We start from the raw sequence: 56,677 nt of genomic DNA on the forward strand, positions 1-56,677 counted from the left end.
CCAGCTTTCGCAGCTGACTTTGAAAGGAAGTCTTGATGTCACTGAACACAAATTTCAATGTGGATACTGCGATCATCCGGGATGCGTTGGAAAAGCAGCATCGGATCGGCGACCTGTTCGGCAACTAACCACGTTCTCTGCACCGTAGAGAACAGATGAAACACGTGAAGCCACCCCTGTGTCCCTCCCCACATCTGTGACCAGTTTCTCGCAGTCTCTACTCTGATGCCGGTTTACATCATCGTTTTCTGGAAAGTCTTCTATCTAGCAATCTATTCAGTTTACCAGAAATACAGCCAGTAAACTTGCTAGTAAACGTCCCAGTAAACTCTCTGGCACGCCCACAAGCCAGTCAGTCAGCCATATGTCTGACAAACCTTCAAGATAGCCCGCTGCGTGGACACACAGCAGATGACCCAAGCATTCGTCTGGTGGTCAGAATCAGGCGGTCCCGGCAAAACCACGAACACAATGCAAACTGCCGCCGCCATTGGCCGCGACGGCTACGACGTGCTCGCACTGGATCTTGACCCACAACGCGGCGCGCTTACCCACTACGCCGGCTACGACCACCTCGACCACGACACACCCGACAAAACGGTTGAACCGACTGTTATGGACACCTTCTTCGGTGACACCGATCTCGAGGATATCATCGTCTCTACACCACACTTTGACCTCGTGCCCGGCCACGAAGACCTCTCAAACTTCGAATCCGCGCTCAACAGCTCAGACCGTCGTGGCGTCGACGAATACTGGGTAATCCGCGAACAGCTTGAACAACTCAGTGATCAGTACGACGTGTTTATCCTTGACGTTCAAGCTACATTGAACGACCTCGTGGACAACGCCATCATCGCCGCCCGCAACATCATGGTCCCGATCGAACTCACTCCGAAAGGTGACGCCTCCCAACAAGGACTAGAATCCACGGTCGGTGCCATGGATTCCGGATTCTCCAAGATGGGCGTCGACATCGTGATCAAAGGCACCGTCCCCAGCCGCGTCGGGAACGCCAAAATCTTCGAACAGTACCGCGATTCTATGTCTGACCGTGGCGTCCCACTCAGTCCGTTCTCTATTCCAGAGCACTCCCTACTGCGGTACACGTGGGATCAGCAGATGGATCTTTTCTCCTTTATCGAGTCCAGTGAGACGCGTGACCTCCGCAGCTACGAGGAGCATGTTCCGCTCGCATTCAAGGTGATTGGCCGGTGGATGACTGGCGACTACACGTACGATGAAGCGGTGGCACAGTGGGATGCAGTCAAGGACATGGAAATGGGTGATGCCACGCCAGAGAAGCTGCTAGGCGACCGTAAACAGGAGGTGAACGCCTGATGGGCAAACAGGACCGGTACAATTTCGACGGCGCTGACGACTCGTTCGACACCGATACGTCCGCTTTTGCTGCCGACACGCGACCAGACGACTCCGAACCAGACACTGGATCTGAGAACGATATACAGTCTGATCCTGCAACCACCGAGCCGCAACACGAACCAGAACGACCTGCCACTATCCCACATCGGGTTCGATATGATAGTCCCAAGGATGGGCGGAAGGCGAAAACATTCTACCTCGATACGGACGAGGATCTATCCCGGCTCCGAGAGCTGCAGTCACTGGCCGAAACCGAGTTTGAGGAAACCGTCCACAGACTGGACGTGTACTTGGCAGCGTTCCGTTCCGACCTCAGTGACGACAGCTTCTTACAAGAAATGCGACACATTGGGTACGGCTACTTCGACTAAGCTTTCAAACCCAGTCGAAACGACTGTTGACGTGCTCTATCGTCTGAACCGTCGCATGTCGCAGTCGCTTGGTCACATTATACAGCGTGTTTGTTCTCTCCTGATTCGGTATCCAGTACGTAACGCTATGTCACAACGTATGGAGGTACCGGTGATGATGAGCAGTTGAAATCCGATATATCAATAGATAATCTATGAACAGAGACACTCGTGACGAACGCCAGCTAACTGAATAACATGCTGGTGAATCGCTTGCGCTAATTCCAGCATGATCGCGGCACGATCCGCAGTTCCAACGCCTTCACGGTAATACGTCTTCGACCGGTTGTTTCGCCATAAGGCGGCCAGCCTCTCTTTGATCTCCGCGTTGTACAGACCTGCTTCTTCTCCTCGTTGGTAGACGACAGTGTGATCAACGTATTCCTCCGGCGCCAAGAAATCATTCTCTAAGAGGTAGAACTGGATCGACCGTTCGATCGCTGCAAAGGACGCCTCGATCACCACCGTATAGTAGCCGTTGTGGTCAGCGAGGAACTCTGCAGCAGTCACGAGACGACAGGCTTTCCGCAACTGGAGCAACGCTGGATCGTCAACATCCACTCCATTCTCGATCATCCGCCCTGGTCGCTCGAACAATCGTTCCGCATCATCTAGCACCTCGTCAATGCGGCTATTCTGCATCGAACACCACCCGTTTCAGGTCCTGCAACCGCTCAGAATCCCGTAACACGATACCCTCGGAGAAAATCTCGTGTAGCTTCTGGCTATAGTTCTTGACACTCTCTGAAGCTTCGATCATCAACTGGAATTCATAGCGATCCCCATCGAACCGTTGTTGCTCGACCGTTTGCCGGACCTCGGTCAGTTCACGGCGTGCCGTCGTCACATCAGTCTCGACGATGACCATGAGATCGATATCACTGGCCCGATCGGCCTCACCACGGGCAACGCTTCCAAACAGGAGGATCCCGATTGGATCAACGGAACTTTCCTCTACTGTCTCGAGAAAGGCTTGAATCGGTTGCCGGAACGCAGCTTGTGGAATTCGCGTTACCGGGTCCGCCGGGTTTTGGATCCGATCGCGATTGGCGCTGATGAGTCGCTTGTTTCCCTCGCGACGGGTTTCGATAAGGTCGGCTGCTTCTAGCACTGTCAAGGCAGTCGTGACGGTATCGCCGCCATGGTCGGTGACTGTTCGAAGTTGAGTAACGGTGAACTCCTGTCCCGGATTTCGTAGCAGGAGCATTAGGATGTCTTCGGTGGCTTGATTCCGGAAGAGGCGTTCATCCGGTAGCGGAAATGAGATCCGGATTATTGCTTCGTTCTCATCTTCACCAGTCATACTGGATATAGACAGTAATACTGGTGGAGAATGTATATGTGTTTCTGTCCAACGTGGTGGTTAGAGCCAGTCATCTGCCAGCGACTGATGATGGGCTGGCGTTCTGTCGGTAGTTTCCGAGTCGTCACCGTTGGCTTTGGCCTTCAGAAACTGTGTGAGCCCGTCGTGGAGCGATGGAGGGCCTTCTGTAGTGGGTGAATCCTGGGAGTTGGGGTCTGGCATGGAGTTGGATGAGGTGAGGGTGAATGCCCCGTCACAGTGCGTTGATTGTGTGGCGGGTCTATGAGAGGAAAGAGACTGACCTAGCTGCCTCTGACATCACTCTAGGTCGTCTCTTCGATGATCTCACCCTCTCTTTTTGTGCGCTATCTATGATTGAGACAGAAGTCGAAGGTGGTTGTCTATCCCTAGAGTAGAACCTCGTCTATTCGATAGTCCTCACCACTGGACTGCTGTTCCTCTTCCTGTTCCTGCTGCTCTGATTCAATCCGGTGGCCCGTCGCGAGGAAATGATTGATAGCCGCACGGTTCAAGTCTCGACAGTCAGTGCGAGTCAGAGACCATTCACACACCGTGCAGTAATTGCGCATCTACCTGATTCGCTCGTACTACAGAGACCTACAAAACAACGGTCCGCGATCCTGCAAGCAGTTTAAATCACATCCAAATAGTCCAGTACTAAACCACCGTCCGCCATGCCGGCGCTCTGGCAGGATAAGGTAGTACCACGCTCAAGTATCAGAGAGTGTGCAAAAGGGAAGACTTCCGTACAGACTGTCCAGAACCTCTCACTGTATGTGGTCCTCTGGGTGATTCGGATCGATGGGATCGATGACCGGAACAACCGAGCTCTATGCTTGCGTCTTGACGGCCGTTCAGAGCCTCACTTTTCTACGAGAGCGGTTACGCTTCGGAGACAGCGGCGACCCTCTAGTATCCACTGTTGACTTGTGAGTTAATCAAAAGTGGGTTGGTAAATCGCTGAATCGGCTGTATTCCGCAGAGACGAGACTGCTATTCCGGAGATAGTATCTTATAAATCGTATATTACTATATAAAAACCAATTAGATGGAAGTTGAGACTACATTGGGTTTAGCGGGGCTGTGATGCGCGAATTTGACTGATCGATCTGTGGAAACTACCTCAGATCACTTTCCAAGCGGCCATTCTTGTCATACTTCCAATCGTATGGACGAATTTGCGAGACTTCCAATAGTGTAGCCACTCAGACGGCACGCTAATCTGAACAGAGTGTCTCTCTACCCGATTCCAGTCTCCTTCTTCAGCAGTGTCAGCGTGTTGTCTGCTGTAATCACCGGTGAGCGCTTATACTCGCCGGTCAACTCGACCTGCACGAGCAGATCGACCGCTCTCCAGATCGAGTAGAGGAGACACGCGAATGCGAAGTAGAAGAATCGGAGCCCGAAATCCTTCGACGTAGTGGCGGCCATGAATCGCTTTATCGATCTGTAGCCGCTCTCGATTTCCCACCTGTAGCCATACTCCGTGAGGTGCCCGGTCCTCCGATTCGTCATGAACACCGAATACTGCCGGTGATCGTCGTGTTCAGGGTTCTCTTTCTGACGGTAGATCAGCGTCGTCTCGTGCCACTCGTTCTTGCCGAGATGGAGCTTCCGGTCGGTCTCGTACCGCTCCTGGTCACGCTGGAGCAATCGCTTCGCCTGTGCCTTCTCGCTGGTCTGCATCCGTTTCGGCACGACGTAGGAGAGCCCACGCTGGCTGATCATCTCCAAGACGTGCTGACTATCGAATTCCCGGTCCATCAGCACGTTATCGACGTGAACGAGCTCCTCAACCGAATCCAGCAAGTCCTCGACAATCTCTTTTCGCGACTCGCCTTTCCGCACGGGGCGAGCATCGAGGACGAGCGGGACAGCGTTGCCGACCAGCTGGACTGTCGTCCACTGGTAGGCGTACTCGTCGTTCTTCTCCTTCGTCCCGATAATCTCGTCCTCGTGGCCGGTTCGGTCGCCCGTGAAGGGATCGTCCTCGGTGATGTCGATGGCGACGATGCCTGCGCGGAAGAACTCCTCCGTTTCTGCGAGCTCGTCGGTGAGCTGTCGAACCCCCTGTCGGTACATCTCGCGGATTTGCTCGATGGAGAGATCGCGAATCTGATCGCGATGGCCGTGTCCGAGTGGCGTTCGATCACGCGTCGACTCGTGAATGAAGCTCCAAGCGCCCTCGTTGGCGGCCAAATTTTCACGGAGTCCCAAGTAGGTCTGTAAGCCCCAGTAGGCGTTTTCGGGAATCTCACAGCCCTCGCTACGCTCTAACGAGAACGCGGGGAACACAACGTGACTGACGTGGTCGGTGATCCTCCCAGCCTTGTCAAGAATACTTGATCATTTGGGTCAGATTTATCCGCGTCGTCTCCTCGATGCGGGAGGTTTCGGTCTGGTTCGCGTGGCACGGCGACATCCGCGTTCTGTGCTTTGATGAGGATCGTTCGAGCCGCTTTCTGGACCGTCTGGCGGAAATCTCGCGTGAAGCGTTCGTCCCAGCTGCGCCACAGTGTCGATTGATTGGGCACCGTCTCAAACTCTAGGCGTTCACAAAGTCCGGGGTGGCTATCGAGGTACTTGAGGAGAGGCGTTTCGTGCGTCCAGCCGTGGAGTTCTTTCAGCACGAACACGCGAAAGAGGGTGTCCATCTCGTAGCGTGTGGAACTTCCGTAGCGGTCGTGGGCCTCGAAGCGGAAGTAGGCCAGCGGAATCGAGCAGATGAACTGCTCAACCGAGTCGTGATCTGGATGCATGAACCAGGTTCCCGAGACGACTCGAACGTCCGATTCTAACCCGGCAAGCGAGGTTCGATCGTACAGCGGCGTCGAGTCATATGTGGGCCACTCGATATGCTGCTGGTGTGCGATCCGTCGAAAGACACTGCGTCGAGACTCACGAGCTGCGACCACTACGGGTGGATAGCTCGGACACGCTCAAGAGTCCGTCTAACCGACTAGTATAGAGGATCCTCTCGCTCTGTTGAACCCCTCAGCTCCGAACAAAACCGGTGCAGCTAATCGTTAGGTGTAGAGGGTTATTAGTCATTCATCAGAACTGAATCTATTGGGTTGCGGGCTAACCAGTCTGAGGTCAATCTCTGAGTGTTACATATGCCAATGCTCGAAGAGTGGGCACTGTGGCTATATATCGCAGGGGGACGATAGCTCTCTTCTCTGGCGTCGGAGCGCTCATGACTAAAAAGGAGGTTTACGATACCACCAGGCCGGAAAGTGTTCCTCGTCTCGGTGAATGGCGTCGTCGTCAGCACGGTATTCATTCTTTCTACCCCTTGACCCCACTCCAGTCCGAGCAACTCTCACGCTCATGGCTATCTTCAATGGCTACATCGCATTCTCGGGATAGCGAGCGCTCTCCCTCCCCCGGATAGGCGTTCTGGGGTGTCCGGTTGAGGGACCTCCTCCCTTTGAAGGTAATTCGGTAAGCTGGTTTCGCACGAACTCTTCTACATCTCTTGTGTCTTCCTACAGATTATTACCTCAAGGTACTCTACCTCAGACTATGTCTTCTTGGACGACCGATGAGATGGCGTCGACGCTTTATCAGCCGGTCGAGGATCTAGAAACGCCGGCCTTGCTCGTTGACATCGATGCGATGGAGCGTAACATCGAAGAGTACGTGGCAGTTGCCGACGAGAACGGCGTAACGCTCCGTTCCCACATCAAGACGCACAAGAACGCCGAACTCGCAGCGCTCGAGGACGAGATGACCGACGGTGGTGGAATCTGTTGTCAAACGCTGGGCGAGGTGGAAACGATGGCGCGGAACGGGATCGACGATATCTACCTCTCCTATCAGGTCGTCGGCGAGCAAAAACTCGACCGGTTCTGCTGGCTCTCACAGAAGGTCGAGAGATTGGCAACGACGGTCGACTCAGCCGCGACGATAGACCTTCTTCAGGACGCTGCTCAAGACCACGAGATAACGGCCGACGTCATACTCGAAGTCGACATGGGGTTGCACAGGACTGGCGTCGCGCCTGGCTCTGATGCCGTTACTCTCGCGGAACGGATCGACGAGGCGGCCAACCTCTCATTCGACGGCATCCTCGCGTACGAGTCGCACGTAAAGGCTGAAGCGGATACCGAATCAGAATTCGACGATCTATGCTGGGAGGCGATGGAGCTCGCCGAGGGCGTGGTCGACGACATCGAGGCCGCTGGAATCCCCGTCGACGAGGTGAAGGTCGGCGGGACGGCGACGTCGAGGTACAGTGGCAAGCATCCGGTGGTCACCGAGATCAATCCGGGGATGTATCCCTTCAACGACGTTGGCGAACTCGAACTCCGCCCGTGGGAGGTATCGAAGGACGACTGCGCCGCGACGGTCGTCACGACGGTCATCTCCGTGCCGGACGACGACCGGCTCGTCGTCGACGGAGGCAGCAAGACGTTCTCTCTGGACAAACCGCAACTGCCGGTCCCGAAGAACCGGGACGATATCAAATACGCCAACGCCAGTGAGGAACACGGGTGGATCGATACCAGCAACTCGGACGAGTCGTTCGCAGTGGGCGACCGGCTGGAGTTCATCGTCCCCCACGTCTGCACGACGATCAACCTTCACGACCTCATCATCGGCGCCCGAGACGACCAAGTCGAGGAGCTATGGGAGGTGCAGGCGAGAGGGAAGGTCCGCTAACAGCGACGGATGAATCCGGGCTAGTCGGCACCGGATCGTTACTCCCTTGTGGGCCGGTCAAACACGGTCTCGACGCTGCGATCAGCGAGCGCGACAACCGTCGCGATCCTCGTCTTCTGCAGATTTGCTCGCTGAAGCAACAGCCCAGGTCCAACAGTGTCTGCTCACTACCACGGTAATCGTAGGTCGACCTGGCGAGTCTCCCCTCCGGGCAACGCGTCGTAGCTACAAGTGGGACATCCTCTCGTGCGAGGGCTTTCAGGGGGGAATAATCCCTGGCGGAATGTGGCCCGAACCGGTAGTTGCCAGTGCTACCGCCTCGAAATCGCCCGGTTCAGGTATCTGCGAAGGGGGTATATCCACCGTCACCGTGAGGGCAGCGACCTCGCTCGTCAGTGTCTCCGGATCGACGTCGATCGTCGGGGTCGGATCGACGCTGGCTCGCCATCGGACCGTCTCTTCGTCGTGAACGGCGAGCGGACCTAGCTCGGGCGACTGGAACGCATCTAGTCTCATTGAGTGGGTCTTCGTGACGAGCTTGGCCGCGTGGACCTGATCGTTGAAAGCGACAAGGACTCCGCGTCCACGAGCACCGTCGCTCGTCACCGTTCGAATGGCCGTGAGGAGATTGGCTGGACCATCAGGACTCGCCAGCGATGGATTCCGCATCGCGCCCGTGAAGACGACAGGCGTATCGCCATCGTAACAGAGGTCCACGAAGTACGCTACCTCTTCGAGGGTATCCGTCCCCTGTGTAACGATGATACCATCCACCGTATCATCACGGTCATACTCGGCTACCAGCTCACTAAGCCTGTGCATCTGGCTGATAGAGAACTGCGGACTGGGGATATTCGAGAAGTCGTCTGTAGTCAACTCGATGTCGTCGCTCAGCCCTGGGACGCTTGCGATGAGGTCTTCGCCGGTCAATTCAGGACTGGCTCCACCACCAGAGTCCTTGGTCGAAGCTATCGTCCCACCGGTAGAGATGACAACTACTGACATTGCCCGGGCTTTCGACGCGAGTCTCTAATATCCTCCCATCGCCTTGCTCGGGCCGTTTCTGAGAGAGAACGATCAGTGCGTCCTCTCCTACCAGAGCCGCTCATGGGTATGAGACCCCTTCTGTCTTCGTCAAGACGTCGCGCTATCGGTGTCCATATGACTCCCAGTGACAAAGAAAGAGTATGACCACCCCAGAACTCGTCTGTTCCTCGTGTGGCCGGACATACAGCGATCAGTGGCGGTGTGAGTGTGGCGGTGTCCTCGACTTCGCTCAGCAACCGCTTCCGGAGTACGACCGACCAGACCCCGGTCAGTTCGACACGCGAGACGGACTCTGGTCTTTTGATATATTCATCCCCGTCAGGAAAGGTCCCTCTCTCGGCGAAGGAATGACGCCGCTGATCCCATCATCGACCTGGGACGCCCAGTTCAAGCTCGAATACGTCTCCCCGACGGGGAGCTTCAAGGATCGGGGTGCGACCACGGCGATCAGTCACGCGTTTGCGTGTGGCGCAGATCGCGTCGTGGAAGATTCATCAGGGAACGCTGGAGCTGCTATCGCAACCTACGCCGCCCAAGCAGGCATCGATGCGGAGATCTACGTCCCGGCGGAGGTGAAAGAGTCGAAGCTCCGAGCGATCGAACGGGCCGGTGCGACGCCTGTTCGGATCGAAGGCGGACGCCAAGCTGTGACTGATGCCTGCATCGATGCCGTCGAATCTGGCGATGCGTGGTACGCAAGTCATTCGTGGAGTCCAGCGTTCTTCGCAGGAACGGCGACGTTTGCGTACGAGGTCGCGCTCCAACGTGACTGGAGCGTCCCTGATGCGATCGTGATGCCACTTGGTCATGGCACCCTGTTCCTGGGGGTGTACCGTGGTTTCAAGGCGTTGTCTGAAGCGGGATGGATCGACTCAGTGCCGCGTCTACTCGGTGCGCAAGCCGCCGGCTACGCTCCGATTGCGAGTGAACTCCACGAGGCCCCCGAAGGTGAGAACGATGTCGCGGACGGCATCCAGATACGGGAGCCGACGCGGAAACAACAGCTCCTAGATGCGATTGCTGAGACCGGCGGTGATGCGATTGCCATTGCGGGAGATGCCGTGCAGACGGAGTTAGATCGCCTCCACAAAAAAGGGTTCTACGTGGAACCAACCTCTGCAATCGCACCTGCGGCTCTTGCGGCGTACCGGGAAAGCGGAACGCTTGCGGAAGATGCAGACGTGGTGATGCCCCTCACTGGACATGGGATGAAGACTTAATCTGACGGAGCATTCATCGAGATGTCTACGCTCTGTTTCCAATGTAGTTTTGGAACATAATCTGTATCAAGGTTAGGTCCACTGGTAAATTCATATCCCTATCTAACAACGGTTTCACCTCAATCAGTATCTAATAAATCGGATACCAGCAGAGCCAATTGGAACCGTATGCATTGAGACAGCCAGTCTCAACTACTGAACAGTGATCGAGACCTAAGATCAGATAGAAGAAGGTAATCGAGCGGCTCCGCATCTCAATGTCCTTTAGCGATGTCCATCGATCAGTATATCCGTCGAATCCACCCCGAATAGCACCTTCACTTACTCAAGCGGAATTAGCGCCGAATGCGTCTTCTAGCAACGGGACGACTTGCTTCTTTCTGGACATCACTCCCGGAAGAAACGCTTCACGGTCCGTGAACGTCGTGTCTAGTCCCTTTTCGACGGGTTCGACCTCTGGACCAGCGACGAGTGCAGTCGAATCTTCTTCAAGCAGGTCGGTAACGAGGAGCAAAAATACTGCATAGTCGCGCTCAGTAGCGACATCGTCCATGGTCTCGAGGACGGCATCTTGTTGATCCAATACGACCGACGGCTCTACCGTTTCGATCTGTCCAATGCCGACCTGTTGTCCGTCGAAGTCGAACTCCTTGAAATCGCTGAGTACCATCTCTCGTGGACTTTTCTCCCCGACTTTGCTCTTCTGCGTGAGGAGCTCTTTTCCGTACGCTTCGTAGTCCACATCAACAATATCGGCAAGCCGTGTGGCAGCGGCCCGGTCGCGTTCAGTCGTCGTTGGAGACCGGAGTACGACGGTATCACTGAGAATCCCGCTCAGCAACAGCCCCGCGGTCTGCGTAGGTATCGTCTCGTTCGCGTCGTCAAACAGCTGTGTGAGTATCGTCGCAGTTGACCCGACAGGCTCATTTCGAAACAGAATGGGCTCGCTCGTTTCGATGTCACCGATACGATGGTGGTCGATTATCTCGACAATCTCTGCGTTCTCCGCTCCGGTCACCGTTTGGCTGTACTCGTTGTGATCAACGAGTATCACCTGTTCGCCTGCGGCATCGTCGAGAAGCACTGGGATTTCAACACCCCACCGGTCTACGACGAACTGTGTTTCTGGGTTTAGGGCTCCTGTACGTGCAGGAACAACGTCTGCACCTTGTTCCCTCTTCAATCGTGCGTATGCTAACGCTGAGCAAATCGTGTCGGTATCTGGTTGTTGGTGGCCAATCACGTAGATCGGTTCAGACATAGTGGTGCACATGGAGTCTCGACTCAAGAGTGCTGCTCTTCAGGAATGGGTCGTGAACGGTGAGCCAACCTCAGATTTGTCTCCCAAATATTCGTTCCCGTCGTCGGTATCAAAGGTCGTGGCCGTGCGCGCAGCGACCGGAGGGAGCGAGCACGGAGCGGAGGGTGGGGCGGTGGGGCTTGGGCCGGTTCGGCTCGTAGCAAAAAAGAGAGTTGCGACGACCGGCTATGCTTCCCACCACCGACTGCGTTCAGGGAAGTGGACCGTGGTCCAACCGGTCAGAGACACCGAGACGCACTCATTGTACCAGTTCTTCGCCGCTCCGTGAATCCGAACGCGCTCACCTTCCTAGGACAGGTCGGTAGTTGAGACTACACGAGCTATAGGTCCGCCAGACTGCACGATTTAGATTGAATCAACGAACATGACCTGCTTCAGACTAAGCCTGCGACGGGTGTATGCATTGAGAAGACCAGTCTCAACTACTGCGTACTGGAAGTTGACTACACTGGGTTAGAGGTTTGTGATGCGTGGTTTCAGCAGAATTGGTGAAACGGAAGTCCGAAGATAGCGTTCAAATCGATGATTCACATTCAAAGCCGCTCTAGCTAGCAATGCCACTCGGAATTCGTGCTCTCAACCGTCTTATTCACGACTTAGCCGATTCCAGTTTGCTTCTTCACAAGGTGAACGTGTTATCTGCCGTGACCAGCGACGACCGCTCGTACTCATCAGTCAGTTCCACTTGCAGAGTAATTGACCGTCCGCTAGATCGAATACAGCAGGCAAACATGAAGTAGTATCGTATCTCCAATCGTAGAGTCATCAACAGGCATGCTACGATACACCAAGAGCTTATCTATTCGGCTCGAAAAGGAGTAATACGGCGTATGTCTGAGGAATACGTAACGTCCGAAACCAACCTTCCGCCCGAGCCCGAGGGCAAGGAGATTACGCTCCAGATTAGCGATAAGGACACAAGAGAGATATTTAACACACGGGCCCGGATCAGTCGGAATCCTGACGTACTTGCTGATCCTGCCCCACTGACCGTCGTTAAGGGACCCCATGAGAACAAGGAAGAGAAGTGGTATATTGAGATCCTCACAGCTGATATTGAGTCTGAAAGCGTCGATAGGGAACTCCTCCGTACAACAATGGATGAAGTGAAGGACGGTGCGAATATCATCAATACACGGTCTGACGAAGTGAAAACGTTGCTTCGCTATTTAGTCAAGACGGGCCAATATAGCTCTGTCTCGCAAGCAAGTCGGACGATTATGTTCGAATATCTCGCCAATACACATCCGGAACTCGTAGACGAATATGTCGATCTTAAGGTAAAAATCGAACATCAGGAATTATTGGATACCAATCAAGAGAAACATGACGGTTGATAGCTTGCGCGACTACCTGCAGACGCTTGATGAAAAAAACGACCTCATTGAGGTCAAGGATCGGATATCATGGAACCTTGAGGCTAGTGCGTTGACAATGTTGGCGAACGAACGTGACCATGGAATACCCTTATTCGAAGATGTCGACGGTAGACGGTTAGTTGGAGATCCATATCGCGGCAGTCAGCGACGGCCGTGGGATCGTATCGCACAGGGTATCGATCTACCGCAGGATATCTCCCGCCAAGAATTTTATAGGGAGACGATTTCGCGACTCCAGAATCCGCGCGAGCCAGTGACGATCTCCCCGGAAGACGCTCCCTGTAAGGAGGTTACTCGCGTTGAGACAGATGTTGACCTGCTTGAATTCCCGTGGCCCTATATTCATGCTGGAGATGGCGGTCGCTATTCTAACCTCCATACGCTGATCGTATCTGATCCGGATTCGGCCTGGATCGACTGGTCATATCATCGAGCGATGATACACGACAATGAAACAGCAAGCGTATTGTTGTTGGCCGGCGAGCAGACGCCGAACCTCTTCTACTATAAATACGAACGTGAGGATGAACCGATGCCGGTCGCTATTGCTGTGGGTACCGAACCTGCCGTTCAGTACACCTCCGTAATGTGGATTCCTACCGGACGGAGCGAGGCGGCCTTCGCTGGTGGCCTGAAGGGATCACCGATCGAACTCGTTCCCTGTGAAACAAACGACCTTTTGGTCCCGGCGACGGCCGAACTAATCATCGAAGGAGAGATCGTTCCAAACATCCGCCGTGATGAGGGCCCGTTTGGGGATTATTTCGGCTACATGCATGGTCCACGGCGATCAATGCCGACCCTACGGGTCACCGGAATCACTCACCGGAAACGGCCAATCATCCCATTTTGTGTTGAGGGAACGGGAGTTGGATACACTGAGAACTCGACGAGTTCGATGGAGGTCGGCTGCGTCGGACCAGATGCAACTTTGGGCTTGCAAGCCGGGGGGTTCGATATCGATCAATGCGTTCCCTGGTCATCAACCCCGCGGGGTGTATACGTAATCTCAACCGGAAACACGGATCCAGGATACCTTCACGAACTCGCGAACTTCATCTTCACCACGTGGGGAATGTTGCACGTTGATTTCTTCGTGTTCGTCGACGCCGACATTGATCCCTTCGATCAGCGCGAGGTCCTCGAAGCACTCGTTTTGCACGCCGATCCCGACAGCGACTTCCATCAGTTTGGCGTCGAGACGATGCCAAAGGTTCCATTGAACATCTACCAGACACCCAGCGAGAAGGGTAACGTCCAGACGGGAACCTCGAAAGCTAAGACAGCCAAAGCGTACATCGACGCAACAAGGAGTGATGACGACTTTGTTACCGGTACGTTGGACGACGATCTGCAAAATTGGGCACGGTCCGTACTCGAAGATGCAGGAGCAAATCCTGATATGCTACCGTTTACCGATTCGGCACAAAGAGGGGGATCTCGATGATATCCTTCCGAGACCATCTTCGAATTCTCGACGCTAACGAGGACCTGTTGACGGTAACTGAACACGTCCACTGGGACGAGGAAACAGCAGCCGTCGCGGTAGAGGCGCTCAAACACGACTGTAAAGGGCTTAGATTCACATCTACGTCCGGCGAAGTCGATTTAGCCAGCGGCATATATGCGGGGCACGCTCAGATTTCCAGTCGCACCCATCAACCATGGCGGCGGCTCAAGAAAGCGCTTGACCGTGAAGGGGACGATTACGTACAACTTCTTGAGGCAGTCTCTCGACGAAACACACGTGCACCCGATCATATCGTCCTTGAGGAGCCAGCTGCAACGATCAAGTCCTCAAGTAATCCGGCCTCGTTAGGACTTCCGACCGTTGAGCCGAATGGTCGACAGCTGATCACGCTTGGTTTGATCGCCGTCGAGCACGAAGGGATGACATCGTGGGCACCGGTTCGTGGAGCGATTCACCGCCGATCCCAACTACGACTTTCAGTTCCTCAACCGTTTATCGAGTGGTGTGGCGATAACCGCCAAGCAAGTATTTCTCTCGGCATCGCTGCAGCGCCGCTGGTCACTGCATTGCAGGGATGGACATTAGATCGAACTACGTCAGCTGTTCCGAAACTGGCGGCTGCTCTGGGTGAGACGGCCGTCGTGGATATCGATGGACGAACAGTTCCTGCAGATGCAGAAGTGCGTCTCGACGGTTCGATCATCGATGTCAATGATGGAGTCTCCGGACCAGTTGCGGTCTGGGAGCGAGGATGCGAGACGGTGGGCGTGACTGTTGAGGTTGAGGCCATTGCAACGCGTGAAGATCCCGTCGTCCCCTTCATTCCCCTCGGAGCACCGCTAACCGACGATCTCCACCTGACCGCACTTGTCGAGGCTGCGGAGCTCTACCGACGTATCAACGGTTATTGGGGTGTTTCGCCGGTATCATGGATTCGGTTACCCGTCGAGGGACGACTTGGGATCTGTCTCGTCTCTAGCGAGATTCTCTACTCGGGATTCGAGTGGCAGTTGGCCAATGTCTTGTTTTCGTTCTCGGACTTCTTCGACAAGGTTCTGATACTGGATGAACACACTGAACCCGACGATCTCGCACGCGCGCTTGATGATATGTGGGTGAAAGCCCATCCGAGCAATGACTGGATCTTCAGCGATCCCAATGCACCTGCCGCCAGCATCCCGCGATACCGTCGTGATGGTCAAACAGGATCACGCCTCTACATCAACGCGACTTGGGACCCCCAATGGGACGAGGAGTACATTGCCCCACGAGTGACGTTCCAAAACTCCTATCCAGAGGACGTTCGAGAGCTATCCCTCGAGAAGTGGAGCGATCTCAATTTGGAAGAAAAATCCGATGACTAAGCCAATTCGCATTCCGGTTGATACGGGAACGCCTGAAGGAGTCAACAGCGCATATCATTTCCCTGATCGCGGCGTTATCGTCGACCCAGGGCCCCCGACCGAGACAGCATGGACCGCACTAACTGAGGCGATCAGACCTGCCCTATCGTCCGTTGAGCATGTGCTCGTAACACATTGGCACTCGGATCACGCCGGTCTTGCCTGCCGATTGGCCGAAGCGGCAGATGCGACGCTCCATATGCATTCCTCAGACGCACCTCTCGTCGGCGAGTACGCAGCCGCGCGCCAGCGTCGCCTCGATCGGGACGTCGCAACGCTTCGACGCTGGGGCGTCCCTAAGCCACGACGAGAAGCACTGATTAATTCAGACTCGCCATCACCGATGCCCGAGACGTATCCCATCACAGCCCACGAGGACGGTGAGACGGTCGCCGGTCTAGAATTCGTCCATACACCCGGCCACACACTGGGACATAGCTCATTCGCCATCGACGACACGCTGTTGCTCGGTGATCTCCTCCTCCCGACGTACACGCCGAATGTCGGGGGTAGCGATACGCGCACTGACGATCCCTTAGCGACGTACCTCTCCTCGATCGATCGAGTAAACGCCCGATTCGATGAGGGAGAACCAGGCCATGGGACGACGATGGACGTGACGAGGGCCGTCGACGAGGTTCGAACACACCATCGCGAGCGCGCCCTCGCGGCCTTTCACGCGTTGTCGACCGTCGCCGATTCTACGTCGTGGATGGTCGCTCGTAACCTCTTCGGCGAAATGCGCGGTATCCACGCGAAATTTGGCGCCGGCGAGGCCGCCGCGCATCTCGATCGGCTGGCTGCACTCGATGTCGTTGAGCGGACGGACGAAGAGTCGATCCGCTACCGACCGCGCGTCGCGGACTACCCCTCCGATCTGAACTTGACGCCGTAGCGCGGCACCCCCTCCTGGGTGTAGATCCGCCGGATCGTCGCCCGGACGGTGTCACCGACCGCGACCGCCTCGGGATCGACGTCGGCCAACTGGGCAGGCAGCGTCGCCTCGCCGTCGCCGGCCGCGAGGGCGACGATGGCGACCGCGTACGCGCCCTCCCGTTGCTGTAACTCAGCGAACTCCGGCGGGGCGCCACCCTGCCCAATGACCGTCAGCGCCCGGATCGTCCCCGTTCGAGACGCCTCGATCCGCTCGAACTCGACCCGCGAGTGACACTCCTGACAGGCTCCGCGGGGTGGGAACGTGACCCCGCCGCAGTCGGGACATTCCCCCGCGATCAGGCGGTAGCGCTGATCGAGCGAGCCCTGCCAGTTCGGGAGGCTCACGTTCGCGCCGCCACCTGCGACCTCGCCCTCGACGACGTAACCCCGCTTGCGGAGGTACTCGGTGTACCCGATCGCTTCCTCCCCGTCGAGGTCGTCGATCCCCGCGATCGGGAAACCACCCTCAAGTTCGAGGGCGACCGCGGTTCCCCCGCCGAAGAAGCCGCCGACCGTCGACTCCCCCTCGTCAGCCTCGGCGAGTACGGCGAGCAGACCGATCGGGACCGTCGCCGCACCGGCGTCGCCGATCCGATCCACGACGGTTCCGGCCGCCACGGCCTCGTTCGAGAGGGGCAGGTCGCCGGCAACGCGGTACGGGAACTTCCTGTCGCGCTGGTGGAGCGCCGCGGCCGTCGCCTCGCTCGCGTCGACCTCGAGAGCCGTCACCGCCTCGGTCACGGCCTCGCGGACCGCACTCCGCTCGTAAGTCGTGACGTCGAGCGAGTCGATCTCGCGCTCGCCACGGGGCCGAAAGCGGATCCCCGGGGTCTCGTCGCTGTACCACGCGATATCCCGGACCGGGACAACCGCCTCGTCGTCGATCACGAACGCCGCCGCGCCGGCGCCCAGCGGGTGGTCGGCGTCGGCTGGATCGCCCTCCGGACAGTCTGCGGCGACGACCAGCGCCGGCCCGTCGGCGTCGAGCGCCCGCGCGAACGCCTCCCCACCCGCGGCGGTGTGCTGGGTCGAAACGGAGCCGGCGACGTCCTCGGGCAGCGCGAGCATCCGGACGAACCGCGAGAGGAAGTCGCCCTCGGCCATCGGCGGGGTCGTCGTCGCCATCGCCACGAGTTCGATCGCTGAGCGTTCGAGAGACGCACTTTCGAGGGCGCGCTCGGCCGCCGCGACGGCCATCGTCAGCGCGTCCTCGTCGGCCGCGGGGACCGTCTTCCGGTCGATTCCCCTCGCGTCGGCGTGGCCCCACGCCGCGGCCGTCTCCTCGGTCGACAGCCGGAACCGGGGGAGGTAGATCCCGCCGGCGTCGATCCCCCTCATGCTGCCTCCTCCCGCTCGAAAACGTGAACGGTCACCCCGCCGCCGGATCCGCCGACGTTGTGCGTCAATCCATAGCGCGGCCGATCGGTCTGTACGTGGGCCTCGCCGCGGAACTGCTCGAATGCCTCGACGATCTGGCCCGTTCCGGTGGCACCGATCGGGTGGCCCTTCGATTTGAGCCCGCCGCTCGTGTTGGTCGGGAGATCGCCGTCGGGATCGGTGACACCTTCTCGCAGAAGGCGTCCGGCCTCGCCTCGCTCGCAGAAGCCCAGATCCTCGTAGGCCAGCAGTTCGGCGATGGCGAAGCAGTCGTGGACCTCCGCGAAGTCGAGGTTCTCGGGGCCGATCCCGGCCTCCTCGTAGGCGGCCTCGCCGGCCCGGACGCTCGCTGGGATGCTCGTGAGCGTACCCCGCTGGAAGAGGCCGACCCGCCCACTCGAGGCGCCCGCACCCGCGACGCGGATCAACTCCTCACCGTATTCGCGGGCAACCTCCTCGCTCGCGACCAGTACGGCGCTCGCACCGTCGGTGGTCGGACAGCAATGATACAGGTTGAGCGGATCGGCGACCGACGGCGCGGAGACGGCGTCCTCGAGCGAGCACTCGAAGCCGAGGTGGGCTTTGGGGTTCTTCGCGCCGTTCGCGTGGTTCTTGACCGCGACCCGCGAGAGGTCCTCGACGGTCGTGTCGTACTCCTCGAGGTGGGCGCTTGCCATCTGGGCATAAACGCCGGCGAAGGTGGTCCCGCTGATGCGCTCCCATTCGGTCTCGCCGCTGACGCCGAGCCACCACTTGGTCCCGTCGGCGCTCGTGTCGGTCATCACCTCGTAGCCACCGGCCAGTGCGACGTCGACCATGCCCGAACGCACGGCGGTGACAGCCTGGCGGAAGGCGTAGCCGCTTGCTGCACAGGCGTTTTCCACGCGGGTCGTCGGCACGCCGTGCAAGCCAATGTGTTCGGTCACCGCCGGCCCAGAGAGGCCGATCTGCCGGCCGCCGACGCCGAGCGTTCCCAGATGCGCCTCATCGATCACTTCGGTCGGAAGCTCGCCCTCGACGCTATTGAGAGTGGACTCGAATGCGCTCTCGAACAGCGAGAGGTAGGTCTCCTCGGGAAAGGAACCGAACGACGACTGTCCGGCTCCGATCACGTATGCGTCTCGCATACCTTCACGTTCCTGCCGATGTGACTTATAGAATTGGTTCAAGTGCGAGGGTGCGCAGCGGGGTTAGGGCTCGCTCATCCGAAGGACCGGCTTGACCACCTCGCCGTTCTCCTGCTCCTCGACCGCCCGTTCGATGTCCTCGAAATCGTAGTACGTGACGAGTTCGTCGAATGGGGACTTCCCAGCGCGGTAAAGGTCGATCAGGTCGGGGGTGAACAGGTCCGGGGTGGAGTTCCCCTCGATGACTCCCTTGATGTTCCGGCCAAACAGGACATTGTTCACGTCGAGACTCACCTCGGCTCCCAGCGGCGGGGCGCCGACGACCGCGCAGTCGGCGTTCTGTTGTAGGCAGTCGACCGCCTGCCGAAGGACGGTCGTGTTCGCCGTCGTCTCGACGCTGAACGATGCGAACCAGGACTTTCCCGTGCTGGGGATCGTCTAATTCCAGCGTTTCGATCTCGAACGGCCCCGACTCTTCTCGTATAACCGCAGCTTTGATCTCCATAGGTCCGTATCGATATCAGCATTATTAATAATGTTCTTCGGGGCCCGGGCTTCGATCGAGTGTTCTCAGCAGATATGACCTACTCACAATCGGTGTGAACCTCATATTTTTAACCGTCCTCGAAGAAGACCTCTCTGGATGAGCTATTCCGGTCCGACAGACCTGTATATCGACGGTGAGTGGACGAGCGCAGAGCGCAGCGAGACGTTCGTCACGGAAGATCCGGCGACGGAGGAACCCTACGCGGAGGTCGCGGAGGCCACGGTAGAGGATGTCGACCGCGCCGTCTCGGCCGCAGAAAGAGCGGTCGAACGCGACGCGGAGTGGCGGTCACTCGCCCCCCGCGAGCGCGGCGCACGGCTGTACGCGATGGCCGACGCGATCGAGGGACAAAAGGACGAGATCGTCCGCGTCGAGTCTCAGGACAACGGCAAGACGCCCTTCGAGGCGACGCTGGACGTCGACATGGTGATCGACACCTTCCGGTACTACGCTGGCTGGGCCGACAAGGTCCAGGGCGACGAGGTGCCGGTCCCCGGCGATAGGCTGAACTACACGGTTCGCGAGCCGCTCGGCGTCACCGGCCACGTAATCCCGTGGAACTACCCGTTCCAGCTCGCCGGTCGGAGCCTCGCGCCGGCGCTGGCCTGTGGGAACACGGCTGTCCTGAAACCCTCCAGTACGACGCCCCTATCGGCGCTGTACTACGCGACCGCGGCGGAGGAAGCGGGCCTGCCTGACGGCGTCCTGAACGTCGTCCCCGGCCGGGGGAGCACCGCCGGGAACCGCCTCGCCGAACACCCGGACGTCGATCACGTCGCGTTCACGGGCAGCACGGGCGTCGGCAAGGGCGTCATGGAGCACGCCTCACGAAACGTTACGGGCGTCACGCTCGAACTCGGAGGGAAAGGGCCGAACCTCGTCTTCCAGGACGCCGACCTCGACGCCGCTGCCGGCGGGGTCCACTACGGCATCTTCATGAACGCCGGCCAGATGTGCTGGGCGGGGTCACGCCTGCTCGTCCACGAGGATGTCCACGACGAGGTGGTCGAGCGCGTCGTCGAGCGCGCAGAGGCAACGCCGCTCGGAAGCGGAATTGACGACGGCGGCCGGATGGGACCGACCGTCAGCGAGGGCCAGCAGCGGGAGGTGCTCGAGTACATCGAGACCGGGAAGGCGGAAGGTGCGACGGTCGCCACGGGCGGCGGCGTCCCCGAGGACAAGGACGCCGGCTATTTCGTCGAGCCGACGGTGTTCACTGACGTCTCGAACGAGATGACGATCGCCCGGGAGGAGATCTTCGGCCCCGTCCTGAGCGTGATCGAGTTCGCCGACCGCGAGGAGGCCGTCGAGATCGCCAACGACTCGCCGTACGGACTGATGGCCGGGATCTGGACCTCCGACCTGAAGACGGCTCACTCTGTCGCCGCCACTCTTGATTACGGGATGGTGAGCGTCAACGAATTTCCGGTCACCCAGCCCCAGACGCCCTTCGGCGGGTTCAAGCAGAGCGGCCTCGGGCGCGAGCAGGGCGCCGAGGCAATCCACGAGTACACCCAGACGAAGAACGTCAACGTAAGCCTCGAGTAGCGTCGAGGTACCCCCGTAGCCCATCGCGTCGCCCCCTCCGAGAACCTTTATGGTGGCGTGTCCCGCGTGTCGAACCGTATGACCCTCATCGAGAGCGCGCTCTCCGAGGAGCACCGCGAGATTCGTGATCGGGCGGCGACGTTCGCCGCCGACGTCGTCGAACCCGAGGCAGAACACATCGAGCGAAATGATGAGTTCCCCCGGGAGGTGATTGAGGAAGCGGGTGATCGGGGCATGCTCGGGATCATGGTCCCTGAGGAGTACGGCGGCGAGGGCTCGGACTTTCTCTCGTACTGCCTGGCGGTCGAACGGGTCGCCGAGGCCAGCGGAGCGGTGGCCGAGACGATCCAGGGCCACACGTTCGCGACGCTCCCGATCCTGAACTTCGGCACCGACGAACAGCGAGAGGCATACCTCGAATCGATGGTCCGCGGCGAGCGGGTCGGCGCAATGTTATTGACTGAACCCGGTGCGGGCAGTTCGCCGACGGAACTGGAGACGGTCGCCGAGACCGACGGGGAGAGCTACTCGATCGATGGCGAGAAGTCCTTTGGGACGAACGCCGGTGTCGCGGACATCCACCTCGTCATCGCCCGCAAGCGGCCCGCACCCGAGGACGGTCACGGGGTAAGCGTCTTCCTCGTCCCCGGCGTCGACGACCGCGATGGCTTCACGTTCGAGCGCGAAGAGTTCATGGGGATGCGCGGGCACGTCACCGGCGACTCGACGTTCGAGGGGGTCCGCGTGAGCGAGGACGCGCTGCTCGGCGAGGTCGGTGGGGGCTTTCGGATCGCGATGGGTACCATCGACATGGCTCGGACGGGGTTGGGAGCCATCGGGACCGGGATTGCCCGCGCCGCGTTCGACGAGGCCATCGACTACGCGGGCGCGCGCGAGCAAGGTGGGCAGGCGGTCGGCCAGTACCAGGCGGTGCAGGTCCTCGTCGCCGACATGGACGCCCAACTCGTCGGGGCGCGCCACCTCGTCTACGATTCGGCGATCGCGATCGCCAACGGGGAGGCGAACACGCGCAAATCGAGCCGAGCGAAGTTCGCCGCGAGCGAGGCCGCGGAGTTCGTCACACGGAACGCGATCCAGGTCCACGGCGGGAAGGGCTACCGCACGGACCTACCGCTTGAACGGTTCTACCGAGATGCGAAGATTCTGAGCATCATCGGTGGGACGAACGAGATCCAGCGGACGACCGTCGCGAGCGAGGCGCTGGGGCTCTAAGGGTTCAAGCACGTCCAGACGCACGCGTCGTCGAAGGCAGGGTTCGTAAAAGGATACGATATGGGACCGGGATTTCGCGGTAGGGCTCGTGGGTCGGATTACTCGTCGCTCGGCTCGCCCGGTTCCTTCTCGCCGAGTTCGACGCCCAGGAAGTCGGGGTCGTGATCGCCGAGGAACGCGTCGACGCCCTCCTTCGCCACGTCGGAGCCGAGCAGGCGGTTCTGAAGCTCGCGCTCATGGGACAGCGCATCCGATAAGGGCATCTCCAGACCCTCGTTGACGGCCAGTTTGTTGTGGCCGACGGCCATGTGAGACTTCTGTGCGATCTGCTGGGCGAACTCACGGGCGGCGTCCTCAACCTCCTCGGGCGGGTGGAGTTCGTCGAAGATGCCTCGCTCTTTCGCCTCCTCGGGCGTGATCGTCTCGCCGGTGATCATCATCTTGAGCGCGGTCGAGCGGTCGATGTAGCGGGGAAGCAGTTGAGTCCCCGCCTCGCCGGCAATGAGACCGAGGTGGATCTCGGGCATGCCGACGTTGTAGTCGTCGTCGTTCCCGGCGTACCGGAAGTCACAGGCGAGTGCGAGTTCCAGCCCGCCGCCCATGCAGTGGCCGTTGACCATAGCGATGAAGATGGTGTCGGTCGTCCGCATCTTCATGATGATCTCCTTGCTCGTCTGGCTCGCGTAGCCGACCTGTTTGCCCGACTCCTGCTGGAGCGCCTTGATGTCGAAGCCCGTCGAGAAGAACTTCTCGTTGGCGCTTCCGAACAGCACGGCCCGGACGTCCTCGTCGAACCGGACCGTCTCGACGGCCCGCTGCAGTTCGAGGAGCACGTCGATATTGTGGGCGTTGGCCGGCGGCCGGTCGATACGGATGGTTCCGATGTGGTCCTCCAGTTCGGTCTGGAAGAATTCCAGATCTAGCTCACTAAACGATTGCATACACACCGTTCATCAGTAGTGGCACATAAGTACCTTTCTATCACGAACGATCCGGGGGCTCGAATACCGATACGGCCGGTCGGATGGCTATCGCTCCCCGAGGGACAACCTCGTCGAAAACGACGCCGACGCGGTTATCCGGTATCCGGCTGTTTGCCGTCGAACTTGATCCGCTCGAAGACGGTGTGACAGCCGTTACAGTAGTACTGCATCTTGGAGATCTCGCTTCCGAACGCGGACTCCCGCTCGGTATCCGTAGAGCCACAGAACGGGCAGACGACCTCCGGGTCCGATGCTGAATCGTCCATGACGTTAGTCCATCGCAAACAGTTCGTTTTCGGTGCCCCGGAGCTGTCGAGCGTCGGCCTCGCCGATCGATCCGCCGCCGACCCGGCGCCTGACCTCGTCCCACTCCTCGCGGACCGGCGCGTCCCAGTCAACACCGTCAAGCGAGACGTCCGTCTCCGCGAACAGGTTGCGGTAGTGCTCTTCGAACGCCTCGCGGATCTCGGTGATCGAGCGATTGGTAAAGCCAGCCTGGATCAGGGGATCCGTCTCCTTGTCGTATTCGGCAGGTCCGATGAACGCGAGCGCCTGCGGAAGGGTGGTTTCCAGTGTCGACTGGATCCCCTCAGGGTCGTCTTCGGCCAGCGTCTCGAGGCGGGCGTCGTGGTACTCGAGGTGGAAGTACTCGTCCTCACCCATCTTGGTGATCAACCCGTCGAGGTGCTCGACGGCGATCGAGTCGATCATGTACCACGCCGCCCGGTCGGCCGGCGCGATCGAGGCGACGTACGCCGGCCAGTCGCCGTCGATCCGGTCGAGGCAGGCGGCGTTGTTGAACTCCTCGGCGTTGCGTTTGCCGTTCAGCCAGTCTTTCTCCCGGCCCTGTGAGGCCAGTTCGTTGACGAACTGGCGGAAGTGGCCGATCTCCTCCTGGGCGGCGCTCGCTCCGCCGATGTCGTCCTCAAGCGAGGGGCCTGCGAGGCTCCACTGAGCGTTCCGGTGCCCGAGGACGAGTTTCGTGTCCGCGATGGCTTGGACGTAGTCGACTGCCGGCTCCGGCCAGTCACTCATCGGCGCTCACCCTCGCTGTGGGTCGCTCGCCTGTGACCTCTATCAGATCCTCGGCACGAACGACCGCGAGGTAGTTCCAGTCCTCCTCGTCGAACGTGTTGTGTGCGTACATCCTCGCGAGGCGATCGTTCTGCGCCCGCACGTTGCCGATGTGGAGCGTCTCGTCGCCCTGATTGATCCGGGCGAATACTTCGTACTTCATGGCTCAGAGGCTGATCCCCGATTTTCGCATCTTCTCTTTGACCTCCGCGGTGAGCATCTCCTTCGACCAAACCGGATCCCAGACGACCTCAACATCGACGTTGTCGACACCGTCGAGGACGGTCAGGCAGCTCTCGATGTCGTTTTGAATCATGTCGTAGGCCGGACAGCCCATACACGGGTAGGTCATCTCGACGACGACGTCCCCGTCGTTGGCCTCGATGTCGTAGATCATCGCCATCTCGACCAGACTGACGGGGATGTGCGGGTCCGGAATCTCGTCGACGACGTCCCAGAGGTACTCCTCGTAGGCGCTCGCCTCGGCGCGGCGTTGCTCGACGAACTCGCTTGCGTGTACGGGACTGGACGCGTCGTCAACCCGCTGTCGTGCGCTCGACATCTTAGACCCCCACGTCGACGGTGCCCGACTGGATGAGGTCGACGTACTTCTCGTTGGCCGGCCCGCGCGAGCGCCAGCGATCCATCACGTCGCTCCACGAGATGGACTCGTCGTAGCGCCACTCCTTGTTCGCGGCGTCGAACGCGATCGGCATGTCGTATTCGATGACGTACTCGTCGGCCTCCTCGTCGTAGTGGGCCGGCACGTCGAGGTCGAGTTCGTTCATGAGCGGCATCGACCGCGCGAGCCAGTCCTGGCGGAGTTCGTCGTTGGACTTGCCCTTGATTCGGTACTCGAGCTGGTCGTCGTGTTTCTTCTTGTCGTCCGGCAGCCCGAACCACTCGATCCCGATCGGGAACATCCAGTCGACGGCCTCTTGGAGCTTCGCGCGGGTCTTGTCGTTCTTGTTCGCGAGCCTGCGCATCCACGTCTCACCGTGGCGGAGGTGGAACTGCTCTTCTTTGTTGACCTTCGTGAGCGCACGTTTCCAAGGGGCATACGAGGTGTTTTCATGGATATCGCCCAGGAGGACGATCCCCGCCCGATCGAACAGGCCGTGGGCCGTCACGAGTTCGGCGAAATTCTCGATGTGCTGGTCGAAGCCGTACGTGTTGCGGAACTCATGGGGCTCACGTCCGTAGATGAGCTCCTCGCGGTCCTCACCGAGATCCTCGAGCAGCCGGTAGGCAATGTGACCGTGGCCGAGTTCGTCTTGGATAACGCTGATGCAGGACGCACGCGCGTTGGGCGATGGGGCGTTGAGCGACTGATCGTAGTACGCTGGGGCGCTCATCAGTTCCGTATCGCCGGAAACCATCAGGATTTGTTTCAGGGCTTTCTTATACCCCTCCGTCATTTCCTCGGTCGATTCGATCATCTTCCCGTTTTGAACCCGCTGTTTGAGTTGTTTCTCTGTCGTCATAGTTCGACTCTACACCCCTGTTGTTTGGCCAGCACTATAATTGTTTTCTGTATACGATTCCCGTACCCAGCTGCCCGATACAGTTCTCCTTCGTGTTTCCTTCGGCTATTTGTCCAGTAACTGTCCGATGGCCTCTCGAACCGGAGCGAACATTGACTGCGGTCGGTCGAAATCCGTGTACTCGGTCGGGATACGACCGGGAAACAAAGAACTCGACACTAGGCTTCGATGGACTGCTGTGGTAAATTATTAGAAATATAATAGATTGCTCGACACGACCTTTTTTAGTAGTTGGGAGCAGATAAGGGGATATGACGTACACCCTGCGACACAGTACGGTGGACGATGGCGAGGAGATCCTTGACCTCTGGCACGGGTTCACGGAGCATCTTTCAAAGTACGACGACCGGTATCAACACAAGGAGGATGCCGACGACCGCTGGCTCCAGTACTTCGAGAACCAACTCGTCAACTCGAAGTACGGAACGGTAATCGTCGCCGAACACGAGGAATCCGGCGAACTGATCGGCGTTCTCGAGGCTCGCGTGATGGGCGACCATCCCATCTTCCGTCTCAAGGATCACGGCTACATCAACGGCCACTACGTGCGGGAAGATCACTGGAACGAGGGCATCGGAACGGCGTTGATCGAAGAGGCCCACGAGTGGTTCGCCGACTCGCCACGCGATATCGACTTCTATCGGATCGACGTGGTCGACGGCGACGAGAAGGCCGCCGAGGTATACGAGAAACTCGACTTCGAGCCCGTCGAACACGTCTTCGAACGCTCCATTGAGGAGCAGTAGAACTCATGGTCGAGACACACACTATCGAGTTCGTCGACGAGGGGGTGACCCTCGAGGTGGCCGAGAACGAATCGATCCTCGAGGCGGCCGAGGAGGCGGGACTCGACCTCCCCTATCAATGTCGAATGGGCGTCTGTGGCGTCTGTAGCGGCATGTGTGAGGACGGCGAGGCCGACCAGATGGAGGGGATGTTCCTCGCGGAAAGCGAAAAGGACGAAGGATACGTCCTCACCTGTATCGCAAAGCCACGCTCGGATATGCGAATCCGAACAAACGAGAGCCCCTGACGGTCGGAAGCAGCGAATCCGCGTGTGACCGAAAAGAGTTCTTTCGGGACGCCCCCATCGAGTTCGAGATGACTGAAACGGTACTGAGTCACTCGTCCTTTATTGTTGATTATATAAAGAGAGGTAAATAGGAGAGACAATGATCCCTTGGTCGAGATCGAATGCCAGGATCGGAAGGTCGTATACGTATATCGTATACAGTACCCCCCGGGGCGGTTCATCGCCTTACCCGTCGATATGGTTGTTCAGTCCGGAGAAGGCCAATAGGAACATTACAACCATACGTGTGTTATTAGTCTTGGTGGGGGGATACAGATTGTTTTCCGAGTAGACATTACATGAATATGTCTGTCATTTAATCTGGTGAGAACGATGAACGATACTGCACATCGGTTTTCGCGCTCGGTTCGTGTCCGCAGTGTCAACCGCGACGATATCTGGATGACCAGTACCGCATCCCTGCCGTATACGATATCGAATACATACATCGAATACAGCGGTCCGAATCACGGCGCTGGCCCCGAAAGCCAGTAGTAACTGACCGAAACGCCGCGTACGGGAGGGGATTTGATGAGTCGTTAGGCTTTCTTCTCTTCTTCCCGTTTGCGGAGTTCGATACGGCGAATCTTCCCGGTCTCAGTTCGCGGGAGTTCGTGTACGAACTCGACCTCACGTGGATACTTGTACGGTGCGAGCGTGTCCTTGACGTGGTTCTGGATCTCCTCGATCAGATTGTCCTCCGGGGAGACGCCGTCGGCTGCAACGACGAACGCCTTTACGATCGCGCCCCGCTCCTCGTCCGGGCTTCCGACGACGGCGACCTCCCCGACGGAGTCGTGTTCCTCAATGACGGCCTCGACCTCCGGGCCGGGGATGTTGTAGCCGCTAGAAATGATGAGGTCGTCGTTCCGGGACTTATACTCGAAGCGCCCGTCCTCGCGCTGAACGAAGATGTCGCCGGGATACGACCAGTTGTCCCGCACCGCGTTGGCCTGTTTCTCCGGTCGGTTCCAGTACTCGATACCGGTCGGGCCACGAACGGCGAGCAGTCCCGCCTCGCCCCGATCGCACTCCTCACCGGTCTCGGGATCGACGATCTTACACTCGTAACCGGGGACCGGAAAGCCAGTCGCGCTCGGGTCGATCTCCTCGTCGTGTCGGTGGCTGATGAAGATATGGAGCATCTCCGTCGTCCCGATGCCGTCGAGGAGGTCGATCCCGTACTCATCTTTGAACGACTCGAAGGTCGTCGGCGTCAACGGCTCGCCAGCACTCGCACCGACCCGAAGCGAGGAGACGTCGTACTCCTCGGGGCCGTCGGGGTACTTCGAGAGGATCTGGTTGAACGCGGTCGGGATCGAACAGAGCACTGAGATCCCATGTGAATCGATAGCCGCCAACAGATCGCCCGGCGTAGCGTCCTCGACGAGGCTCGTGCTGGCGCCAAAGCGCAGTGGGAACGTGACGAGGTCACCGTAGCCGTAGGCGAAGGGCAGCGGTGGGTTCCCGCCGAAGACGTCCTCCTCGGTCGGTTCGAGACAGTATCGAGCGTACGTATCTGCACTCGCGAGCAGGTTTTGGTGGGTGTGAATAGCCCCTTTTGGCTCACCCGTCGTCCCACTCGTGTAGAGCATTAACGCGAGGTCGTCCCGCTCCGTCTCGTACGCGTCGAGATCGGCGCTCGCATCGTCGAGTAGCTCGTCGTAATCGTGATGGTTGTGATCGATGCCGTTACGGTCGGCGACGACGACGTCCTCGACGGTTTCGAGGTTCGGGAGCGCGTTCTCGACCTCCTCGAGGAGGTCGTCATAGACGACGACTGTCGTCGCCTCGGCGTTGTTGATGATATGTTCGAGTTCCGCGGCTCGAAGCAGCTTCATTGAAGGAAGCGCGACGGCACCGATCTTTTGCGCGGCCAAACAGGAGACGACAGCCTCGGGGCGGTTTGGGAATCTGACGACGACCCGATCGCCAGGCTCGACCCCGAGGTCGAGGAGCGTGTTCCCCATCCGGTTGATGGCCTCCTGTAACTCCGCGTAGGAGATAGTTTGATCCTCGAAGTAGACGGCGACGTTGTTCCCCTGCCCCTCACGGACGTGTCTGTCCACTAGCTCCTCCGCCACGTTGATCTGCCGAGGGTAGTGTACCTCCGGGACGGCATGGACGTAATCCGGCCCGTCCGCTTCGTCCGGCAGGTACTCCGATGGTATACTGGACTGCATATCCGAATAGGTCATTATAGTTTCGAGAGAAATACCTAACGGTTCCGTTCACCGAGAGAATAGAAACATCATCAACCGAACCCGACAGTCGTTTCATCTCGTGGTGACTGAACCGGGAGACGTCCCCCCCTTCTCTTGCGGTTTGACTGACTGGGGACGGTCATCCCGTAATGACCTCAGGATCGGGTCCAGAATCCATCTGGGTCGAACGCCCGGATCAGCGCCAGTTCCTCGTCCGTGGGTTGTGCGGTCGTCGTCACCGGCCCCTCTCCGATGTCCTCGGCGGTGTTCATCTCCCAGGGGAAGTCGGTGAGGACCTCTTCCGGCGAGACCCCCGGATGGGCGCTTCGGAGGTAGAGTTCGCCGTCGACGTCGAAGCCGAACGTCGCTTTCGAGGTCACGAGTGTGCTGGGGCCACCGCCGGGTGCAGGGTGATCCGTCCGTCTCCCGCCATTAGGGCTGTGACCCGGGCTCGTCACGTAGTGGACTTCTTCCGTGAACCGGCGGGGTTCGTGGGGCATGAGCAGCACGGTTCGATCGGCCATGCAGGCGATGTCGCACGCACCGCCGCTACCGGGGAGGCGTATCTCGTCGTCGCCGGCGCGGACCCACGTCGTGTTGAGGTTGCCGTAGCGGTCTATCTCCGCGCCACCGAGAAAGCCCACGTCGATGTCGCCGCGCTGGAGACGGCTCATGATGTCAATCATCCCAGTGGCTGAGACCGCGCGGTTCAGGTTCGGCAGGTCGCACATCGTGTGGATAAAGCCGTCGGCGGGGGAATCCCGAACGACCCCACTCTCGTAGACGGCCATCGAGTTCGGCGCGTGGGTGCTGACGGCGACCTGAAACGCGATGAGCGGCAGTCGCATCCCGACGAACGCGGTGTCACCGTCCTCAATCTCCGCAGCCGCGGCGCTGACCATCAGCTCCCGGGGGGTATACTCACTGGCCATAGCGCACCTCCGCGGCGACAATCGGCTCGGTGATCGAGAGGTCAGCCTCGATCCACTCTGCGTACTCCTCGCGGTCCGAAACGCCGTGAACCCACTCGTCGGCCCACTCGTCGAACGCCGCCTGTGTTTTTGTTCGCCGGTGATACTCTAGGTAGTACTCGTTGTCGCGGTTGTAGTGGCCCGCGAGCGGCGACGGGTGGGCGCCGAACGGACACTCCACAACGGCCGTCACCTGATCGTGCGTGATCGCAACCCGACTGGGATCGCTTGTTATCACGTCGGGATCAACGACCTCCTCGGCGGTGACCAGCACGTTCTCGGCTGCGCCGACAGCCGGGTCGATGATGCCGGTGTTGCCCCAGAGGTGGACGTCGCCGTCGGGACTTGCACGTTGCACGTGAACGATCGCCCAATCGGGTGAAATCGCGGGGACGAGGGTGATTCGATCCCCCGAAAACGGATCGATCTCTTCGCGAAACAGGCCGCTTCGCTCGAAGACGTCGCTTCCTAACAACGACCGGGTCGGGAGGTACGGGATGCCCATCGCTCCGGCCTGTAAGGCGAGCGCGATGCTGAAGTTCGAGTGGTCCTCGATATCGATCTCGTCGCTCTCGACGGCCTCGCGGAACCGATAGCCAGTACCGGCACTGACGTTGCCGACCCACGCCGCACGGATCCGTGACACCGCGCCACCGCCGACCAACTGATCGAACAGCAGGTCGCTGATCGGCCCGATCATCGTCAGGTCGTCGATCCCCTGCCGAAGCAGTTCGTGGCCCGCCGCGAAGGGGATCGCATGTTCGAGCGCGAGGCCCGTCGCGATCGAACTCCCGGGCTCAATTCGGGATACCGCCTCTTCCAGTGAAAGCACTGCTTGCTTCGTCATACACTATGTCTGTCGAATCATGACATATAAACCCGCGTCTCACACCATCCATCGATAGGTCGCATGAAACGAATGAATCAGAAATTATAAATAGTTTAGTACACCTCGAAACGGGTATGTCTCACAGAGACGCGGGTGAAGTTACCACACAAGGACAGGTCTCCGCGACGGGATCATCGGGGGTATCCAGACGCCGATACCTACAGACGAGCGCCCTACTTGGTACGACGGTGGGGTTGACGGGTTGTCTCGGCGGATCCGAGGATACCCTTACTGTCGGATTCGTACTGCCGTTTACGGGCGTCTACTCGCTGCTTGGCGAGAGCATCGTCAACGGGTTCGAACAGTACCTCGACGAACAGGGCGGCGAGATCGGGGGCCAAGAAGTCGAGACGATCTCGAGAGACACGGAGGCCGACACCAATGCCGGCGTCTCCGCGACCCGCGAACTGCTCGTCGAGTCCAGGTCCGACGTGCTGGTCGGGCCTGTCTCGAGTGCGGTCGCGACCGCGATGATGCAGACGGTCGAAAACGAGTCAAGCGCGATTTGGCTCAACGCGAACGCGGGCGATTACCGCCTCGTTCAGGACGGTTGTCTGCCGTATCACTTTCGCACCTCGTTCAACGATTGGCAGACGAGCGCACCACTGGCACCGTGGGTCTACGAGAACGTCGCGGACAACGTGTTTCTCGCGTACGCTGACTACGCGTTCGGGCAGAACTCGAAGCGATTCTTCGGAGAGGCCTTCGAGGAGGCTGGCGGTGAGGTCGTTGGCGAAGTCGGCGTTCCGCTCGGGACTGACGACTTCTCGCCCTACCTCGGCGAGATCGAGAACAGTGGTGCCGAAGCGGTCTACTCCTTTTTCGCCGGCAGCGACGCGGTTAACTACGTCACGCAGTTCCACGAGTTCGGCCTCGACCGGACGATGACCCAGACCGGAAGCGGCTTTCTACTCTCGGAGGATACGCTTCCCGCACAGGGTCAGGCGGCCCTCGGAAAATTCTCGCTTCTTCATTACACTCCCACGGATCAATCAGAGCGGAACCAGGAATTCGCCCAAAGCTACGCGGACACCCACGATACCCGACCGAACGTCTACGCGTGCCAAGGCTACGACTCGGCACAGGCGTTCGCCATGGCGATCGAGGACGCTGGAAGTTCGGATCCTGACGACCTCGCCGGGTCGCTCAACGGCGCGGAGATCGATAGCCCGCGTGGGAGCTTTCGGTTCCACCCCAAGACGAACGACCCGGTCCAGAACATGTACGTTCGCGAGGTCGTCGAGGGGAGTGACGGGCCTGAGAACCGGGTCGTCGACACGCTAGAGGACATCGATCTGCCAACATGGGGCTGCAGCATAGACTGAGAACGATGCTACGACACCTATTCCGATTGCCGAACGGATCGGAGGCGATATGATCGAGTCGCTCCTCCGGGCGACGCTGCTTGGCCTCCAGTTGGGAATGACGCTTGCGCTCGTCGCCGCCGGACTCACGCTCATCTTCGGGATGATGGACGTGATCAACTTCGCCCACGGGGCGCTATACATGTTCGGCGCGTACTTCGGCCTGCTCGTCGGCGAGAGCCTCGGGAGCTTTTGGCTCGCGCTGTTGCTCGCACCACTGATCGTCGGGCTGATCGGCGCCGCCATCGAAATCCTCTCGTTGCGTCCGCTGTACGGCCGCAACCCGCTGTATCACATCTTGCTCACGTTCGGGATCGCGATCATGGTCCAGGGGATCGTTGTCCAGATCTGGGGGTCACAGTCCCGTCGGATTCCGGCCCCCGACCTGCTCACCGGATCGGTCTCTTTCGGTCCTGTCACGTACCCGGTCTACTGGCTGTTCGTGCTCGTGCTCAGTACCGTATTGATCGGGACGATCTGGATCGCCATTGAACGCAGCGACCTCGGGATCCTCATGCGGGCGAGCGCCCACGACACGGAGATGGTTGATGCTCTTGGCGTCGACGTCAAGAAGGTGTTCACCGGGGTGTTCGTCTTTGGGTCGGTGCTCGCGGCGGTCGCCGGCGTCTTGCTCGGCGCGTCGCGGTCGGTCCACCCTGGCATGGGATTCGGCGTCATCATCGAGGCGTTCGTCATCGTTGTCATCGGTGGGCTCGGTAGTTTCAAGGGAGCGATCTACGCGGCGCTGTTGATCGGGCTCGTCATCGCTTACGGCGCCCTGATTGCGCCTGCGCTGACCGATCTATTCATCTTTACGCTGATGGCGGCAGTCCTGATCGTGAAACCGAGCGGCCTGTTCGGCGCAACGGAGGCAGCCTGATATGAAGTCAGTCATGAACCTCGCAGCCGACCTGAAAACGGCGATTGGAATAGGGGAGACCACGGGGCCAATTGGCGAACAAGTACTCTCCTCCCAGGGGCGACTCGCAGCACTGGTCGTCGCCGGCGTCCTGGCCGTGTTCGCTCCAGTCGCACAGGCATTTGAACCGTTCTGGCTGAACATTCTGACGCGAATGCTTGTGTTCGCACTACTCGCACTGAGCTTGGATTTCGTCTTCGGCTACGCTGGTCTCCTGTCGTTCGGACATGCAGCCATGTTCGGCGCCGGCGGATACGCAGCTGCACTCGCGATACGCGAAGTGACGACGAATGCACTGGTTGTCCTGCCGGCATCGATGCTTGTAGGGGTCGCCGTCGCGGCGTTCATCGGCTGGTTCAGTGTCCGCGCAAAGGGGATCTACTTCGCGATGCTGACCCTTGCGTTCGCCCAGATGTTCTACGTGATCGTGTTTACGGACCTCCCCGCTACGGTGCTGGATGTCGAGACGATCACCGGCGGCGACGACGGTCTGTTCGGTATCCCGCTATACGAGGCCATTGGAATCGACTTCACCTCGCGACTGCTATACTTCTACCTAACGCTCGTGCTCGTGTTGGTGTCGTTCGCCGTCCTCGTTCGGGTGGCGAACTCACCCTTTGGCCGTACGATGCAGGGGATTCGTGAGAATGAAGAACGCATGCAGTTCATCGGTTACGACGTCCAGCGGTACAAACTCCTCGCGTTCTCGATCAGTGGCGGGTTCGCTGGACTGGCTGGTGGGCTGTACGTGCCGTTCCAGAGCGTTGCACAGCCCGGACTACTGCACTGGACGATCAGCGGCGAACTTGTCGTAATGTTGTTGCTTGGCGGGATGGGGACCCTCTGGGGTCCGATGCTGGGCGGTGCGCTCGTCATCTACCTCGAAGAACGCCTCGCCGGCTTCGCGACCTGGGAGATCATCCTCGGGAGTGTGTTCGTCGTCGTGGTTATATTTGCACCCCGAGGGCTCGCCGGCACGCTCATTTCGATCAAAAATGACCCACGTAACACGATTACCCATGTGAAACAGGCACTTCGAAACTACGTAGAGAAGGTGAGAGGATGACACAGAGCTATACCACTGATCCAACGGACGGAGACGCCGAACCGATACTCTCGACCGATGACTTGACCAAGAAGTTCGGGACGTTGACGGCGGTTGACGGGGTTTCATTGGAGATCCCTGCCGACCGGATCACATCGATAATCGGTCCGAACGGCGCGGGCAAAACCACGCTGTTCAACCTCTTTACAGGTAAGTACGAACCGACGGAGGGTCGAATAGCGCTCCGTGGTGACCGAATCGACGGGAAAGAGCCGCACCACCTTGTCGAGCGTGGGCTGGTCCGGTCGTTTCAGATAAACAATTTCTTCGCGGATCTCACTGCCCGCGAGAACGTCAGACTGGCGACGCAAGCCCCCTACACCGGGTTCCGACCGCGGGACTTCCTCGCCCACCATCGCGATCTCGATGTGGCGACTGAGTCAGCTAATCGAATCCTGGAGCGCGTTCACCTGTCAAACGTGGCCGACGAGACGGCATCGAATCTCTCTTACGGACAGCGCCGACATCTGGAGATAGGGATCTCGCTCGCAGCCGATCCCGACCTCTTTCTGATGGACGAGCCGACGGCCGGGATGAGTCCCGAAGAAACACGAGAGACAGTCGAACTGGTCGAGGAGATCGCATCGGATATCACGTTGATACTTATCGAACACGACATGCATATCGTTATGGACATCTCCGATCAAATCGTAGTCATGAACGAAGGAATGGTCCTGGCACGGGGGACTCCCGATCAGATCCGAAACGACGAACGGGTTCAGCGGGCCTACTTGGGGAGTGAGTGAAATGAGTGAACTCACTGACGTTGGCGGCGAGAATGACGCGCGTCCGCGCTCCAGTAGCAGTCGACGATTAACCGTCGACTCGATCGAGACCTATTACGGGGACAGCCACGTGTTGTTCGATGTCTCGCTCTCTGTTGGCGATGGGGAGATCGTCGCACTCGTCGGCCGCAACGGGGCCGGCAAGACGACGACGCTCCGCAGTATCATGGGGCTGACGCCGGCTAAATCGGGCCGGATCGAAAAGGACGGCGAGTCGATCCACGGATTGGATCCCCACCAAGTCCGAAAGCGGGGGATCTCGTGGATCCCCGAGGAACGGCGCGTCTTCGGCGGGTTGACTGTTGATGAGAACCTCCGACTGGCGGCCCACACCGCCGATACCGACCAGCGAGAGCGGATCGAGGAGGTCTACGATCGGTTCTCGCGCCTCGACGAGCGTCGCACTCAGAAGGCCGGCACGATGAGCGGCGGAGAACAACAGATGCTCGCCATCGCACGGGCGCTGTTGGGTCCCGAAACCGACCTCCTGTTGCTCGACGAACCGAGCGAAGGACTCGCCCCGCAGATCGTCAAGGACGTCGAGTCGATCATCCGTGAACTCAACGAGGAGGGCGTGACGGTCCTGCTCGTCGAACAGAATGCCGAGATGGCTCTTGGATTAGCTGATCGGGCGTACGTACTCGAAACGGGCGAGATCGTTCACGAATCGTCGGCTGACGAACTGCTCGCGGATCGGTCAGCAATGGAGCAGTATCTGGGGGTCCAGTAATGAGTAAAACGTGTTATGAGCACTGTGAGGATATGCAGCGGGACTTGCCACATCAAGAGGAGGTGATCATCAGTGTTGCGTACTGAGTATGTTCATGACGAGGTCCGTGTCGAGTACATCGAGGACGAACAGGTCGCTCGATTAGTGATGGAATCTGGAGAGACCACATTAAATACGTTTCAGCCACAGAAGGTCGAGTCGATGGCGGCCGCCGTTAGAGACCTCGATGCCGTCGGCTGTCTCGTACTCTACGGAGAGTCGGGATTCTCCGCCGGTGCCGACCTCGGGGCAATCGAGCGGACGCCACAGGAGATGCGCCCCGCGAGAATCGATACGATCGCCGCGGCGTCGAACCGCTTCATACGAGCAGTCCGAGAATTCCCCGCACCCGTCATCGCGGCCGTCTCAGGGGTCGCTGCCGGCGGCGGGCTCGGGTTCGTCCTCGCGTCGGACCTCGTCTTCATGCACGCCGAGGCCGTGCTTAACACCGCATACGCGCGCGTCGGACTGACCCCCGACAATGCGACGCCCTTTTTCCTCGTCAACACCGTCGGGCCGTACAAAGCCAGAGAGCTGCTGTTCGAGCCGGAGCCAATCACAGCTACCCAGGCGGTCGACCTCGGTCTCGCCAATGACGCATACGACGTCCCCGAATCCGAGTTCCTCGACGCCGTCACGGCCCGGGGGGCGACGCTTGCCGCCGGTCCGACCGAGGTGTACGCGAAGACCAAGGCACTGGTCGAGACGGCGTTCGAGGGCTCGCTCGACCAGCACCTCGAACGCGAACGGGTCGCGATTAAGGACGTGAGCGGTTCTGACGCGTTCGATGAGGGGCTGTCGGCGTTCCTCGAGAAACGGGCACCCGAGTGGGATTGAACTATGGTCCCGGAAGACGACGACCGAGGCATGCAGTTCGACACGCTCGATCTGGCTGTAGAGGAGAACGGGATCGCAACGCTTCGGCTCGCGAACGATCCGGTCAACGCGATTAGCCAGCGCATGCGCCACGACCTGGCCGAGGCGCTCGACGTACTGCGCGAGGACCGCGTTCGCGTCGTGATCGTCATGGGCACGGAGGAGGTGTTCTCGGTCGGTGCCGACGTCGCCCTCTTCGAGGAGGCCCAGGGCTGGACGACCACAGAGTTCCGGGCGAACTCGCGGGTTCTGGGCCGCGTCTTCGACGGACTCGAGACGATGGAGAAACCAGTTCTGGCCGCGATCGACGGGACCTGCGTCGGTGGCGGCCTCGAACTCGCGCTGGCGTGTGACGTCCGGATCGCTGCGCCCGACGCGACGCTCGGCTTCCCTGAGCACAATATCGGGCTGCTCCCCGGCCTCGGGGGCTGTTCGCGGTTCGTCCACCTCGTAGGCCCCGGCCGGGCCAAGGACATGATCTTCAGCGAGGAACTCATCGACGGCGAGCGTGCGGGGGAGATCGGGCTGGTCGAGCGCGTCGAGGACGCTCCCGAAGTCGCAGCCCGCGCGTATGCCGAATCGCTGCTCGACCGGCCGCCACAGGCGCTCGGGCTGGCGAAGCGGGTTGTCAACGCGGCGCGCGACACGGACACCCGGTCGGCCGGTCTGCTCGAATCGCTCGCACAGAGCACCCTGTTGGACACCGACGACCACCGCGAAGGAATCGCGGCCTTCCGCGAGAAGCGCGATCCTGATTTTTCCGGGGAGTGACGCGCCATCACCCGATCCCGCCCCCGGTAACGCCCCGTCGTTTGCCGGTTCCTGTAGGCTAGTAGTGATCGACGGTCCATGAGAGAGCGTGCAAACGATCACCTCCCATCGGGTGCAGTTCGGCGAGCTCGCGGGACCCCTGATACACGGCGCGACAGTCTTCGACTGGCAACTGATCGCCACCCAGCAGGTGGCGGCAGCTGTCGAGTACTCCTTCGGTGAGATCCTCGACGACGGCGGGATCCCATTCGCACCGGTGGTCGTGGGTACCACTATTGAACGATACCCCACCATCGAGGACCGCGTCGACGTCGACGTCGTCCCCCTAAATGTCGGGACCTCCAGCGTCGAACTCCTCTACGAGATGACCGACCGCGAGGGCGGCACGCTGGCGACCGCGCGGATGACCCACGTGACGATCGGTCCGGACGGCACCGCCCTCCCGCTCCCCGATCGGGTGCGATCGGCGTTCACCGACCAGCTGGTCGACTGGGACCCCGAAGTCGGCCCGGGCGAGGCGACCGATAGCGACGGTGGGAGCCACCCGACGTTCGAATCGTCGGTCCCGATCCGGAGCCCGCACATCGAGGGGGCAAAGCTGGCGTACTTCGAGGAGTACCCCCGGTTCGCCGGGATTGCTCTGGAGGAGTTCCTCCGCGAGCGGGGGACGAGCCTCGGGGAACTGAGCGGCGAGAAACAGCCCTTCCGACTGCGCGACTGGCGCTGGGAGCACACGGCGCCGGTCCCCTTCGAGTCGACCCTGCGCGTCAAGTGCGACGTGATCGCCGTCGATCGCGAGACGGTCCGCGTCGAGCATACCCTGTTCGCCGACGACCAGGTCAGTATTAAGGGAATCACCGAGTACGGCTGTTTCGACCGCTCTGGGGCGGCCGTGCCGTTCGATGAGTCGATGCTCGTTCCCTTCGAATCCTGATCCCGACGCGTCAGCGTCCTCGCCACTCGGGGTCGCGGTCCTCGAAGAACGCGTCAATCCCCTCGTTCTTGTCCTCGGTCGCGAACAGTTGCGAGAACAGTTCGGCTTCGTAGTCGATACCCGACGAGAGGTCCATCCGCGCGCTCGCCTGGACCGCGGTCTTCGCGAACTCGAGGGCGACCGGGCTCTTTTCGGCCATCGATCCCGCGAGGTCGTAGACGCGCTCGTCGAAGTTCTCGGGGACCTCCTCGACGAGGCCGATTTCCGCGGCTTGCTCGGCGTCGATCAGCTCGCCAGAGAGAATCAGCCGCATCGCTTGTCCCTGCCCAACCAGTCGCGGCAGGCGTTGGGTTCCTCCGCCGCCGGGAACGATCCCGAGGTTGATCTCGGGCTGGCCGAGCTTCGCGCGTTCGTGGGCGATCCGGACGTCGCAGGCCTGCGCGAGTTCGCAGCCGCCGCCCAGCGCGTGGCCGTTGATACGGGCGATCACCGGCTTCGAAAGGTCGGCGACCCGCTCGTAGATCCGCGGTCGTTTGCTTGCCTCTCGCTGCTCGATCGCGTCGCGCTCGCGGAGTTCGCTCACGTCGGCCCCGGCGACGAATGCCTTCCCGTCGTCGTCGCCGGTCAGGACGACCACCCTGACGCGGTCGTCGTCCTCAATCGCCTCGAGCACGTCCGAGAGCTCTGCCCGTAACTGCGCGTCGAGCGCGTTTCTCGCTTCCGGGCGTGAGAGCGTCACGGTTGCGACGCCGTCGACCCGGTCGCCGACGGCCACCGAGACGGTCGAACACTCGGCGCCGACGGCCTCGGAGTTCGGATCGGCGCTCTCGCTCATCGCCCCCCCTCCAGGTCGCCGCTAACGCCGACGACCTCGCCCTCGTCCCAGACGTAAAAGCCCTCGCCGCTTTTCCTGCCGAGCTTGCCCGCACGGACCTTCTGGCGCAGTAACTGGGGCGGGCGGAACCGCTCGCCGAGTTCCTCCTGGAGATACTCCAAGATGTCGAGGCGGACGTCAAGGCCGACGACGTCCGTGAGCTCGATCGGTCCCATCGGGTGGTTGTAGCCCAGTTCCATCGCCCGGTCGATCGCACGTGGTCCGGCGACGCCAGTCTCGAGCATCCGGACCGCCTCGACCCCGAGGGCGACACCCAGCCGCGAGGAGGCGAAGCCCGCCGAGTCCCGGACCGTGACCGGCTCTTTGCCGATCTCCTCGACGAACCCCTCGGCGAACGCGACGGTCGCCTCGTCGGTCTGCTCGGCGACGACGATCTCGACGAGCCCCATGATGTGAACCGGGTTGAAGAAGTGAAGCCCGATCGCCCGCCCGGGTCGGTCAAGCACGCTCGCGATCTCCGTGACCGACAGCGAGGAGGTGTTCGAGGCAAGGACCGCCTCCTCGGGCGCAGCGGCCTTGACCTCCTCGAAGGTGTCGTGTTTGATTCCGAGGTCCTCCGGGACCGCCTCGATGACGAGGTCCGCCCCGTCGACAGCCTCCTCGAGGTCGGTCGTCGTCCCGATCCGATCGAGCGTCGTGGCCTTCTCCTCTTGGCTGACCTTCCCCCGATCGACGCCCCCCTGGAGGTTCGACTCGATCGCGTCGAGGCCGTCCTCGAGGATCGCGTTGTCGATGTCCCGGATCGTGACGGCGTTTCCGGCCTGTGCGGCTATCTGTGCGATGCCGTGGCCCATGGTGCCGGCACCAAGTACTGTGACGCGCATCGTCTACCACAGCGATCTAGGGCCTCTTCAACGTTGGTATACTCCGGCGGATTCAACGAGACTGTCTCGACTCACGGTCCGGAGCAACGAACCGATTCGAACGACGCTCAGCGCCCACTGATCGCACGTGAGTCGTTGACCGGATGGCGTATCGTTCGGGTCCATTGGTATCGCCACGTCATCGGGATCGATCGCCAAGGACGCCTCACGGTCGGCGCCGTCGTGATGAGCCGCCGCTAGCGCCTCCGTTCCGTCCGTGGCCACGTCAGGGCCTGCCCGATCCGCTGTGCGGTCGGCAGCTCCCAGCCGTAGGTGACCGCGGCCAATCGGGTTCCGACCGTGGCCGCGGCACACAGCGCGGCGGCGACGCTTTCGGCGCCACCGATGGCCGTGACCGTCCAGAAGACCCCTCCGCCCAACACGGCACAGCTCGCGTAAAAATCAGTGAGGAGGACGAACGGCGGCCGGTCCAGCAGGACGTCCGCACACGCGCCTCCACCGACCGCGTTGATCGTCGCGACGACGACGATCCCGAAGCCCGATAATCCCGTATCCGCTGCGACGATCGACCCGGCCGTGGCGAACGCGGCGAGGCCGACGGCGTCCGAGACAACCGTCACGGGGTGGTCGTCCGGCGACTCGAGGGCGGCGCTCACCCCGACCGCGAGAGACACGCCGAACAATCCGAGCGCGATTTCGCCGGGCGAACTCAACACCAGCGGGACCCGGTTTATGAGGACGTCGCGCGTCGCGCCGCCCACGAAGGCCGTCGCGAGCCCGACGACGACGACGCCGAACAGGTCGAACCGCTCGCGTATCGCCTTTGCAGCACCCACTAGCGCGAACGCGATCAGTCCGATCGCGTTCATCACCGCGAACGGATCGGTGAGGACGCTCCCAATGACTCCTTCCACTACTGGTTCCGTCCTCGTGATCCGGGGTGTTGAACGCTCCGGTTCAGGTTAGAAAAACCCGCATCTATTTATAGATGCCTTGAAATAATGATAGCTGTCACCATGTGGTATGAGGCCTTTTCGCTTGTTCCGGCGTACATGGACATCGCGAACAGCCGGTGGTTGTGGCTCGCGACGGTCCCGGTCGTCTCCGTCGTTTTGTTGCAAGCGGCGATCTTCCTCCGCCGTGCCTGGCAGGACGGCAAGGAGATGGGACTATCCGACGAACAGCTCCGCTCCGGGTTCAAGACCGGGTTCATCTCGGCGATCGGTCCCGCGTTCGCGGTGCTGGCCGGAATGCTGGCCCTGATCGCGACGGTCGGCGGGCCGGTCGCGTGGATGCGGCTGTCCGTGATCGGATCAGTCGCCTTCGAGCTCCCTGCCGCCGAGATCGGCGTCAGTCAATTCGGATACAGCCTGGGTGACGGGGACATCACGCGGGAGGCGTACACCACCGCGGTCTGGACCATGACGCTCGGCGGGACGGGATGGTTGCTGGTCTCGGCATTGGGGACGCCACACATGGAGTCGGCTCGACGGAAGATCGCCAACGGGAAGGACGACCTCATCCCGGTCGTCAGTTCCGCGGCGATGCTCGGCGCGTTCGCCTACTTTCTGTCGGGAGAGATCCCGGCCGGAACCCCAGAAACCGGTTCGGTCGCCGCCGGTGGTTTAGTGATGCTGGTCGTTTTACACATAGCTGATAAAAGAGACGCTCAATGGGTCAGAGAATGGGCGCTTGGTACGGCGATGGTCGTCGGACTCCTCGTCGGCGTGGCTATTCAGGTGACTGTTGGGAGCTGGTGGTAAAATGGGCGACTCGACTAGCGAATCCGACGGTGACGGAACGGTTGCGACGGACGGTGGATCCGTCTACGAGGAGCGTTTCATTCCGTATATCAACACGTGGGGACGGCGGACGAACCTCCTGGCGGTGGCTCTTTCGCTTGGTCCCGCGGTCGTTCTGTTGTCGGTCTTCGGCATTCTCCCACCGACGCAGGCAATCATTGGTGCATTCGTCTCCGTCGCGGGGGCGTTCGGAATCTTCTGGATCGTAGAGCCGATCTCCTATTATCCGGTTCTCGGGGTCCCGGGAACGTACATGGCGTTTCTCTCCGGGAACATCTCGAACCTCCGACTGCCGTGTGCCGCAGCGGCCCAAGAGAGTGCCGATGTCGAGACCGGAACTCCTGAGGCGAGTATCATCTCCACGATCGCGATCGGAGCCTCGATCATCGTCAATACGACGCTGCTCGGAATCGGCGCCGTCGCGCTCGTCTCGGCGTTCCAGGCGCTGCCGGAGCTGTGGCGAAGCGCACTGGAGTCTTATCTCGTCCCCGCGGTCTTCGGCGCGATCTTTGCCCAGTTCGGTCGGGACTATCCGAAGGTCGCGGCGATCGGGTTCTCGATTGGGCTCGCGATGACCCTGTCGTTGGAACTGGGATTGCTCGCGTTCCTCCCCGGATTCCCGCTGTATGCGGTGATCGTCGTCTCCGTCTTCGGGACGATCCTCGCCGCCCGCTGGATGTGGGAACAGGGATTGATCGAGTCGCCCACCAGGATGGACGACTGATGATCATGCCACATCTTATCATGTCATCCCATCCGTTGAAGTCGGCACCGAACGGACGAGACGTTACACGGATAGACTACCGATGCACACTACCACACCCGACACGGACGACTTGATCGAACTGCGACGCGACTTCCACCGCCACCCCGAACCGGGGTGGTGTGAGTTCCGGACGACCGTCCGAATCGTTGAGGAACTCGAGTGCCTCGGCGTCGACGAGATACACGTCGGTCCAGATGCGCTCGACAGCGACGAGCGCCTCGGCGTCCCCGACGGCGAGACGCTGGCGCGGTGGTTCGAACGGGCGGAGGCAGAGACTGATCGACCGGACCTCCTGGACCGGCTCGCCGGTGGAAATACGGGGGTTGTCGCGGTCCTCGATCGTGGTGCGGGCCCCACGATCGGCCTCCGGGTCGACATCGACGCGCTTCCGATCACCGAATCGACCGACGCGGACCACTGGCCCGCCTCCGAGGGATTCCGATCGACCACCGAGGGGTACATGCATGCCTGCGGTCACGACGCCCACGCCACCTTCGGGATCGGCGTCCTCGAAACGGTTCTCGAAAGCGACTTCGAAGGGACCCTCAAGGTTTTCTTTCAACCCTCCGAGGAGCTCCTTGGTGGCGGGAAGGCGATGGCCGCCGGTTCCCACCTTGAGGACGTTGACCACCTGCTCGGCGCGCACGTCGGTCTCGATCGATCCACGGGGACCATCGTGGCCGGCCTTGACGAGGCGCTCGCGCTCTCTCGGTTCGACATCACCTTCGAGGGAGAGTCAGCACACGCCGGCTTCGCGCCGAACGCAGGACGGAACGCAGTCCAAGCGCTGATAACCGCCGCCAGCAACATGTACGGAATTCCTCGCCACGCGGAGGGGACAACGCGAGTGAACGTCGGCGAGCTCCGGTCGGAGAACGCTGCCAACGTGATCGCCGATCGTGCGACCGCGAAGGCGGAGGTCCGCGGCGGCACGACCGAACTGATGGAGTATATGCGTGAGTCGGTCTACCGGTGTCTCGACTCCGCGGCGACGATGCACAACTGCTCGGTCGACGTCTCGGTCATCGGGGAGGCGATCCGGTGGGATTGTGACCAACAGCTAGTCGATCTCGTTGCCGACGTTACCAAGGGTATTGATGGCGTTAACGACGTCATCCCACGGGATACCCTGGGTGCCAGCGAGGACGCGACCTACCTGATGCGGAACGTCAGCCGAAACGGCGGCACTGCGACCTACCTTGGGATCGGCGCGAGCAATCCAAGCGGTCACCATACGCCGCGGTTCGACGTCGACGAGGCTGTCCTCCCGATTGGCGTGTCTGTCCTCTCGACGTCGATCCTCGAACTGCTCGCGTGAGACACTTCTCACTGCCCTTGAAGTCGGCTATTCCGATCTTCCACGCCGAGTGACTGTCGAGCGCGTCGAGGAAGGACAACAGTTCACCGGCTTGGACGACGAACTCACCGAGGGTGTCTGGATGGAGACGTTCTTCGGGTTCCAGAACGTGTTCGAGGAGCACGACCTCCTCGTCGTGCTGACCGTCTTGACGGTGCCGTTCTCGAACGACGTTCTCGGCTCAACCGAGGTCGACAGCGTCGGTACCTACCCGGTCTACGACGGACCCATCACAGCGGCATGCAACCTCATGGCCTGCCCGCTGCCTCGGTCCCGGCGGGTTGACGGCCAACGGACTGCCGGTCAGGTTGCAGATCGTCGGTCTGCCGTTCGATACGGAGTCGGTGATCCAGCGAGTGCGGCCTACGAACGGGCCAATCCGTGGTACGACGACTACCCCGGTCTGTGAGCGAGTTCGGAGTCGGATCATAATGCGCTACGCTGGCTGAATCGGAAACGGCTTTGATGGGCGTCGAGGTAGCGTTCGTATGCGCCGATCAGACGACCTCATCCGATTCGAGGCCATCGAACCCGGAACCACCGTTCGTTGCGGCAAAACGACCGTTTCTGAGGACGACATCGTGGAGTTCGCGGAACGGTACGACCCGCTCGCGATACACACAGATCCGGCGGCCGCGGCCGAGAGCCGCTTCGGCGGCCTCATCGCGAGCGGCTATCACACGCTCTGTCTCTCGGTCAGGCTCCTCGTTGAGGACGTTAGAAGCGAGCGTGCGGTCGTCGGCGGGCTCGGAATCGACGACGTACGCTGGCACCGGCCAATTGAGCCCGGCGACACGATCTCCGTACGAAACGAGGTCCTCAACACCCGTCTCTCCGAGAGTGACCCGAGTGTCGGGATCGTCCACGAGGCAATCACCGTGACGAACCAGCGCGAGGAGATTGTGCTTTCCTACGAGAACCATGAACTCGTCGCCCGACGGGAATGAACGGTCGTTTTGCTTATTTGTATGTAGCCAGTCGGATTACCTGTCTTTCACTACTTTTACTGGCGACCGGACACCAAAGTCAGTTCCCGATCTGCTTTACGTCGCAAATATTCATTGATTTTTTGTTCGGAGAATAACATCATACGTGATGCTCACGAACGGTGCTTTGCTAGTCGGAGACCGCTTCTGGCTACCAACACAGATCTAATCGATATTATGATTCTCGGTATATTCCCAAATCTATGCCGTTGAATCGCCACTCTCTCCAAGCCGCCCTCAATATCGAGCGCTCCGAGTCAACTTGTGGTTCGAAACGGTTCCGGTTCGCTGGATCAACGCGCTGAGAGACTGATCACGAACATGTAGGATTGGTGGATGACCACGTTTGGTCAAGACAACGATCCTACCTCTCATGGCATCTATTTATGCCGTTAGTAATAGCGTAGTGAATCCTTATTTCTTTCTAAGGCTAATAGAAAACAACTTGTTTTATGCCAATGGAGGCCAAATGGCTGCTTGATGTCTAATATTTATTTCGAAGATACTGAAGCTGGGACAGTCAGAGACCTTGGAAGCTACACGATTCCGAAAGGCGAGATGATCGCGTTCTCCGAGCGGTACGATCCTCAACCAATACATATTGATAAAGAGGCAGCAACAGAGTCTGTCTTTGGTGGAGTGATCGCTAGTGGTTGGTATACTGCGAGCGTCTGTATGCGCCTGTTTGTTGATGAGTTCCTTGCTGAGACAGCGAGTATCGGTTCGCCTGGGTTAGACGAACTTTCGTGGTTGACACCCGTGTACGCTGATGACACTCTGACCGTAGAGAACGAAATCCTTGAAACCCGACTATCGAAAAGTCGTGATGACCGGGGTTACGTCCGAAATCAGACCCGCGCGTACAACCAAAACGGCGATAAGGTACTCACTTGGGTCGGGACGAATATCATACTTTGCTGTAATACGGACTGATTATCGTTCTATAATTCGACTTATAAGAGAAATTGTTGCTATATTTCATTTAAATAGTAATTCTCTACCGACAGTAATCTGAGGGTCCTGACCAACCACAGTAATAATTAAGAATGATGAAATGGTACTTGTAGAGAAGAGACGCATGAACTCATATAGCGAGGAACAGTTTGTGATGATAATCCTGGAAAATTTTGAATGCAATCGCAAAGAAGCAGAGTCAGTCGTTGAGAGGGCACTCGAAATGGAAGATGACGGAATTTGGCAAGAATTTTTTAATGAAGACCTATCACCTCAGTTACTAACTCGGATACTTAATGATCTTCCTTCTTATGGAACGCTTAGTTACCGCTGGAACTGGTGTGCTGGTTTACAAGGGTGTTTTGAATATTTAGAGGGATATAGAATATAATTATTTATTATATACTTCTCAAATCTCGTAGTGGGTTAGGTATCCGAGTTCCCACCACAGACGAGTACAGGACAGTCAGTTCCTAAGATGACGTCCTGCGTGACGCTGCCGAACAAGGCTTTGCCCGTGGGAGAGCGTTTCCGACCACCGAGACAAATGAGGTCGATATCGTTGTTCTCAATATAGCGGAGTATCATCTCGGATGGGTCCCCGCTTGTCTCATCCATTGTTACACGACCGTCAATTCCAGTTAGCTCGTCTTCTGCTGTTCGTGCCGCTTTAACCTGACTGATCGACGCTCCAGATGTGTTGTCGGTGAACACATGAAGGAGGGTAATTTCCGTATCTGTCCTCTGAGCCGTCAACTGTTCAATTGTCTCAGCCTGCATTCTAGCGCGGTTAATATTATCGTCTATTGCTAGTAGAACTCGGAACATATCTCTCTAATAAGGATTCAACAGTAGCGAATATAAGACATTATTTAAAATAGTTGTCAAGGTGACCATCTACTGATATCGCTATGACATCGTATCGTACGCCGAACCCTTCCTCGCGCATGAGTTTAGCAATCTCTTCCGAATGCTGAAACGTGAACTTCAACGCAAACTCCTGTGCATCTGTTTTCAGCGGTGCATCCGTGTTGAGGTCTCCCAGTCGATCGCCGCAACAGATAACGCTAGAAAGTGCTCATTAGCAACCCGCTCAGCGTGAGCTGTTGCACGATCGCACAGCGCCACTTTCGTCGCTGGACGACCGATTTCTACTCACTTCGCTCTTGTTACTCTGAGTGGGCGCTGAATGGCTCTCAGCCGACGAGGGTATCCAGCTATCATCTATCAGTCGCGCTTGTTTCATCGTCAAATACTGGAATCGTCTTTGTTAGCGAGCGATCCAACCACTATGATCCGCTTCAGTTCTCGGTATTAACCTTCGCATGTGGATTCGGCATCCGGAACCATCGCGATAGCACGGCCAGCAGGGAAGATCCTCAAACGTCGGGATGCAATCACAATCGCTCGGACGATCTTCCACTTGCTGACCCAGTCCTAACCGTTCAACAGTCGTCCCACCGTCGGTCGCAACCTCTTGCTCCTCAGTACTCTTGTAGTCGGTTGCGGCCGCAAGCACAGGCTCGCGAATCGCAACCGCAACACGGTGCTTGCAGGCTCCCTCATGATACGTATCAGACGGGCATTCACAGGCGACCGGAATCCCGTCCTCGACGTTCACGCGATAGCTGTGCTCGTCGGCGTTCTCGTGGCTCTCATTGCGAACGGTCACGAGGCCGGGCGCTTCAAGCTCGAAATCGAAGGCTTCGTACTGGGCGCGTTTGCTGGTCGATGCGTCGAACTCAAGTGTGCTGAGTGTTTCCTTGCACATGGCTGTTGAATACCAGACAGCCCTGCTCGCCTGCACCAACAGGCGGGCATCCTTTAACTCCGAAATGCCCCAAGGAGCGGGTCTGTCTCTACCAATTCCTACGTGATACATGGTGTTAAACCCTTCCATTAGCTTTGTGAGCAATGGTTAAGTCCTTCCCAGTCGTAGCGGAACGTATGTCTAACTCAAACCGAGATTCCGGGGGCAAGTACACTGCCTCGGTCAGTGATGAGGATATCCTCACGGCCATCGATCACACATCGGGACCCGTGGCAACCGCAGCCGAGCTCGCCGACATCCTCCCGATTGGGCGGCGGGCCATCCGCGAGCGCCTTCTCGATCTCCGCGAGAGAGGCGACGTCGATCGGAAGACTGTCGGCGCACGCTCGGTAGTATGGTGGCGCACCACGGACAGCAATGACGAGGCGACACCGGACTTCCGAGCCGGATATGGAGCGTTCGCCGGTAGCGACTTCGCAGAGCAGGTCGAAGCGGTGAGCGACGAACTCGACCGTGACTTTCAGGAAAGCGAGCAGGAACTCTTTGATGAGACTGATACAGACGGCGATGCCGACGCATGAAGCTGCTTGAGACCAGCTTTCTCGTCGATTATCTCAACGAACAGCCCTACACGATCGAGTATCTCGAGGCGAACGCACAAGCCGAGTATGCGATTTCGACGATCACACTCTACGAGGTGTATGCTGGGGCTATCCGCTCGACCGCCAGCGGTGAGACGATCGAGACGATCACGGATGCGATCGCATGGGCTGATGTAGTAGCGTTCGACGAATCAGCCGCTCGTGAAGCGGCCGACATCCGTGCAGCGTTACTCGATCGTGGGAGTTCGATTCCGGCACCGGATATCCTGAACACAGGCGTTGCTCGCTCGCTTGGCTGTGAGCTGATCGCGACTGACGAGCACTTTGCTGAGATCCCGCAACTCAATACTCACAATCCTCGAGATTCGCATTCCTAATGGACCATCTCGTGACGGAGCATTCTTGAAACTCAGACGAACGTGAACCCGATTGACTGACCGAGACTACTGGCATAACAGTGATCTTCGTAGAGCAGAAGAACCGTCAGTCTTCAACCGAAAAGAGATGATCCTCCACAGTCATGGTTTGGTATGCTTCAGACTGGAATCCGAACACGAACGGACGACTTGAGGACCGGGAGAACTGAGCGACTCACCCCACTACGGAGTGAGTCGTGATGACACTGCCGGCCGTGAACGCACTCGTCTTCGACGTGTTTGGCACGGTCGTCGACTGGCGAAGCGGCGTCATCCGAGACGGTGAACGACTCAACGAGGCCAAGGGATTGGATGTCGATTGGGCAGCCTTTGCCGACGCCTGGCGCGAGGAGTACCAACCGTCGCTTGCTCGTGTTCGACAGGGAGAGAGACCATGGCGCAATCTCGATGCGCTTCATCGCGAATCGCTCGAGCAACTCCTCGAACGCTTCGGGGTAGACAATCTATCCGACGAGGAGATCGAGCACCTCAACCGTGTTTGGCACCGACTGGATCCCTGGCCCGATTCGATTCCGGGCCTCAACCGACTCCGTACAGACTATCTTATCGCCCCGCTATCGAATGGTCACATGCGACTCCTCACGAACATGGCCAAGCGGGCTGGCATCCCGTGGGATCTGATTCTGTCGGCTGAACTCTCAGGTCACTACAAGCCCGACGAGGAGGCCTATCTGACCGCAGTCGACTACCTTGATCTCCAGCCAGCAGAGGTCATGATGGTCGCGGCCCACGAGCGGGATCTCGAAGCAAGCCGTGAAGTAGGACTTCGAACCGCCTACGTCCACCGACCCCTGGAGTGGGGGCCAGAGCGAGCCGATGATACCGAGCGACCTGCTGAGTCAGCATACGACGTCGTAGCTGAGGATCTTGTCGACCTCGCCGAACAACTGGGCTCTGAGCCCATACTCTAAGCAGCGACAGCTCAGTGTGCATGAACAGGCTGATCTCACGCCAGTAATTGTTTTGAGTAGATACTGAGGTACATTCGTTTGAGGAGCCGGCTCATACGGTAGTTCCATGGTGAGCTCAAACCACGAGCGATCGCGTTTCGATAGCAGTGGGGTCCACCGTCACTAAGAGCAGACTGAGGTCCCCACACTACAGCTCGCATGGGGTCCACTGTTCTCAGCTCACTGTTACCGATCAATACAGAGAGTACTCCAGACCATGCAAGTGCAATGAGAACCATTAATAGATAATAGACTGACAATAGGGTGTCGCCCTGCTCTCTCAGTGTCAGAGGCACTCTTCTCACCTTTCGGATACTCACAGCATGTCCCAACGGCCAGAGTAGAACGCTATCTCAGTAGTGCTACGGGAAGTCACCCACTCTTTGCCAACAGCGACCACTGAAAATACCACTGGGATCTAAGCACTGCCACCGTCGCTCTCACACAGTTTAACTGGGGAGTCAGGGGGCTACTGCCGACTGGGAGTCCCACGCCATAGGTTGATTCACACTAATATCTCTACCAGACCCTGGAAGTACTGCCACTCTCATCGGTTTTCTCGGTGAGGGGCACTAGCCCACCTTGGGAGTCAGACAGCTGTCCTGGGGCAGTATCTTACTTCTATTAGTGATGTCATTCAGTCTCGTCCTGGCACTGCTGAGACGACGAGTTTCTCGACACTGCCTTCTTCTGTGCCGCTTAGCTGGCTGTGGCATCGTCGATCCGGCTAGTGGTGTCCCTCATGTCCCTGACGCTGCTGTCTGCCGGTAATCGATTGTACCTCGTCTCGCTGATGAGGTACCCCTCTTCCGAGAGAGATGGATACCCAGGCTATGCTGAAACTGACTTGGAGATCGTGCGTCGAGGCACCTCCTGTTCTTCTGTCTTTACTCGTGGGGACCCCTCATGTGCTTCGCTCTTCTTGGACCCCTGCCGATGCTCGCTCACCTACCAAGCAGTGTGGAACTCGTGTGTCTCCTCGTTATTTATTCTAGAGGCTTCTTTGCCAGCGGAAGCACTGACTATCCGGAGTAGTAATCGAGGCTTGCTACTGTTCTGTTTGACACAGCGCTTCCGATGAACAGTTCTCTATTCCGATAGTTTCTGAAACTCGCCTCTCTCGAGGTGAAGATACCTTGCTCTCGCGCTGATCGACCCCTCATTGCTGCTGTATCGTCTCTTGCTTCATCGGTACTGAATCGGCCCTCCTTTATCGCCTTTTCAGAGCTACTTATCTTCTCTCGGATTGAGTAGATATTTTCCTGCATTGGCTAGTTCAGTGTTGGGAGGTTTGTCTTGTTTCGGTGCTCTCGCTTTGGGGACTCCCCGCTGTTCTAAGCTTGCTCTGACTCCCAGCTTTGCTGTCTCAAGGTGGACTCCCAGTGATCTCTATTCGCTGGTTCACTTACTTTTACTGAGGGTTTGTTAGCTCGCTTGTGCACCAGCCTCTGGGGGTATCAGACTCACTTCGGAACTGGGTACCTCTCCCTACTATACACTAACGCGCCGATTTTCTACTGTAGATCTCTGTAGAATATGCTGTAGAATCCTCCGGAGTCTATTCTACTGTAAAATCTTAACCACGTGATTTCACGGTAACTTTTTTCTATAGTCGATTATCAATATAATATATGGAGTCAGACGATGTCGACTTAGACTGGCGCTCGATCGAAATTCTTCAGGCACTTAATGAAGCAGATGATGCCCTCGAAACATCCGCGATACGAGATGCAACAGCAGTTGAGGACAACCGCAGAATATTATATCGAGTTTCCGAGTATTTAGAGCCGGATGGGTTAGTCACGACAACTCAACCAGATCGGAACGGAACGACTATTCCTCCAAAGAGAATCGCGCTTACTGAGGCAGGAAGCGAGGTCGCCCAGTCCATCGTGAACAGCCGAGGCAACGCGAGTAATCTAGAGGATCTACCAAGTCTTGTCGACCAACTCCAAGCCACGGTAGAGATGCACTCGGAGAAGATCACAGCACTCGAAGAGCAAGTCAGTCACATCGATGAGCAGTTAACAGATCGCCGGGAGACTGATGCCGCAGTCTCAACGGCACTCACTGATCTGGATGAACGACTTGCTACACTCGAAGACGAAGAAGAAGAAGAAGAAGAAAACGGGAATTAACTGACTCTGCTACTCGCGCTTAGAGAGACGACTTACCGCATCAGCAATCGAACTGGATTTTTCTGTATCAGTTGAGGAAGTAATTCCCTCACTATTGGATTCACCACTTGTCTGCTCGGTCCGCTCTTCTGCGGAAGAGTGTGCTTCTCCTGTTGGTGTTTGAGCAGCTCCCTCGGGTCGTGGCTCGGTAGAATCCCACGACGTCTCTGCGGGCAACAGCGGTCGGACCTCACCACGCTCATAGATCATCGGCTCGTCAAACGCTTCGGTATCCTCGTCGGGGAAGACGACGAACAAGAAGTCCTTCGGTGTCGGCATCCGATCAAATTCGTTCTCTGGAATGAAGGGCGCTCGAACCACCATCCAGTCTTCTTCTAACTCTTCTCGGGAGCCATAGACTAGTTTCTCGCCCCCTGCTCGAACAGTGTATTCTTGCTCCGAGGCATCGTAGATGGAGTAAGCAGGGACATTTGATTTTGCAGGGGTAGCTGCTGCTTCAGGGCTCTCGAAACGAGCATACTCCGTGCCATCTTCATCACTCATCACAACTTCGGTACTGTCCTCACGCCAGACTAAGTCGGCATCACACTGAGGACGCAGCGCATAGGTATCCGAGGCGACGGAGAGCGTACTGACCTTATTGTAGAATGTCCGATTGCCTTGGGCATCGATATCAGCAGCGAAGGTGAGCTGCTCGTAGTCGATTGTTCTATTTGATCCCCGACCATCAACGTCGTAGATGATTTGCTCACCTCGGCGGGCCCAGTAACCGAACTCGTCATGATTGGCTGATCCGTCTTTGCAGGCGAAGACACACAGCTTGTGCTCATCGATCGCCTTTCGCAGGTTCGTGAGCGTCTGCATCGGCTTTTTGATCGTCGAAGTCTCGGCTTCGATACTCACGTTCAATCCGTCGGTGAGCTTAGCGAGGTAGGGATACTCCTCTGCAAGCCGCTCTTCGCGTGCGTGGACCTCTCGGATATTCTCGGCTGCCATTGGATCGATCGGGAGATCGGCGACTCCGTCTGGATCCTCCTCGCCCTCTTGGGTCGGGAGTTCGACGAACATGCCAAGCTTCGTGAATGCCCGGTAGGCTTCGGTGAGCACCCAGCGGTGTTCATCGCCGCCACCGCTGGCACTGCTGCCAGTATCCTGGGCTAGTCCTGCATATTCGAGGCCCTCGGGTGTCACTTTCATCACCGAGTCACCATCCCGACGTTGGCGTTGGAGATACTCGTCGGGTGCCTGCTCGATGACGTTCGAGACTTCCGAGGAGAAACCGAGTTCACCAGCTCGGCGTCGCCACTCATCTTTTACTGCTTCGCTCGCAACGAATTCGCCGATCGCATCTCGCTTGATTTGTACTGTATAGGCCGCTTCGTACAGTGCTTGTTCGGCCGGATCGCTCGTCACGTCGACTTGTTCGTCGCTACCGTCACTGGCACCTGCTTCAGCTTCTCCAGCCGAAATCGCTCCACCGGCATCGAAATGCATCTCGTCAAGGATCTCTTCACCACTCTGTACTGGCGAGCCGTAGTTTTCGAGTGAGGTGACGATCAGCTCGTACGCTTCTTCAATCGTATGCCGTGGCGGATAGGGTGGAATCAGCTTCGCTAGGAACGGATCGTCCTCGCTATTGAGCTGAGTCTGTGCATGGTAGTCGGGTGTCCGCTGGAGATCCTCAATATCCATGCCACCGAATCGGTTCGCGATCTCACGGGCCTCTTCGGGATGGTTCGGTGTGAGCGAGAGAATCGTGTTGCAATTGGAGATGATTGCGTCAGCGGCGTCATCTGGGAGTGACCTGAGAACCTGCGTCGAGAGCATCAACCCAAGTTTTTTCGAGCGGGCTTCCATCAGCATTGTCTCGATCTCGTCGCCATCAGTGAGGACCGAGTGACATTCATCGATCGCGAGGAAGAATGGAGCATACTCACTACCGACATCGTCCATCCCAGCGAGTTCCATCATCTGCTGTTCGGACGGGTCCTTCCGAGAGGTGACGGCGGTCCAGATCCCACTGACGACGGCATTAGCAGTCATAATCTTCGCTTCCTTCGGAAGATCGTTGTTGACGATCAGGATTTTCTGCTCGTTGACGATCTGGCCCAGCGTGACTTCGGCGCCCCGCATCGCAATGATTTTCCGCGTGATCGGGTTCTCGACCCAGTCTTTCAGCCGCCCGAGCAACGGGTCCAGTTCGTCGTCGCTCAATTCTTCGGCGATTCGTCGGGTGAATCCCTCGAGGAACATGATGTCGTCATCGTCGATCGAATCCCCGATCAGATCCGCGTACTGTTGGCGATTCTCTTCTTCAAGCAAAGCATAGTAGATCTCGATGATCGTGAACTCCTCTTCGTGACGTGCCATCCCTCGAATCATGTTTTTCGCGATCCGGTCCATGCGTGGCCCCCAGTACTCACCCGCCGCGAGAAGCTCGATCAAGTCGGCGACGATCCATTCAATTTCCTCGTCGAAGCCAGGCTCACCGGGCTCGTGGTACGTATCGAGGATGTTGAAGCCGATCTGGTAGGGAACGTCCTCGCCCGTCTCCTCATCTTCCAGTGAGTAATAGTCTGCGCCGAGGTCGACGTAGACGACGTCGTCCCAGCGCCATTTCGGGACTCGGCGGAGAAGGTCGTAGATATCGTCACCCTTTGGATCGACGATAGCGACACCATGCCCGCCCATCATCAGCTGGGTGACGCTGTTGTAGATAGCAGTCGTCTTCCCGGTCCCTGTACTGCCGAGGTAGGCGATATGCCGGAACGCTCGGGAGAACTCAACGCCGAACTCTCGTCCTGTTCGTTCAGAACAGCCGACCCAGACGGGTTGGGATGGTTCGTACTGAGCGTTCTCAACCATTGCTCGGGGCCACTCACCAGCGTAGATTTCGAGGTCCCCAGAGACGGGAGCAATACGCTCGATCGCCCATTCTTTGCTGTTGATGATCGTGGGCTTTGTAGGATCGTAGTCCTGTTCGCTCGATTGGGGAGTATTGGGTTCAGCATCGTTTTCATTCGTCTCGGTACTGTCGCTGGTAGATCGGTTGAAAAGTCCCATTAGTGTGCTACCTCCGTCGTGTCCGCCTGCTCGCTCTCTGATTGATCGCCCTGTTCGTGCGTGTGCTCCTGATCGCGTTCAGTTGCTGCTTCGATCTCCTGATCACTCGGCTGGGTTCGCTCAATTCCGTACGGCCAGGCTTGAGTTCTTGTGACTGACCGTTGTGGCGTATCCCACCCGACGTCTTCATTCATCCACTCAGTGAATCGGGCTGAGTCAGCCGGGACATCCCCAGTATTCGAGGTACGCGTCCAACTGACGTTCTGGGTGTTGATCGATTCGTTCGGGACGTGAACAACACCTGCTGCGGTTCGAACGCCCATCGTCATGCCGTGGTCGACGTACTCCCGGCGCATCGCGAGTTGGACGAGCTTTAGAAGGTCCTCGCCACGCATCGGGACACAGTCAAAGCCCTGCTGGGTGTCCGAATCGTAGTATCCCTCGAACATATCGGCCGTCTCGTCGACGCGGCTGATTGCGGTCTCGGGGTCCTGACCGACCGCGACGATCCGGATGTCGACCTCGTAGCCTTTCTGTCCGGCTTGGCGGCGAACGGCATCAGCGGCCGCTGTGGTCTTCTTGTTCTTGCCGCGCTTTTGGGTGCGAACCTCTGAAAGATCCACCCCCTCTTTTGTGAACATGCCCCGGACGATATCTTTCGTATCGGCGGGCTGGACGTTCTCCTCGAGATCGTCAGCGACGTCGTGAATCGAGGGTTCCAAGACTCCACCCTTGTACCAGTCGCTGGGTGCCGGGCGGAAGATGACCTGTGTCGCGACGTTCGTGACCGTCTCGGTTTCGCGTTCGCCGACCATCTCACTGGTGATCGAGCCATAGGGGTCGTTCTCGAAGCCCTCGACGTCGATGTGCTTGATTGGATAGTAGCGTTCCTTCTTGCCCTGCAGCTTCAGCTCAAGGCGAGCAGCAGCCAGATGCCAGTCCTCGCGGAAGGGTAGGAGTTCAGGCTCGGGCAGTTCGTCGACCTCGATATGGCTGTCGGGGTAGAACGTTTCTAGTTGGCGGGCCAGGCGGTTCTGGTACTTCTCGTCGCCCATCACCCATTGGAAGCCGATCTGATCGGTGATGTTGCGTATCTCGAAAGCGTGGGCTGGACGAGAGCCGGTGCTGGTCCCAGTCCGCATCGGATGAACCGACGTTAGCAAGTCGACGGCCTTCGGGATTCCACCGCCCTCCTTGTGTGGAAGGACGTGGACTGCGCGGCGTTCGGTACAGGCCTCTTTGAATTCTTCGATTACGTCGTCGGTCAGCTGCAGTGTGTCGTAGGCGTCTGAGCCACCATCGCGAAGGGCCGGGACCTTCCGGGCGACCGAGCGGCGGATCTCATCACGGACTAACGCCGAGGCAATCCGATCCATCAGTCGTCCCCCGTAGCGCTCTTGATGCGCTGTGGTCCCTGGTTCTGCTTAACAGTGTCTCCAGTAGTGTTCGTGCCCGTTGCTGTGATTGCCGTCTCGGTAGCG

The 56,677-nt window shown here is 58.8% G+C and carries 54 protein-coding genes and 2 pseudogenes (1 of these 56 running past the window's edge); 30 read left to right on the forward strand and 26 right to left on the reverse strand.

Going from position 1 to position 56,677, the window contains the following annotated elements; translation table 11 throughout:
- Positions 1-411 precede the first annotated feature (411 nt).
- Entirely contained in the window at positions 412-1,341 is a 930-nt protein-coding gene (locus HAPAU_RS18190; protein ID WP_084383891.1) for a ParA family protein, read from the forward strand.
- On the forward strand, positions 1,341-1,754 hold the full coding sequence (locus tag HAPAU_RS18195; protein ID WP_066385510.1) for a hypothetical protein: 414 nt from the start codon (positions 1,341-1,343) through the stop codon (positions 1,752-1,754). The genes HAPAU_RS18190 and HAPAU_RS18195 overlap by 1 nt, the downstream gene beginning before the upstream one ends.
- 192 nt (positions 1,755-1,946) lie before the next feature.
- On the opposite strand, the gene HAPAU_RS18200 is transcribed toward HAPAU_RS18195, so the two are convergent.
- The 3 genes and pseudogenes from HAPAU_RS18200 to HAPAU_RS18210 all read right to left on the reverse strand — a co-directional run bounded on the left by HAPAU_RS18200 (position 1,947) and on the right by HAPAU_RS18210 (position 6,032).
- Positions 1,947-2,435: a hypothetical protein gene (locus HAPAU_RS18200; protein ID WP_066385514.1), complete on the reverse strand. Its 489-nt coding sequence runs from the start codon at positions 2,433-2,435 to the stop codon at positions 1,947-1,949.
- Positions 2,425-3,096 (reverse strand): nucleotidyltransferase domain-containing protein, encoded by a 672-nt coding sequence (locus HAPAU_RS18205; RefSeq protein WP_084383892.1) that lies wholly within the window; start codon positions 3,094-3,096, stop codon positions 2,425-2,427. The genes HAPAU_RS18200 and HAPAU_RS18205 overlap by 11 nt, the downstream gene beginning before the upstream one ends.
- Before the next feature lie 1,260 nt (positions 3,097-4,356).
- A pseudogene (locus HAPAU_RS18210) lies at positions 4,357-6,032 on the reverse strand (transposase).
- Positions 6,033-6,597: 565 nt separating this feature from the next.
- On the opposite strand from HAPAU_RS18210, the gene HAPAU_RS18215 reads away from it, so the two are divergent.
- Positions 6,598-7,782, forward strand: a complete 1,185-nt coding sequence (locus HAPAU_RS18215) for an alanine racemase (protein ID WP_211263635.1) — start codon at positions 6,598-6,600, stop codon at positions 7,780-7,782.
- 258 nt (positions 7,783-8,040) lie between these two features.
- Here the strand turns inward: HAPAU_RS18215 and HAPAU_RS18220 are convergent, their stop codons facing one another.
- The gene (locus tag HAPAU_RS18220; RefSeq protein WP_245634243.1) at positions 8,041-8,787 is read right to left on the reverse strand and encodes an asparaginase; all 747 of its coding nucleotides are present in this window, start codon (positions 8,785-8,787) and stop codon (positions 8,041-8,043) included.
- Positions 8,788-8,969: 182 nt separating this feature from the next.
- Here HAPAU_RS18220 and HAPAU_RS18225 point away from each other — a divergent pair, with 182 nt between their 5' ends.
- A complete protein-coding gene (locus HAPAU_RS18225) occupies positions 8,970-10,049 on the forward strand; it encodes a pyridoxal-phosphate dependent enzyme (protein ID WP_066385520.1) in 1,080 nt (359 codons plus the stop codon).
- A gap of 325 nt (positions 10,050-10,374) precedes the next feature.
- On the opposite strand, the gene HAPAU_RS18230 is transcribed toward HAPAU_RS18225, so the two are convergent.
- Positions 10,375-11,310, reverse strand: coding sequence for a manganese-dependent inorganic pyrophosphatase (locus HAPAU_RS18230; RefSeq protein WP_066385522.1), 936 nt, complete (start codon positions 11,308-11,310; stop codon positions 10,375-10,377).
- A gap of 225 nt (positions 11,311-11,535) precedes the next feature.
- Positions 11,536-11,658: pseudogene (locus HAPAU_RS22635) on the reverse strand (DNA-binding protein); the annotation flags it as partial.
- A 542-nt stretch (positions 11,659-12,200) separates the two neighbouring features.
- Between HAPAU_RS22635 and HAPAU_RS18235 the strand changes: the two are divergent.
- From HAPAU_RS18235 to HAPAU_RS20570, 4 genes are read left to right on the forward strand one after another with little or no spacing between them, the layout of a single operon-like run.
- A complete protein-coding gene (locus tag HAPAU_RS18235) occupies positions 12,201-12,707 on the forward strand; it encodes a hypothetical protein (RefSeq protein ID WP_066385523.1) in 507 nt (168 codons plus the stop codon).
- Positions 12,697-14,196: a UbiD family decarboxylase gene (locus HAPAU_RS18240; RefSeq protein WP_066385524.1), complete on the forward strand. Its 1,500-nt coding sequence runs from the start codon at positions 12,697-12,699 to the stop codon at positions 14,194-14,196. Before HAPAU_RS18235 ends, HAPAU_RS18240 begins: the two co-directional genes overlap by 11 nt.
- Entirely contained in the window at positions 14,193-15,584 is a 1,392-nt protein-coding gene (locus HAPAU_RS18245) for a UbiD family decarboxylase (protein WP_066385525.1), read from the forward strand. Before HAPAU_RS18240 ends, HAPAU_RS18245 begins: the two co-directional genes overlap by 4 nt.
- Positions 15,577-16,518, forward strand: coding sequence for an MBL fold metallo-hydrolase (locus tag HAPAU_RS20570; protein ID WP_084383893.1), 942 nt, complete (start codon positions 15,577-15,579; stop codon positions 16,516-16,518). The genes HAPAU_RS18245 and HAPAU_RS20570 overlap by 8 nt, the downstream gene beginning before the upstream one ends.
- Here the strand turns inward: HAPAU_RS20570 and HAPAU_RS18255 are convergent.
- The 3 genes from HAPAU_RS18255 to HAPAU_RS18265 form a co-directional block, all read right to left on the reverse strand.
- Complete coding sequence (locus tag HAPAU_RS18255) at positions 16,488-17,897, reverse strand: zinc ribbon domain-containing protein (protein ID WP_066385526.1); 1,410 nt, start codon at positions 17,895-17,897, stop codon at positions 16,488-16,490. The genes HAPAU_RS20570 and HAPAU_RS18255 overlap by 31 nt on opposite strands.
- Entirely contained in the window at positions 17,894-19,063 is a 1,170-nt protein-coding gene (locus HAPAU_RS18260; RefSeq protein WP_066385529.1) for a thiolase C-terminal domain-containing protein, read from the reverse strand. Before HAPAU_RS18260 ends, HAPAU_RS18255 begins: the two co-directional genes overlap by 4 nt.
- Before the next feature lie 63 nt (positions 19,064-19,126).
- Positions 19,127-19,357, reverse strand: coding sequence for an aryl-alcohol dehydrogenase (locus tag HAPAU_RS18265; RefSeq protein ID WP_084383894.1), 231 nt, complete (start codon positions 19,355-19,357; stop codon positions 19,127-19,129).
- 349 nt (positions 19,358-19,706) lie between these two features.
- Between HAPAU_RS18265 and HAPAU_RS18270 the strand changes: the two genes are divergently transcribed.
- Both HAPAU_RS18270 and HAPAU_RS18275 read left to right on the forward strand, forming a co-directional pair.
- A complete protein-coding gene (locus HAPAU_RS18270) occupies positions 19,707-21,158 on the forward strand; it encodes an aldehyde dehydrogenase family protein (RefSeq protein WP_066385533.1) in 1,452 nt (483 codons plus the stop codon).
- Positions 21,159-21,236: 78 nt separating this feature from the next.
- Complete coding sequence (locus HAPAU_RS18275; RefSeq protein WP_066385535.1) at positions 21,237-22,391, forward strand: acyl-CoA dehydrogenase family protein; 1,155 nt, start codon at positions 21,237-21,239, stop codon at positions 22,389-22,391.
- A gap of 98 nt (positions 22,392-22,489) precedes the next feature.
- Here HAPAU_RS18275 and HAPAU_RS18280 read toward each other — a convergent pair whose 3' ends face one another.
- The 6 genes from HAPAU_RS18280 to HAPAU_RS18300 form a co-directional block, all read right to left on the reverse strand.
- Positions 22,490-23,332 (reverse strand): enoyl-CoA hydratase/isomerase family protein, encoded by an 843-nt coding sequence (locus tag HAPAU_RS18280; RefSeq protein WP_066385537.1) that lies wholly within the window; start codon positions 23,330-23,332, stop codon positions 22,490-22,492.
- A 134-nt stretch (positions 23,333-23,466) separates the two neighbouring features.
- A complete protein-coding gene (locus HAPAU_RS21945) occupies positions 23,467-23,640 on the reverse strand; it encodes a PaaD-like zinc ribbon domain-containing protein (RefSeq protein ID WP_169802691.1) in 174 nt (57 codons plus the stop codon).
- A 4-nt stretch (positions 23,641-23,644) separates the two neighbouring features.
- The gene (locus tag HAPAU_RS18285; protein ID WP_066385538.1) at positions 23,645-24,409 is read right to left on the reverse strand and encodes a Phenylacetic acid catabolic protein; all 765 of its coding nucleotides are present in this window, start codon (positions 24,407-24,409) and stop codon (positions 23,645-23,647) included.
- Entirely contained in the window at positions 24,402-24,611 is a 210-nt protein-coding gene (locus tag HAPAU_RS18290; protein WP_066385539.1) for a phenylacetic acid degradation PaaB family protein, read from the reverse strand. Before HAPAU_RS18290 ends, HAPAU_RS18285 begins: the two co-directional genes overlap by 8 nt.
- Before the next feature lie 3 nt (positions 24,612-24,614).
- Positions 24,615-25,010 carry a metal-sulfur cluster assembly factor gene (locus tag HAPAU_RS18295; protein ID WP_066385540.1) on the reverse strand — a complete coding sequence of 132 codons (396 nt, stop codon included), beginning with the start codon at positions 25,008-25,010 and terminating at the stop codon, positions 24,615-24,617.
- Between the two features lies 1 nt (position 25,011).
- Positions 25,012-25,932, reverse strand: a complete 921-nt coding sequence (locus HAPAU_RS18300; protein ID WP_066385542.1) for a Phenylacetic acid catabolic protein — start codon at positions 25,930-25,932, stop codon at positions 25,012-25,014.
- Positions 25,933-26,243: 311 nt separating this feature from the next.
- Here HAPAU_RS18300 and HAPAU_RS18305 point away from each other — a divergent pair, with 311 nt between their 5' ends.
- A complete protein-coding gene (locus tag HAPAU_RS18305) occupies positions 26,244-26,738 on the forward strand; it encodes a GNAT family N-acetyltransferase (protein ID WP_066385543.1) in 495 nt (164 codons plus the stop codon).
- A gap of 5 nt (positions 26,739-26,743) precedes the next feature.
- Entirely contained in the window at positions 26,744-27,025 is a 282-nt protein-coding gene (locus HAPAU_RS18310) for a 2Fe-2S iron-sulfur cluster-binding protein (RefSeq protein ID WP_066385545.1), read from the forward strand.
- Positions 27,026-27,603: 578 nt separating this feature from the next.
- Here the strand turns inward: HAPAU_RS18310 and HAPAU_RS18315 are convergent.
- From HAPAU_RS18315 to HAPAU_RS18325, 3 genes are all read right to left on the reverse strand, one after another.
- Entirely contained in the window at positions 27,604-29,247 is a 1,644-nt protein-coding gene (locus HAPAU_RS18315) for an acyl-CoA synthetase (RefSeq protein ID WP_066385860.1), read from the reverse strand.
- A gap of 176 nt (positions 29,248-29,423) precedes the next feature.
- Entirely contained in the window at positions 29,424-30,200 is a 777-nt protein-coding gene (locus HAPAU_RS18320) for a CoA-transferase subunit beta (RefSeq protein WP_066385546.1), read from the reverse strand.
- Positions 30,190-31,086, reverse strand: coding sequence for a CoA transferase subunit A (locus HAPAU_RS18325; protein ID WP_066385548.1), 897 nt, complete (start codon positions 31,084-31,086; stop codon positions 30,190-30,192). The genes HAPAU_RS18320 and HAPAU_RS18325 overlap by 11 nt, the downstream gene beginning before the upstream one ends.
- A gap of 116 nt (positions 31,087-31,202) precedes the next feature.
- Between HAPAU_RS18325 and HAPAU_RS18330 the strand changes: the two genes are divergently transcribed.
- The 8 genes from HAPAU_RS18330 to HAPAU_RS18365 all read left to right on the forward strand — a co-directional run bounded on the left by HAPAU_RS18330 (position 31,203) and on the right by HAPAU_RS18365 (position 38,651).
- Entirely contained in the window at positions 31,203-32,453 is a 1,251-nt protein-coding gene (locus HAPAU_RS18330; protein WP_084383895.1) for an ABC transporter substrate-binding protein, read from the forward strand.
- Between the two features lie 49 nt (positions 32,454-32,502).
- A complete protein-coding gene (locus HAPAU_RS18335; RefSeq protein ID WP_066385552.1) occupies positions 32,503-33,372 on the forward strand; it encodes a branched-chain amino acid ABC transporter permease in 870 nt (289 codons plus the stop codon).
- 1 nt (position 33,373) lies between these two features.
- The gene (locus HAPAU_RS18340) at positions 33,374-34,477 is read left to right on the forward strand and encodes a branched-chain amino acid ABC transporter permease (protein WP_066385554.1); all 1,104 of its coding nucleotides are present in this window, start codon (positions 33,374-33,376) and stop codon (positions 34,475-34,477) included.
- Positions 34,474-35,262, forward strand: coding sequence for an ABC transporter ATP-binding protein (locus HAPAU_RS18345; protein ID WP_066385556.1), 789 nt, complete (start codon positions 34,474-34,476; stop codon positions 35,260-35,262). Before HAPAU_RS18340 ends, HAPAU_RS18345 begins: the two co-directional genes overlap by 4 nt.
- 1 nt (position 35,263) lies before the next feature.
- Positions 35,264-36,031 carry an ABC transporter ATP-binding protein gene (locus HAPAU_RS18350; protein ID WP_066385560.1) on the forward strand — a complete coding sequence of 256 codons (768 nt, stop codon included), beginning with the start codon at positions 35,264-35,266 and terminating at the stop codon, positions 36,029-36,031.
- Positions 36,032-36,103: 72 nt separating this feature from the next.
- The gene (locus HAPAU_RS18355; RefSeq protein ID WP_066385561.1) at positions 36,104-36,907 is read left to right on the forward strand and encodes an enoyl-CoA hydratase/isomerase family protein; all 804 of its coding nucleotides are present in this window, start codon (positions 36,104-36,106) and stop codon (positions 36,905-36,907) included.
- Positions 36,908-36,937: 30 nt separating this feature from the next.
- Positions 36,938-37,717, forward strand: coding sequence for an enoyl-CoA hydratase/isomerase family protein (locus tag HAPAU_RS18360; RefSeq protein WP_066385861.1), 780 nt, complete (start codon positions 36,938-36,940; stop codon positions 37,715-37,717).
- An 88-nt stretch (positions 37,718-37,805) separates the two neighbouring features.
- Complete coding sequence (locus HAPAU_RS18365; RefSeq protein WP_066385562.1) at positions 37,806-38,651, forward strand: acyl-CoA thioesterase; 846 nt, start codon at positions 37,806-37,808, stop codon at positions 38,649-38,651.
- A 10-nt stretch (positions 38,652-38,661) separates the two neighbouring features.
- On the opposite strand, the gene HAPAU_RS18370 is transcribed toward HAPAU_RS18365, so the two are convergent.
- From HAPAU_RS18370 to HAPAU_RS18385, 3 genes are all read right to left on the reverse strand, one after another.
- Positions 38,662-39,486: an enoyl-CoA hydratase/isomerase family protein gene (locus tag HAPAU_RS18370; RefSeq protein WP_066385563.1), complete on the reverse strand. Its 825-nt coding sequence runs from the start codon at positions 39,484-39,486 to the stop codon at positions 38,662-38,664.
- Entirely contained in the window at positions 39,483-40,370 is an 888-nt protein-coding gene (locus tag HAPAU_RS18375) for a 3-hydroxyacyl-CoA dehydrogenase family protein (protein WP_066385564.1), read from the reverse strand. The genes HAPAU_RS18370 and HAPAU_RS18375 overlap by 4 nt, the downstream gene beginning before the upstream one ends.
- 236 nt (positions 40,371-40,606) lie before the next feature.
- Positions 40,607-41,239, reverse strand: a complete 633-nt coding sequence (locus HAPAU_RS18385) for a trimeric intracellular cation channel family protein (RefSeq protein ID WP_066385863.1) — start codon at positions 41,237-41,239, stop codon at positions 40,607-40,609.
- A 132-nt stretch (positions 41,240-41,371) separates the two neighbouring features.
- Here HAPAU_RS18385 and HAPAU_RS18390 point away from each other — a divergent pair, with 132 nt between their 5' ends.
- From HAPAU_RS18390 to HAPAU_RS18415, 6 genes are all read left to right on the forward strand, one after another.
- Entirely contained in the window at positions 41,372-42,133 is a 762-nt protein-coding gene (locus HAPAU_RS18390; RefSeq protein WP_211263637.1) for a DUF5058 family protein, read from the forward strand.
- Between the two features lies 1 nt (position 42,134).
- Positions 42,135-42,896, forward strand: a complete 762-nt coding sequence (locus tag HAPAU_RS18395; protein WP_066385566.1) for a hypothetical protein — start codon at positions 42,135-42,137, stop codon at positions 42,894-42,896.
- An 82-nt stretch (positions 42,897-42,978) separates the two neighbouring features.
- Complete coding sequence (locus HAPAU_RS18400; protein WP_066385567.1) at positions 42,979-44,256, forward strand: amidohydrolase; 1,278 nt, start codon at positions 42,979-42,981, stop codon at positions 44,254-44,256.
- A 49-nt stretch (positions 44,257-44,305) separates the two neighbouring features.
- Positions 44,306-44,704, forward strand: a complete 399-nt coding sequence (locus HAPAU_RS18405; protein ID WP_066385568.1) for a hypothetical protein — start codon at positions 44,306-44,308, stop codon at positions 44,702-44,704.
- A 79-nt stretch (positions 44,705-44,783) separates the two neighbouring features.
- Positions 44,784-45,242: a MaoC/PaaZ C-terminal domain-containing protein gene (locus HAPAU_RS18410; RefSeq protein ID WP_066385569.1), complete on the forward strand. Its 459-nt coding sequence runs from the start codon at positions 44,784-44,786 to the stop codon at positions 45,240-45,242.
- Positions 45,243-45,761: 519 nt separating this feature from the next.
- Positions 45,762-46,214: a MaoC family dehydratase gene (locus HAPAU_RS18415; protein ID WP_066385571.1), complete on the forward strand. Its 453-nt coding sequence runs from the start codon at positions 45,762-45,764 to the stop codon at positions 46,212-46,214.
- 447 nt (positions 46,215-46,661) lie between these two features.
- Here the strand turns inward: HAPAU_RS18415 and HAPAU_RS18420 are convergent, their stop codons facing one another.
- On the reverse strand, positions 46,662-47,063 hold the full coding sequence (locus tag HAPAU_RS18420; RefSeq protein WP_066385573.1) for a universal stress protein: 402 nt from the start codon (positions 47,061-47,063) through the stop codon (positions 46,662-46,664).
- A 442-nt stretch (positions 47,064-47,505) separates the two neighbouring features.
- The gene (locus HAPAU_RS22640) at positions 47,506-48,006 is read right to left on the reverse strand and encodes an SWIM zinc finger family protein (protein WP_245634245.1); all 501 of its coding nucleotides are present in this window, start codon (positions 48,004-48,006) and stop codon (positions 47,506-47,508) included.
- Positions 48,007-48,182: 176 nt separating this feature from the next.
- Between HAPAU_RS22640 and HAPAU_RS22105 the strand changes: the two genes are divergently transcribed.
- The 4 genes from HAPAU_RS22105 to HAPAU_RS18445 all read left to right on the forward strand — a co-directional run bounded on the left by HAPAU_RS22105 (position 48,183) and on the right by HAPAU_RS18445 (position 52,133).
- Positions 48,183-48,587, forward strand: a complete 405-nt coding sequence (locus tag HAPAU_RS22105; RefSeq protein ID WP_211263638.1) for a hypothetical protein — start codon at positions 48,183-48,185, stop codon at positions 48,585-48,587.
- Positions 48,584-48,985, forward strand: a complete 402-nt coding sequence (locus tag HAPAU_RS18435; RefSeq protein ID WP_066385576.1) for a PIN domain-containing protein — start codon at positions 48,584-48,586, stop codon at positions 48,983-48,985. Before HAPAU_RS22105 ends, HAPAU_RS18435 begins: the two co-directional genes overlap by 4 nt.
- A 239-nt stretch (positions 48,986-49,224) precedes the next feature.
- Positions 49,225-49,956 carry a haloacid dehalogenase type II gene (locus tag HAPAU_RS18440; protein ID WP_066385579.1) on the forward strand — a complete coding sequence of 244 codons (732 nt, stop codon included), beginning with the start codon at positions 49,225-49,227 and terminating at the stop codon, positions 49,954-49,956.
- A 1,670-nt stretch (positions 49,957-51,626) separates the two neighbouring features.
- Positions 51,627-52,133 (forward strand): hypothetical protein, encoded by a 507-nt coding sequence (locus HAPAU_RS18445; RefSeq protein ID WP_066385581.1) that lies wholly within the window; start codon positions 51,627-51,629, stop codon positions 52,131-52,133.
- Between the two features lie 9 nt (positions 52,134-52,142).
- Here HAPAU_RS18445 and HAPAU_RS18450 read toward each other — a convergent pair whose 3' ends face one another.
- The 3 genes in view from HAPAU_RS18450 to HAPAU_RS18460 are tightly spaced (each overlapping or abutting the next) and all read right to left on the reverse strand, a layout consistent with a single transcriptional unit that may run on beyond the window.
- Complete coding sequence (locus tag HAPAU_RS18450; RefSeq protein ID WP_066385582.1) at positions 52,143-55,196, reverse strand: type IV secretory system conjugative DNA transfer family protein; 3,054 nt, start codon at positions 55,194-55,196, stop codon at positions 52,143-52,145.
- Entirely contained in the window at positions 55,196-56,572 is a 1,377-nt protein-coding gene (locus HAPAU_RS18455) for a hypothetical protein (RefSeq protein WP_066385583.1), read from the reverse strand. The genes HAPAU_RS18450 and HAPAU_RS18455 overlap by 1 nt, the downstream gene beginning before the upstream one ends.
- Positions 56,572-56,677: the end of a VirB4 family type IV secretion system protein gene (locus HAPAU_RS18460; protein WP_245634246.1), read on the reverse strand. It continues 3,347 nt past the right edge of the window; 106 of the gene's 3,453 nt are visible here — the last part of the coding sequence; its start codon lies beyond the right edge, outside the window; its stop codon occupies positions 56,572-56,574. The genes HAPAU_RS18455 and HAPAU_RS18460 overlap by 1 nt, the downstream gene beginning before the upstream one ends.

Origin of the sequence: Halalkalicoccus paucihalophilus (genome assembly GCF_001593955.1) — an archaeon.
Classification (GTDB): domain Archaea; phylum Halobacteriota; class Halobacteria; order Halobacteriales; family Halalkalicoccaceae; genus Halalkalicoccus; species Halalkalicoccus paucihalophilus.

What these genes read in the sequence shown, in the direction of transcription:
- HAPAU_RS18190 (WP_084383891.1), top strand. Translation starts at nt 412, where the DNA reads ATGACCCAAGCATTCGTCTGGTGGTCAGAATCAGGCGGTCCCGGCAAA.
- HAPAU_RS18195 (WP_066385510.1), top strand. Translation starts at nt 1,341, where the DNA reads ATGGGCAAACAGGACCGGTACAATTTCGACGGCGCTGACGACTCGTTC.
- HAPAU_RS18200 (WP_066385514.1), bottom strand. Translation starts at nt 2,435, where the DNA reads ATGCAGAATAGCCGCATTGACGAGGTGCTAGATGATGCGGAACGATTG.
- HAPAU_RS18205 (WP_084383892.1), bottom strand. Translation starts at nt 3,096, where the DNA reads ATGACTGGTGAAGATGAGAACGAAGCAATAATCCGGATCTCATTTCCG.
- HAPAU_RS18220 (WP_245634243.1), bottom strand. Translation starts at nt 8,787, where the DNA reads ATGTCAGTAGTTGTCATCTCTACCGGTGGGACGATAGCTTCGACCAAG.
- HAPAU_RS18225 (WP_066385520.1), top strand. Translation starts at nt 8,970, where the DNA reads ATGACCACCCCAGAACTCGTCTGTTCCTCGTGTGGCCGGACATACAGC.
- HAPAU_RS18230 (WP_066385522.1), bottom strand. Translation starts at nt 11,310, where the DNA reads ATGTCTGAACCGATCTACGTGATTGGCCACCAACAACCAGATACCGAC.
- HAPAU_RS18235 (WP_066385523.1), top strand. Translation starts at nt 12,201, where the DNA reads ATGTCTGAGGAATACGTAACGTCCGAAACCAACCTTCCGCCCGAGCCC.
- HAPAU_RS18240 (WP_066385524.1), top strand. Translation starts at nt 12,697, where the DNA reads ATGACGGTTGATAGCTTGCGCGACTACCTGCAGACGCTTGATGAAAAA.
- HAPAU_RS18245 (WP_066385525.1), top strand. Translation starts at nt 14,193, where the DNA reads ATGATATCCTTCCGAGACCATCTTCGAATTCTCGACGCTAACGAGGAC.
- HAPAU_RS20570 (WP_084383893.1), top strand. Translation starts at nt 15,577, where the DNA reads ATGACTAAGCCAATTCGCATTCCGGTTGATACGGGAACGCCTGAAGGA.
- HAPAU_RS18255 (WP_066385526.1), bottom strand. Translation starts at nt 17,897, where the DNA reads ATGAGGGGGATCGACGCCGGCGGGATCTACCTCCCCCGGTTCCGGCTG.
- HAPAU_RS18260 (WP_066385529.1), bottom strand. Translation starts at nt 19,063, where the DNA reads ATGCGAGACGCATACGTGATCGGAGCCGGACAGTCGTCGTTCGGTTCC.
- HAPAU_RS18270 (WP_066385533.1), top strand. Translation starts at nt 19,707, where the DNA reads ATGAGCTATTCCGGTCCGACAGACCTGTATATCGACGGTGAGTGGACG.
- HAPAU_RS18275 (WP_066385535.1), top strand. Translation starts at nt 21,237, where the DNA reads ATGACCCTCATCGAGAGCGCGCTCTCCGAGGAGCACCGCGAGATTCGT.
- HAPAU_RS18280 (WP_066385537.1), bottom strand. Translation starts at nt 23,332, where the DNA reads ATGCAATCGTTTAGTGAGCTAGATCTGGAATTCTTCCAGACCGAACTG.
- HAPAU_RS21945 (WP_169802691.1), bottom strand. Translation starts at nt 23,640, where the DNA reads ATGGACGATTCAGCATCGGACCCGGAGGTCGTCTGCCCGTTCTGTGGC.
- HAPAU_RS18285 (WP_066385538.1), bottom strand. Translation starts at nt 24,409, where the DNA reads ATGAGTGACTGGCCGGAGCCGGCAGTCGACTACGTCCAAGCCATCGCG.
- HAPAU_RS18290 (WP_066385539.1), bottom strand. Translation starts at nt 24,611, where the DNA reads ATGAAGTACGAAGTATTCGCCCGGATCAATCAGGGCGACGAGACGCTC.
- HAPAU_RS18295 (WP_066385540.1), bottom strand. Translation starts at nt 25,010, where the DNA reads ATGTCGAGCGCACGACAGCGGGTTGACGACGCGTCCAGTCCCGTACAC.
- HAPAU_RS18300 (WP_066385542.1), bottom strand. Translation starts at nt 25,932, where the DNA reads ATGACGACAGAGAAACAACTCAAACAGCGGGTTCAAAACGGGAAGATG.
- HAPAU_RS18305 (WP_066385543.1), top strand. Translation starts at nt 26,244, where the DNA reads ATGACGTACACCCTGCGACACAGTACGGTGGACGATGGCGAGGAGATC.
- HAPAU_RS18310 (WP_066385545.1), top strand. Translation starts at nt 26,744, where the DNA reads ATGGTCGAGACACACACTATCGAGTTCGTCGACGAGGGGGTGACCCTC.
- HAPAU_RS18315 (WP_066385860.1), bottom strand. Translation starts at nt 29,247, where the DNA reads ATGCAGTCCAGTATACCATCGGAGTACCTGCCGGACGAAGCGGACGGG.
- HAPAU_RS18320 (WP_066385546.1), bottom strand. Translation starts at nt 30,200, where the DNA reads ATGGCCAGTGAGTATACCCCCCGGGAGCTGATGGTCAGCGCCGCGGCT.
- HAPAU_RS18325 (WP_066385548.1), bottom strand. Translation starts at nt 31,086, where the DNA reads ATGACGAAGCAAGCAGTGCTTTCACTGGAAGAGGCGGTATCCCGAATT.
- HAPAU_RS18330 (WP_084383895.1), top strand. Translation starts at nt 31,203, where the DNA reads ATGTCTCACAGAGACGCGGGTGAAGTTACCACACAAGGACAGGTCTCC.
- HAPAU_RS18335 (WP_066385552.1), top strand. Translation starts at nt 32,503, where the DNA reads ATGATCGAGTCGCTCCTCCGGGCGACGCTGCTTGGCCTCCAGTTGGGA.
- HAPAU_RS18340 (WP_066385554.1), top strand. Translation starts at nt 33,374, where the DNA reads ATGAAGTCAGTCATGAACCTCGCAGCCGACCTGAAAACGGCGATTGGA.
- HAPAU_RS18345 (WP_066385556.1), top strand. Translation starts at nt 34,474, where the DNA reads ATGACACAGAGCTATACCACTGATCCAACGGACGGAGACGCCGAACCG.
- HAPAU_RS18350 (WP_066385560.1), top strand. Translation starts at nt 35,264, where the DNA reads ATGAGTGAACTCACTGACGTTGGCGGCGAGAATGACGCGCGTCCGCGC.
- HAPAU_RS18360 (WP_066385861.1), top strand. Translation starts at nt 36,938, where the DNA reads ATGCAGTTCGACACGCTCGATCTGGCTGTAGAGGAGAACGGGATCGCA.
- HAPAU_RS18370 (WP_066385563.1), bottom strand. Translation starts at nt 39,486, where the DNA reads ATGAGCGAGAGCGCCGATCCGAACTCCGAGGCCGTCGGCGCCGAGTGT.
- HAPAU_RS18375 (WP_066385564.1), bottom strand. Translation starts at nt 40,370, where the DNA reads ATGCGCGTCACAGTACTTGGTGCCGGCACCATGGGCCACGGCATCGCA.
- HAPAU_RS18385 (WP_066385863.1), bottom strand. Translation starts at nt 41,239, where the DNA reads ATGAACGCGATCGGACTGATCGCGTTCGCGCTAGTGGGTGCTGCAAAG.
- HAPAU_RS18390 (WP_211263637.1), top strand. Translation starts at nt 41,372, where the DNA reads ATGATAGCTGTCACCATGTGGTATGAGGCCTTTTCGCTTGTTCCGGCG.
- HAPAU_RS18395 (WP_066385566.1), top strand. Translation starts at nt 42,135, where the DNA reads ATGGGCGACTCGACTAGCGAATCCGACGGTGACGGAACGGTTGCGACG.
- HAPAU_RS18400 (WP_066385567.1), top strand. Translation starts at nt 42,979, where the DNA reads ATGCACACTACCACACCCGACACGGACGACTTGATCGAACTGCGACGC.
- HAPAU_RS18410 (WP_066385569.1), top strand. Translation starts at nt 44,784, where the DNA reads ATGCGCCGATCAGACGACCTCATCCGATTCGAGGCCATCGAACCCGGA.
- HAPAU_RS18415 (WP_066385571.1), top strand. Translation starts at nt 45,762, where the DNA reads ATGTCTAATATTTATTTCGAAGATACTGAAGCTGGGACAGTCAGAGAC.
- HAPAU_RS18420 (WP_066385573.1), bottom strand. Translation starts at nt 47,063, where the DNA reads ATGTTCCGAGTTCTACTAGCAATAGACGATAATATTAACCGCGCTAGA.
- HAPAU_RS22640 (WP_245634245.1), bottom strand. Translation starts at nt 48,006, where the DNA reads ATGTGCAAGGAAACACTCAGCACACTTGAGTTCGACGCATCGACCAGC.
- HAPAU_RS22105 (WP_211263638.1), top strand. Translation starts at nt 48,183, where the DNA reads ATGTCTAACTCAAACCGAGATTCCGGGGGCAAGTACACTGCCTCGGTC.
- HAPAU_RS18435 (WP_066385576.1), top strand. Translation starts at nt 48,584, where the DNA reads ATGAAGCTGCTTGAGACCAGCTTTCTCGTCGATTATCTCAACGAACAG.
- HAPAU_RS18440 (WP_066385579.1), top strand. Translation starts at nt 49,225, where the DNA reads ATGACACTGCCGGCCGTGAACGCACTCGTCTTCGACGTGTTTGGCACG.
- HAPAU_RS18445 (WP_066385581.1), top strand. Translation starts at nt 51,627, where the DNA reads ATGGAGTCAGACGATGTCGACTTAGACTGGCGCTCGATCGAAATTCTT.
- HAPAU_RS18450 (WP_066385582.1), bottom strand. Translation starts at nt 55,196, where the DNA reads ATGGGACTTTTCAACCGATCTACCAGCGACAGTACCGAGACGAATGAA.
- HAPAU_RS18455 (WP_066385583.1), bottom strand. Translation starts at nt 56,572, where the DNA reads ATGGATCGGATTGCCTCGGCGTTAGTCCGTGATGAGATCCGCCGCTCG.